Here is a 57,050-nt window from a genome sequence, read left to right as displayed (position 1 = left end):
CATTTGATGCCGTACCAGCCTAGCGGTCCTTAATCACCGCTTTGCTCATGGCGTTAACTTTGCGCACCGTCACGTTCTTGGAGTTCTTGCTCGATATGCCCACGTACCACGCGGGAATATACACGGTGGTGCCCTTGGTTGTCAGCAGCTCCGTATAACCCAGCTTGGTCCACGTAACCGTCGAATTATTCACAATTTCGTTTGATCGATAAAGCGTCAGTACGGCTTCGCGGGCACTAATTAACTTCTGCGACCGGTGCATGGTCGTGACGTTCGTGGCGTACGTTTGGGTGTAGCCGGTAACCTTATCGTCACGAACCGTAACCTCCAGCCGACCATGACCATCCACGATTACGCCATAACGCGTTTTCTGACAGAACACGTACGTCGATCGCCCGCTCATGCTCGGTTCAAATTCGTACTGATTACCGCGCCACACGTTGTTGGTGTCGGTAGCAAACTTGCGCACCTGGCTAGCAATGCCCTTACGGCTCAACGCTAATGGCGTCTTGAGCTTGGCCGTTAACTGCTCCACACCGTTCGTCGTCTTAACCGTTGTGGTCGTATTGCTGGTCCGAACTGTGTTACTGGTGCTACTTTGCAAGACCGTGTTATCGCTGTGCCCAGCTAGGTATGAGCCGCTACTCTTGGTCTTACCCAACGGCGGCAGCGAAATCTGGTCACGTTTCATCTCCGACAAGGTCTCGGTCGTCGCGCCCGTCGTACTAGCGGACATAAACACCTGGCGATTCTGCACCAGACTCCACCCAAGGAAGATATCCATGCACAGAAAGACGATCAGTAAAATCCACTCAATGCGTCGAAAGTCCATTGGTATCCCCCCTAATTGCCCGTGTTAATGAGCGTCGTAATGTCGACCCGGCCGTCAACCAAATCCGCGTAGTCAACGTAAGTCCCGTTGACGTTCACGTAGTAGGTCGGCATCAAGTTCACTACCAGGCCGCTATTGGTGTCGCGTTGCCACTTGTAGGCCACCGTCAGGTCATCAATATCGCTGGGCTGTGCGCCTAGGCTCTGCAACTTTGCCAACACCTCACTCGCCGCCGGTAGTTCAACCGCGGTTTGTGAGGTCGGTATGGCCGCCTCAAGGTTACTGCCGGAAAATTCAATGCGCTTACTACTCGTTGTGTGCACAACGCGCACGGTGCCGTTCGAGGTTTGGTTGAACACCGGCAACCCGCGGACGTACGTGCGGAACGTGACCGCGCTGTCCTGCGTGCTGTAGCTAAAGTAACGGATTCCCTGAGTGCTGGCAAAGCTGAGGCTCGACAGCGCGTTAAACGCCGAACTAAGCACGCCGCTATACGTTTGTGCCGGAGCTGACGCCGCAAAGTCCTCATACTGCATCAAGCTATCATTTTTATCCACCGCCAAGCGCTGATTACTATTGACGGTGTAGACCGTCTGGTTCCCGATTTGCTTGGTATCCACGGCGCTGGTCGACGTATTATCCGTCATCAGCAAAGAGATGTAATGCGTCGCGCTCTGCTTATCAATCAGGTAGGTTTGTGGCTGCACCGTGATGCTTTGGTCCAGTAATGCCACCTCGTGGTGATCAAAGCGTTGCTCAGTAACTTTGTACTTAGTTGTGGCTGCGCCCAGCAGGTCCGCAATTGCACCGTAATTTGGTTGCTTGATGACCAGCCGCCGGGACGTTTCGTGGTAATCGTTCACCAGGTAAGTCCGTTGGTTCTCGGTGTCAAAAACAATCCGGTCAAAGGAGTAGCTGGCATCGGCTTTGCTATTATCCCCAAAGAACAGTTTGCGCATCAAGGTCCACGATACTGTACCCTGATAGGTTAGCTGCAGTGATTGTGGCTCCGTCAACAAGCGGTCGTACTCAGCCACCGACAACTGCTTTTGCGCACCAACTTTGGCCACGCGCCACTTAGCGACCGCCTTGCGCGCCCGTGCGGCCATCCCCGTGCCCGTCGAACCGAGCTGATACTTTTGCTGCGCACCCTGCCACAACACGCCCGTGGGCAGGAAGGTGTCGCGCTTAATCTCCTGGTTGGTGGTGCGCGTGGTCTTTTCAACCGTCACGTCATTATTCTGTTGCCGGGCAAAGTTTGACGGGTTATACCAGATGAACCAGGTTAGCGCGAGGCTAATGCCGACCAACATGATTAATAACAGTCGTAGTATTAAGCTTCTAAGCTTCATCCCAATCATCCCCCTCGTCGGCTATCGCTTCGTAAGGCAAGGAAATGTAGAAGGTACTACCTTTGCCTTCCTCGGAGTCCACCCAGATACGGCCGCCCATCGCCTCAATAACTTCCTTACTGATTGCGAGTCCCAGGCCGGTCCCTCCCTGCTTACGGGAGCGGGCCTTATCGACCCGGTAGAACCGTTCAAAGACGTGGTTGATGTCCTTGGCCGGAATCCCCAGCCCCTGGTCACTCACGGACAAAATAACATGGTTGTTCGTTTCTACCAACCGGGCGGTAATGGTCCCCCCATCGGGCGAATACTTAATGGCGTTGTTCATGATGTTATCAACCACCTGCATGAACTTATCCTGGTCCACGTCAACCCACAGGCTGCGCTTCGTGATTTCGCGGTTGATGGTGTACTGCTTGTGGGGCTGCTCCTGGTCGTCCACAAAGCCGTGGCGTGATTCACCAGCGTGCTCATTGTCGGTCTGGAGCATCATGTCAAAGCGGTTCAGGATGTAGTTAAAGAACTCGTTGAGGTTGATGGTTTCCATGTCAATTTTGCTCGTACCCATATCCAGTCGCGACAGGGCCAGCAGGTCGTTAATCATCCGGATCATCCGGTCGGTTTCGTCCTGGGTCACCTTGAGGAACTTGGGCGCCAGCTCCGGATCCTGCCAAGCGCCATCATTAAGGGCCTCAATGTAGCTCCGTACTGACGTTAACGGCGTCCGCAGCTCGTGGCTAACGTTGGACACGAATTGACGGCGCTCACGGTCGTTCTTCTGCTGTTCCGTAACGTCATGCAGCACAACAACCAAACCACTAATAAAGCCAGTCTCACGCTGAATCATGGAAAAGTCGGCCCGCAGAATCATTTCTTGGTGATCCTCAGTTTCCATGGTCAGTAACAGTTCCGTCTGGCTGTCCAACAGATCCCGTAACGTGTACTCCTTGTTAATCTTCAGCATCCGCAGAATGGACATACCAATGGCATCCTCATTCTTAATGTTGAGGAAATCCAGGGCCGTTTCGTTGATGATAATCACGTTACCCCGCCGGTCCGTCGCAATCACTCCGTCGGTCATGTGAGCTAGCACGCTGTCCAGCCGCCGCCGCTCGGCTTCGCTGGCCTCCTGTGCCTCCTCCACACGTACAGAAAGGTCGTTGACGGCAATGGCGAGTTGACCCAACTCATCCTGACTATAAACCCGTACCTGGCCGGAGTAATCCCCTTGCGCCATGCGGCTAGCTTGACGCTTCATGGCATCAATGGGGCGCGTGATGGCCCGGCTAATCACGATGGCGATAAAGATACCGAGCAGCACGGCCACCATACTGGCAATGAAGAAGATGCGGGTAATCGAACTGATGTTGTCGTACACCGAATTCATGTTAGCGCGAATGTAAATGGCACCAATCACACTATTGTCATCGCCGGTGGAGTTACTACTCTTCAATGGCGTAATTTTCACGTAGTACGAAGATCCACCCGTGTTGGTGAAGCCCTCGTAGTTCTGGCCCGTGTAGAGGGTATTCTTCACCTGAGTGGAGCCATTCTTTTGCCCAATTTCGGTTTGCGAGTTGACGTTGCTGTCCCCGCGCAAAACCCCTTTGGCATCCACGACCTGAATGTCCGCAGAATTAATGATGCTCGACTCATTGAGGGCATTATGAATTTGGCGGTCAGCCTTGGTCGTGTTGCTCTCCTCCAGGGCGTTGATCACCTTATCCTCGACGTAGGTTTCAATCGTGATTTGGGACTTAAAATTATCAATGTTTTGTTGTTCTAGCTGTTTGACAAAATACGCCCCGATCACCTCGACGGTCACGACGACCACGAGGATGAACACGAGCGCAATTTTGAAGTGAATTGAATGAAAAAAACCGGATCTTCTTATTCATGGTGGATGTTTACCCCTGATCAGATTCCGGACTCCGCAGATAGTAACCGACACCGCGACGGGTCATCAACCATTCGGGGTGGCTAGGCGTATCCTCAATCTTCTCACGCAGACGACGCACGGTGACGTCCACCGTCCGGACATCACCAAAGTAGTCGTAACCCCAAACCGTTTGCAGGAGGTGCTCACGGGTCATTACCTGACCCTGATGACGTGCTAGGTAGTGCAGTAGCTCAAACTCTCGGTGCGTGAGTTCGATGTTATCGCCGCGCTTGTTAACCGTGTACGCCTCCGGTTTAATGACCAGATCACCAACTTCAATATCCTTGTTGGCCTCTTCTTGTTCTGTCGGTGCCGGCGTCGAGTCCTGCCGCCGTAAGTTGGCCTTAACCCGGGCTACCAGTTCACGGTTGGAGAATGGCTTAGTGACGTAATCGTCAGCGCCCAGCTCCAGCCCCAGAACCTTATCAATTTCGCTATCCTTAGCGGTCAACATGATAATCGGCACGTCACTGTCCTTGCGAATACGCCGGGCCACTTCCAGACCGTCAATTTTCGGCAACATCAGGTCGAGGAGAATTAAGTCCGGCTGCTCATCAGCAAACTGTTGCAGGGCCGCCTCACCGTCAAACGCGGTGACGACGTCGAAGCCCTCTTTGTTCAAATTGAACTTTACGATATCTGAAATCGGTTTTTCGTCATCAACAACGAGTATTTTCTTAGCCATAATCGGCCCTCCATTTGGTGCTATTCTGTTACTATTATACCGGTAACCCCGGTGAGTCGCAAAAAGACACCCATGGGCACGGTCTACACATAATATTTCCCGGGAAATAAATTGGCGAGGAGACTTCAATATGTACATTACGGTCAATCACACCACCCTGTACTACACCCAGCACGGTAGCGGCCGGCCACTCATCCTGTTACACGGTAACGGCGCGAGCCACACCAGCTTTGCCCAATTAATACCGCAACTCGCCCAGCGGTTCACGGTCTACGCGGTGGACACACGCGATCACGGGCAAAGTAGCACCACTGATTATATTAGTTACCAGCTAATGGCCACCGACCTGGAGCAGTTCATTGAAACCCTACACCTCAATAACCCCACCGTCATTGGCGTCGGTGACGGTGGTATCAGCGCATTGTTAGTCGCCGCACACCGACCACAGCTGATTCACCGCCTCGTGCTGGCTGGTGTGCATACACAGCCACGTGACCTGCGCCTGCAGAAACGGCTCCGGTTAGCAGCTGACTATCTTAGCCGTCCCCGCAAGAAGCTCGGCCTCCAAATGTGGGGCCCACATTACTCGGAGAGAACTGGCTGCGGTTGAGGCCCCCACTTTGGTGCTCGCGGGTGCGCAGGACGACATCCACCTCCGCGCGGTACGCCGTCTAGCCAGCGGGATACCTGATGCCCACTTACGGTTAGTACCCCGCGCGACGCACACGTCATACATCGACGACACCGACACCTTCTACCACCTCATTCGGGCGTTCATCAATGCCTAAAAACAGAGTACATCAGCAAAAAGGGCCGCCCCGTTGCAGCACGGTTAATTCCGTGCCCGCAAAGAGGCGGCCCTAATTGATTTACTTACTTGATTTACGGCTGAACCGTTTAGTAACGTTTTGCCACAAGCCCCGAGCGCGCTTACCCATTGTACCGGTGAGTGTCGCCGCCTTGACTAGCTTATCGCTACCCAGATGGTCCCGCATGATGCGCAGGGCTGGCACGGCCTGACTCGCGACAAAGTTAAAACTCCGGCCATCATCGACGTCAATAAAGAAGCCGCGGACGTGCGTCTTCATGTATACCTGTGCCCGAACGCGCTTAACGTTCGCCCACGGAATCATAATGAAGCCACGGCCACTATCGGCACGGAACTCGAGCCCACCGTCACCCAAAATCAGAAAACCCGGCTTGGGGTCACTAGCACTCACCATGGAATTAACCTTAAAGGTCCCCTCCGCGGTATGGTTTAATATTTCCACTTCAACCATGATTATTCCTCCTCATCAACGCCGATCAATCTTGTCGTCCAATCAATTATAGCAAACACCGGTCAAAGAAAAACAGAACCGGCCAATCAGCCGATTCTGCCGTTCAGTTACTTAATGTTGAGACATTATGCGCCGAGGATACCTGCCCAGTAAGCCAGGATACCAACAACGAACAGTGCCAGGATGATAACGATTGGGCTAACTTTCTTCCGCAGCAGCCATACACATAACAGGGTGAGCAGCAAAGGCATCAGACCTGGTGTCAACTGGTCGAAGATATCACCAAGAGTGGTGGTCTTCGTTGGCGTTACGGAGTTCCCACCATTGATGGAAGAAATCACATCGCGAATCTTACCAACAGTGACGTTACCATGGTTAGCAGCGTTTACAAGTGGCGTAAAGTCAACTTGTGCATCCTTGTCAACCTTAACGTTAGAAACAACGGCTGGGAAGTTCATGGTCGTCCAACGAGGAACCAGGACACCCATGATAAACATACCCAAGACAGAAGCACCAACGGTAATCTTCTGTAGCAAACCACCAGACAAGTCGTTGGTGATCGCTTCACCTTGACGGTAGCCCATTTCCTGCGTGAACCACAGGAAGCCCATACGGATAATCTGCCATACAACGAAGAACAGAATAGGACCAAGCCAGCTACCGGACAGGGCAAATGATGCCGTGAAGGCACCCAAGATTGGACGAGCAGTAGCCCAGAACACTGGGTCACCAACACCGGCCAGAGGGCCCATCATACCAACCTTAACACCCTGGATAGTTTGGTCGGTAACGGGAGCACCGTTAGCACGACTTTCTTCCAGAGACATTTCAACACCGAGGATAGGTGCTGCCAGGTATGGGTGAGTGTTAAAGAATTCCAGATGACGCTTCAAAGCAGCGGCACGGTCTTCCTTGCTCTTGTACAGCTTCTTCAGCGCTGGTGCGAGGGCAAAGGCCCAACCAACGTTCTGCATACGTTCGTAGTTCCAGGAAGCCTGGAGGAATTGACTGTTCCAGAAGACCCAGAAACGGTCTGTTTTAGTTAACTTAATTTCATTAGCCATTATTTTTTTCCTCCCTTCCTAGTAGTCATTCAGTATGTCGTCGATTGGATCGCCGCCATCGTCAGAGCTGGAACCGCCAGACGTCTTGTTGAATTCTGGGGAAACCTGCAGGAAGAGCAGGGCCAGAACAACACCGATAATACCCATACCAATCAGGGTAATTTCGGACAGGGATGCCAGGGCGAAGCCAAGGAAGAACCAAGGCCACAGAGCTGGCGTAGCCATCATGTTGATAACCATGGCGTACCCAACGGCAACGATCATACCACCACCGACCTTCAAACCGTTGGTAACGATGTCTGGCAAAGCAGCCAGCAAATCAGTCACAACGTGAGTAGGTACGGCCATGATCAGGGCTGCAGGGATAGCAATACGCAGACCCTGCAGGGACAGAGCGATAAAGTGGTATGCGTACACACCGGCAAATGAACCGCGCTTACCAGCAGCATCGGCACCATGAGCCAGGAAGGTAGCAACAGTACGTACCAAGATGGTCAGAACCAGACCGGCAACAGCCAGCGGAATGGCCAAGGCAACACCGTTGGAAACACTGGTGTTCTTAACACATACCAGGATTGCAGCGGCAACGGAAGCCAGGGCGGCATCGGGTGCAACAGCGGCACCAATGTTCATCCAGCCCAAGGCAATCAGTTGGAGAGACCCACCAAGTGCCAGACCTTCAGCTGGGTGGCCAGATGCTAGACCGATCAACGAGCAAGCCAAGATTGGCTGATGGAACTCGAATTGGTCCAAGACACCTTCCATACCAGCGAGGAATGACACAATTAGGATCCCAATAATAGAAAGAAATGACATTGTGGTCCTCCTTATATAATTGCGGACGCGAAGACGCGCCTATTAATAATTAAATCCCGCTTTCTTGATCATGTTATCAAGGTTTTCAGGACTGTCGGCAGGAACCTTACGAACATCGAACTTAACGCCCTTGTTCTTCAGTTCCTTGAATGCATCAACATCCTTCTGGTCTACAGAGAGAACCTTATTGATAACCGTCTTACCCTCAGAGTGCGCCATGGAGCCAATGTTCAGGGATGGAATGTCCACACCTGCATTAATGACCGTCAAAGCGTCCTCAGGGTTTTCAAACAGAATCAACGCCTTCGTGTTACCGAATCGAGGATCGTTATAAACGTCAATAAACTTCTTAATTGGAATGACGTTTGCCTTAACCCCAGGCGGCGCTGCCTCCGTAATCATGGTCTTACGTAACTTGTCGTTTGCGACACCATCAGAAACAACGATAATACGGTTCGGGCCAGTACTCTTGGTCCAACTCGTTGCAACTTGACCATGCAACAGACGTGAGTCAACACGTGCGAGCACAATCTTGATCTTGCCATCACCAACAACCGTACCTTCAGGCAACGCAGCTGCGTGCTTCTTAGCAGCAGGTGCGGCCTTTGGCTTTGGTTCGAGGGCTTCTGGCTTAACCTTAACACCATCGCGTCCAGCAGATACCAGATGTGCGGCCAGTTCGTGAGCGGAGTCCATCGTCAAGCGTGAACCATATGCTTCAATCAGCATAGGTAGGTTCAGACCAGTAACGATAGCCCACTTGTCCTTGTGTTCCTCGAAAATTCCGCTTGCCTGGTTGAATGGTGAGCCACCCCACAAATCAATCAGAAACAAAACGTCATCTTCGGGCTCGAACTTAGTCGTTGCATCCAGAAGATGTTGCTTCAGATCGTCAGGACTTTCGCCGTTCTTGAACGTAACGACTTCGACTTTGTCCTGTTCACCGAAGATCATTTCACCAGACTGCTTGATGCCTGCAGCGAATTCGCCGTGGCTGGCTAGAATGATTCCGACCATTGTTTCGCCTCCCAAAATATTTTTTTATTTAGAAAGCCCCGATAATTTTAGGTTTGCCTAAATAATGTAGAATTGCTACCAAACTCGAAATGTAAGGGGTTTTCTTAACATGGTTAAGTATGCCTAGATGGGGACCGTTTTGCAAGCCCTTTCTTGACAAAAACAACTTACTTTTCATGAAACGCCACTGGTACCAACCAAAGACGCGAAAAAGTTTTTTTCCACATTTTGTTCACTTTGTTTAATATTGCGAGTATCTGGCAACAATAGGCCCCGTATAGGGTACATTGATTTTTAGGATAGTCTAAAACTGCAATTATCAATCCAGCCATGCCCAGGATAATACTGTATTACGGTTCCAAGTATTGACAGGGTACTCAATTCCGGGTATTTTTATAGCTAACATGAATAAATACCACGACGAAATAGAGGTCGCGGGGAAGACAACAGCTGGACGAGTGGCGGACACGGTGACTCCAGTTGAAAGCAACCCCGCCGAAATGGTTACCCGTCCGTAACGGGAGCCGTTGGGCCGGTTAACGAAAGTTGCCGGACTGTCTTGCTACTGGCAAGGAGCGCTATGATTGTTGGTTTTGCTACTATATATAGTAAGATTGGCGGGCCCATTGAGTTGTTTTTTTCAATTCAATGGGTCTTTTTCATACCCCTGTTTCCCCTCACTGGTATGTAGTTACGCACCGTGCGTGACGCTGTCTACCACACTTTGGTGGTAACAAGATGAAGGGAGAACACCAATGAAGAAAGTTTGGCTTGCTATTGTGAGTGTACTAATTCTGGCCGGGATGTGGTTGAACACCCCCGTCCACGACGTTAGTGCCGCTAGCGATAGTCAGTATTTTAAGATCGGTATGGAGGCCGGATACGCACCATTTAACTGGACACAAAATTCCAGTAAGAACGGCGCCGTACGTATTCAGGGTTCCAAGCTCTGGGCAAACGGTTATGACGTTCAGATGGGTAAAAAGGTTGCCCGTGCACTCGGCAAGAAACCCATTGTGGTTAAAACCAAGTGGGACGGACTGTTGCCATCGTTAACGTCGGGCAAAATTGATGCAATCATCGCGGGGATGTCTCCCACTGCGGAACGGCGGAAATCCATCGACTTTACTAACACCTATTACGCCTCGAAATTAACAATCGTCGTGCGTAAGGACTCCAAGTACGCGCACGCAACCAAGTTAACGGATTTCAAAGGCGCTAAGTTAACCGCGCAACTTTCCACCTACACTACACGGCCATTAAACAGATTAAAGGCGTTCAGCGGCAGTCGGCCATGGACGACTTCCCAGCCATGCGTGTCGCGCTGGAATCCGGCACCATTGATGGATACGTGTCCGAAGTCCCTGAAGGCATTACAGCGGAGAACGCCAACAAGAAGCTGACATACGTCCACTTTGCTAAGAATCAGGGCTTCAAAACTGACCCCAGCGATACGGACTTAGCCATCGGGTTACGCAAAAATGACCCGTACGAAGCCAAAATTAACCGGGTTCTGGCCGGTATCTCCAGCAAGGCGCGTGACCAGATGATGACGCAGGCCGTTAAGAACCAGCCCGTCACCAAGACTAACGGCAACTGGTTTACCAATATCCTGAAGCAGTACGGGGCAATGCTCTTACGTGGTACCGGCATGACGCTGCTCATTGCCTTGGTTGGTACCCTAGTTGGCTTCATCATTGGCCTGCTGGTGGGTGTGGTACGAACAATTCCCCGCGCCAAGAAAGGTGCGCAGCGTGGTTTGCTCGCGGTAGTAAACTGGCTGCTCGCCGTCTACATTGAGGTCTTCCGTGGCACGCCAATGATTGTGCAAGCCGCTGTCCTGTATTACGGTGCCGCGCAAGCATTCGGTGTGAACATGGACCGCACCGTTGCCGCGCTGGTCATCGTGTCGATCAACACCGGGGCGTACATCTCCGAAATTATTCGTGGGGGTATCATTTCCGTGGACAACGGTCAGTTCGAGGCTGCCCACGCGCTCGGCTTTACCCACTGGCAAACGATGACCAAAGTAATCCTGCCACAGGCCATCCGTAACAGTTTGCCGGCGGTTACTAACGAGTTCATCGTGAACATCAAGACACGTCAGTGCTGTCCATTATCAGTGTGTCCGAGTTGTTCTTCACCGCCGAGACTATTTCCGGACAAAGCTTCCAGTTCTTCCACACGTACCTGATCGTCTGTGGCATTTACCTCATCATGACGTTCACTATTTCCCGGCTGTTCCGCATTATCGAAAAACGTCTCGATGGACCCCAGGACTATAACGTCATGAACAACCAGATGCAGGTCGAAACACCTGAAATCAAAGACACGGAAGGGGATGCTGAATAATGACGGAACCAGCAATGCTCGAAGTACGTAACCTCCAAAAGCGCTTTGGGAACCACGAAGTCCTCAAGGATATCAACCTGTCTGTCACCAAGGGCGAGGTGCTATCAATTATCGGTCGTTCCGGTTCCGGTAAGTCCACCCTGCTGCGTGGACTCAACCTACTGGAGCCACCGACTAGTGGCGAAATCCTTTTTCACGGACAAAACATCCTGGCCGACAACTTTGATTTAATCCAGTACCGCACCAAGGTGGGATGGTGTTCCAAAACTTCAACCTGTTCAACAACCTCTCCGTACTGGACAACGTGGTTGTACCCCAGGTGACCGTCCTCAAGCGTGATAAGGAGTCCGCAAAGCGCCACGGTCTCGAAATCTTGCAGCAAATGAACATGGCACCGTTTGTTAACGCCAAACCAGCCCAACTATCTGGCGGGCAAAAGCAGCGGGTGGCAATTGCTCGCTCCGTGGCCATGGACCCCGAAATGCTGCTGTTTGACGAACCTACCAGCGCGTTGGATCCCGAGATGGTCGACGATGTCCTCGCCGCCATGCGCGACTTGGCGCGCACCGGATTGACCATGATTGTCGTTACGCACGAAATGGAGTTTGCCCGCGACGTGTCGGACACCGTCATCTTCATGCACGATGGTGTGGTCGGCGAACAAGGAACTCCCGAGCAGCTATTTGGTAACCCACAGGAAGATAGTACTAAGGACTTCCTGAAACGCTACTTGAACCGCGCGTAACGCCTATTAATAATTAAATTAATGTAGACAAACACCCCGGGCAGGTCCACCCGGGGTGTTTGTCGATTATTTCCCGGGAAATAATTACCCGCATATCAACTCGGTGAGGCTAATCCTTTCCCAAAAGCCGTACTACCATCTTTTTTTCACCAGTAATGGCGCACCATCTACAATCACAATCACGAAAGATTGTCAGCAGGGCCTTTTTCGCCTAATATGGTGTTAACATAGCCGTGGGAGGAACATTATGGACGTTTTTCAGGCACTGAAACTATTACAGGTGAATCACCAGCCTGCCAGTCAACGCGAACTCGTGGTCACGGACCCGACCGGCAAGCCGGACGCGACCATGTCCGCCCTGCTCGCAGACGTTTTGGGCAAATTGGCCATCTTTGGCGATTTGGATAATGCACACTCACCTGAAGAGCTCATCAACCAGCTCCACGCGGTAACGCCGCTACCCAGCGATGTGCTTGCAGAATACGATAAGATCCTCACACAGCGACTCGAACACATCAACTTTGCCACACACAAACAAATCATCGAACTGGTCTACCACCCATTCGTATAAGTAATTCGCATTCATTGGCCGTCCGCAACGCAATTTGTGGGCGGCTTTTTACTAGTTACTTTCATTTTTAGACTGCTTGCTAATCGTTGCACGACCCGGAATGAACGAATCGTGATTACATAAATCCAGTTTACTTGGTGCCTATTTGCAAAAAAACACTTACACAAAAACTTTTTTTTCTGTTAATATAACCAATTGTTGAAACGCACCATCACCAATTGCGTGGGTGTCGTCAAGTCCGGATTGTCCGTTTCGATAACGGTCCGGGCTCACAGGGGACGGCACCAGCAATTCATTCGGGATACTTATGCGCCCCGCGCGTCTATTGGTAATCAGTGTCGCTGTTTTTGATCAAGCGTATAGACTAGCAGCCTGGTCGTTACCGGACCGCTATTTTTTTATGCGTCAGAGGAGGAGCACTACCAATGGAACAAGTATCAAGCACCCCCATCAACCTGGATAAAGCACGGGTTGATGTCCGCCACCCAATGCTGGCAATGATCAGCATGTGGGTCGGCGCATTTATCGGTATGTTCAGTGAAACATCCCTGAACATCGCCCTACCCAGCCTAATGAAGAGTTTAGGCGTCAGCACTGCTACCGTTCAGTGGCTCGTGACTGGCTACATGTTGGTTATCGGTATTGTTTTACCGTTTTCTAGTTTTCTGACCAAGTGGTTTACCACCCGTCAATTGATCATCTTTGGTCTGGCCGACTTCATTGTCGGTGCCGTAGTTGCGGCCACCGCCAGCACCTTCCCCGTACTATTAGTGGGTCGGATGATTCAGGGTATCGGCACGGGTATTATCCTGCCGCTCATGTTCACGGTGGCAATGTCCATCTTCCCGCCCCACAAACTGGGCACCGCAATGGGGACTAACGCACTGGTCATCATGTTTGCTCCGGCCATCGGACCAACCCTGACCGGGATCATTCTGGCCAAGTTATCGTGGCAGTGGATTTTCTGGATCTTTGTCCCGGTTCTCGCAGTGGGTCTGATTTTTGCCTTTACCAGCCTCAAAAACGTGGGTAACATCACCAAGCCTAAAGCCGATTTCCTGTCGATGGCAGAATCCGTCGTTGGTTTTTCCGCAATCGTCTTTGGCGTTAGCTCCGCCAGTGCACAGGGTTGGGGATCACCCATCGTGATTGTCGCCCTCCTACTCGGCCTGATTGTCCTTGGACTGTACGCATACCGTCAGCTGCACCTGGAAACACCGGTGCTGAACCTGCGCGCGTTCAAGATTCCGGCCTTCACTACTGGCGCATTGCTGGTCATGATTGACTTTGGTATCATCCTGTCCGCAATGTACTTGCTACCAATGTACATCCAGAATGGTTTGGGCCTCGTCGTTGCGCTAACCGGGATTATCATGTTACCGGGTGGTGTGATGAACGCCCTCGTTTCCGCGCTGGCTGGTCGACTCTATGACCGGTTAGGTGCAAAGGGGCCGGCGCGCATCGGTTTCATCATCGCCTTTGTCGGTGCTATGATGTTGCTACTGCCAGCACGACGAGTTCCATCGCGTACGTAATCGCGGCCCACGTTATCATCATGATTGGCGCCCCGCTCGCGATGTCACCATCACAGACCTACGCGTTGAACTCGCTAACTGGTGCGCTGTCCGCCGATGGTAGCACCATCATGAACACCATGCAGCAGATTATCGGTGCAATTGCTACGGCCGTCGCCACCAGCCTGCTCGGTATCGGCCAAGCAGCGTACAGCGGCCACAGCTCTGCCGCTGCATTTACGAACGGTGTCCACTACGGCGCGTACTTCACGGTGGCGCTGACTGTGGCTGGCTTCATCATCGCTTTGTTCATTAAGCGGCCACAATATAGTGAAGACGTAAAGACCGAACAATAACGTTTAAGCATCAATAAAGGACGACAATATCCTCTCGCCTCAACGTCGGTAGATCAACTATCAACGGTGAGACATGGCAGGATAATGTCGTCCTTTTTCGTATTAAATTTTTTTCTCGGAACGATTAGCTCCGGCATCCTTTCACCGCACGTAATGTTCCACATGAAGCAATCACCGTGGAATAAAGTCCGAATGTACCGGGAACTGCCCCTCGGCCGCGCCAATAGCTAAGCGTAACGCCGCCGCACCCACGTCACGAAAGTGGTGGTCAATCGTGGGGATGCCCAGCAATTGGCCTGACAGTTGGTTTTCTTGGCCCATGACTGTTGGTGGTGTCAGGTGACCATCACGATAATACTGTAAAACCCCAGCTGCAATATCATCCCCGTTAGCAAAGATGAAGTCCGGCGCTAAATTATTGGTGCCGTAGTATTCCGCAGCGGCGTACCCGTCATCGTAAGACATCACTCCTGTCCGAATAAGGCTGGGCTCGGGCTCAACGCCAAACACATCTTTGTACGCGGTAATCGTAGCACTACTGGTCGCACTAATATCGATATCTCGTGGTAATACTAGCCCCACCCGTCGGTAATGACGCCGTTGAACCCAACGGAACGCCGCGCGGTACGACGGGCCACGTTCCGTAAACGCCGCACTAATATCAATCTGACCGGGATCGTGGCAAACTACCACCTCACCGTATTGTTTGTATGGCACCATGTCCGCAACTGGCATGGTGTGCGACGTAAAAATGAGGCCATCAAATGCGTGCCGGCGAAGCTGATCCAAATAGCCGTGCTCCACCACGGCATCGTACTTCGACGGTAGCATCAGCACGTTGTACCCCGCTGCAAAGGCGGCTGCCATAATACCCCGCACGATGTCGGTGTAGTACGGGTGGTCAATATTGGGTACGACCACCCCAATGTTCATCGTCCGACCACGGCTCAAATCCCGTGCCACGTCATTCGGCACGTAATCGAGCTCCGCAATCACCTTCTGGATGTTCTTCCGCACCTCATCTGAAACATAGTTCTTGTGGTTCAACACCCGTGAGACGGTGGAAACCGAGTAGCCACTAATCCGAGCTACATCACGAATTGTTGTCATTACGGCCCCACCCTCCTAGATTGCTTTGCCACCGCGTTCAACCGTTTTCATAGTACAGTATAACATGCGCATCGGGGAACCAAGGCTGGGAGGCGACCCACCCTGGAGCTCCCCGCTACGCATGTTATGTGAGCGGGCGTCATTCACGACGCACATTAATTATCCGGTTGCTACCAACGTTCACTATCCTTGCCTGGGTAGGCATTAACGGTTAATCTCTTTCCAAAGGGTCTTGAGACCGGCATTACTGCCCTTCAAGGAATCTAGCTCCTCAATATGGTCACTGATTGCCACCCGTGCGTTATTCAACATGTTTTGGTACTCGTCATCCGCGTCCACTGGTAATACAATGGCCACCGCAATGTCCACGCGACTGTTATCGTCACCCCACAGCACCGGTGCAGCAAAGCTCATAATGACCGCCTCGGGATGGGCAATTGCACTTGAAGTTGCATGCAGAATCACGCTTCATCGCCAATGATAATGGCGTCCTGCGCCCCGCTAGCAAAGAAACCACTCTTCAGTTCCTGTTCGGCAACGTCTAACTTGGTCGCCGCGCGGTTTGCAATGACCTTCAGGGCCTCTAATTCACTGTTTTCATCGAGTTCAATGTTCGCAACAACGTTCTTCTTCTTCAATAGTGTCAGCATCACAATTTCCTCCTCGTAGTTGAGCTCACCCCGCTCTGGATGCCGTCATGGCAACCCATACACATGGTGACGCTCCGTTTCATTTCAGTTATCCCTGCAGGTGTGGTGCGCAACCCCGCGGTGGTTGCAACCCCTTTCAACCTTGCAAACATAGTGTAATTTGTCGAACGCGTTTCAGGTCAAGCACTTATTGCAATTTTTTTTGATTTTTATTTTATACGCGAAAATCGCGGTGGCGCATTGCCCACCATCGCCGATATTGTTATTCTTATTACTAGTTGTTATAATGATGTTATCAACTAACAAAAAGTAAGAGCACATGATTGACTGCGCTCGTGGAGGGTACGAAGATGGCAAAGCAACAGCGTCCTGGGCGCAAACACGTTTGGCTTTGGCGAATTGTAATCACATTGTTGTTAGTGGTGGGCCTAGCGCTGACGTTCAACCAGCAGATCAAGGTCTTCACGATTAACTTACTGTCGCAAAACCAATACGGTTCGGCGCAGAAGCTTTCGAGCACGGACATTCAAAGAAACAAGCGTAAGCACGCCAACTACGACTTTAAGCAGGTCAACGCGCTGGACATCAGCACGGTCACCAAAGCGGCCACGGACAAGAACCTCAATCCCATTGGCCTCCTATCCATCCCCAGCGTTAAAATCGATCTCCCCATTTTAGCGGGGCTAAGCAACGAGAATCTGGCGGTCGGTGCTGCCACCATGAAGTCCGACCAACAGATGGGCAAGGGCAACTACGCCCTGGCCGGCCACCACATGGCGAACAAATCGATACTCTTTTCACCCCTAACGAAGATTAAGTTGGGTGACAAGATTTATATTACCGATAAACAGTACGTCTACACCTACAAGGTCACGCTCAGTAAGACGGTGTACAAGACCCAGGTGCAGTATATTGACGACGTCAAGGGCAAGAAGCTCATTACCCTAGTCACTTGTGCTTCTTCACTCGCGGGTGAAGAAGACCGGCACATTGTGCAAGGCCAATTGGTCAGCAAGCAGAAGGCGACTAATGCCCGGCTGGCGGTATTTAGCAAGTAGGATAGAGCTCGTACAAGCAAACCTAAACCAAAAATCGCGCCACCCCAGAAAAATCCGGGGTGGCGCAATTTTGGTTTGGTTTAGTTCCAAGGAGTTTGACTTGTTAAGACTAGTTGCTATGTTAGGCTACCCCACGCGCACGGGTGATGCGCTACGGATAGTCCGCTCCACGATATTAGTCGTGGTAGACGCCCTCGGACCACTTCTCGTTTTCTTCGTCAAAGAAGTGTGGGTTGTCCTTCTGGTCAGGGTTAGGCGTAGCAATGCCGTCAATTTTGGCAATCAAAGCCTTGTTTTCGTCTGATGGCTTGTACTCTGCGTTCAGGTAGTAGTCAACGATGTCAAAGACAAAGTCACGACCCAAAACAATCCCACCAAAGCCCAAGACATTGGCGTTCAACTGTTCCTTTGCGTAAACGGCCTGCGTAATATCGCCAACCATCGCGGCACGGATGCCTTCGTTCTTGTCGGCGGCGGTACTGATACCGATCCCCGTACCACAAAGGACAATACCAAGATCAGCACGGCCATCGGCAACATCTTCGGCAACCCGCTTACCATAAATTGGGTAGTGAGTCCGCGTGTGGTCGTAAGTCCCTTCGTCGATTACCTGGTAGCCTTCATCCTTCAAGTGGTCGGAAATCAGCTGCTTCAGGTCCGTAACAATGTGGTCGTTCCCGAGTGCAATAACCTTGTGCTTGTTGTTCTTAGCGTCTGCAAATTCTGGTGCCGGCATATCTTTCTCTAACATTGAGTATTCCTCCTAAAATAATCTGAATTAAATCATCAGAACGATGAACTAAATCATCTTTTCTAGCATGTCCAGGCGAACCTGGTGACGTCCACCAGCGTATTCCGTATCCAGGTAACGCTGGATAATCGTGTACGCAAGCTTCTCGCCCACAATGCCGGAGCCCAACGCAATTGCTTTGGCACCATTGTGCATCGCCGTCATGTGACCAGTACGTTCTTCGTTGACGTTAGCCGTCACCATGCCCTTAACTTTGTTGCTGGCCATGGCACTACCAACCCCATATTCGTCAAACATAATGGCCTTCTTCACGCCGTTTTCCAGTACCTGCTTGGTAACAGCCAGGGAGGAGTCAACAAAGTCGGCGGCAGGTTCCTCGGTCACGTCGATTACGTGGTAGTCCCGGTCCTGCAAGTACTGCTTAACCTTCTCTTTGAGTTCAAAACCAGCTTTGTCGGATCCAATTACAACATCCATCAGACATATCTCCTTTAAAAAAAATTTGTTAACAATAATACCCTACGTTTAAGCGGTCAACACTTGGGTGTGCCGACCGTAGTCAACCCGCTGACCAGCATCGATGCCGTCATCCGTAATCATGGCGGTAACGTCGTCCAAACTGTAGAAGGCGTAGAAGTCTTCCGTATCCAGCTTGGAGTGGTCCGCCAGGATGTAACGTTTGCCAGCATTGGCTAACGCCAGCCGCTGCACCTGGCCCTCATCGGCGTTAGCGTTGCTAATCACCCCGTCGCAAACCCCGTTCGCCGATACGAACGCCTTGTTGCTCCGCAGGTTCTGTAGCATCTCTACCGCCAGGTTACCAATGAACGCACCACTATGGTCACGGTAAGTTCCACCAACGAGGCATAATTCATAACGGTCGGCGTACCCCTTCCAGGTTTCAAAGACGGGGAGGCTGTTGGTTACGATCCGCACATCGCTAATAGATAGGTAATCAGCGATGAATTCGTTGGTCGTCCCTGGTCCGATGAAGACCGTATCGCCGGGCTCAATCAGGCTCGCGGCTGTGGCTGCAATTTGACGCTTCTCGTCAACGTGTAATTCACGTTTTTCCAGTCGCGTCAGCTCCTGACTTTGCTCCTGGGCTAACCGCGGGCTCTGCGCGCCACCATGTACCTAATTACTGCGTTGTTCTCGGCCAGCTCGGCCAAGTCGCGGCGAACAGTCATAGTAGAAACATGTAATGTCTGTCCGATTTCGTTAACGGTGACGATACCCTTACGGTCAACCAAGTTGCGGATTGTCAGTAATCGTTGTCGTTTTAACACACGCGCATCACCTCCTCAGGCTAGTTCGTTTGTGTTCGTATTTGTTTATACCGATAGTACACTGATAAGTTATCACCAGTTGAAAGCCTTGTCAATGCTTTTAAAAAGCTTTTGTAACCGCTATAAAAAAAAGCGCTTTACGGGGTTGACTCATGAAAACGCTTGTATATAATTAAGAGTGTAATCTGGTAAACACAAACGAACAAAAATTAACGGAGGTGATGCCGCATGCCCGATGTAGCAAACAAGACGCTCTTCGATCCCACGGCGGTATTCGTAACTGAGCAGACAACACAGGAAGGAATCTTCAAGGAAGTTTCCGACCAATTACTGGCTAAGCAGTACGTGAAGCCAGAGTTTCTGAAGAACCTGTGGGAACGCGAGCAAAACTATCCCACGGGGATCGATATGTCCGTCGTCAATCCCGACTTTCCCAACGTAGCAATCCCGCACACGGAGGGTAATTTCGTCAACGTACGGCTAGTTGTTCCTATTAAACTTACTAAGCCGGTTGACTTCGGGAATATGATCGAGCCAGCTGATAAGTTTCCCGTCTCGTTCCTGTTCATGATTTTGAACAACGACCCCGACGGCCAGGCCAACGTTTTGTCGGAGATTATGGGTTTCCTCACCTCAACACCCGCTGAGGACCTGGAGTACTTCTTCAACGAAACTAATCGGGCAGCAATCTACTCGTTCTTGAACACCTTTTTCAATCAGGAGTAACAATCACCATATAAGGTAACTAACAACCAATTAGGAGGAATTTATCATGACAGTACGTATTCTTGCAGCATGTGGCGCCGGTGTTAACTCAAGTCACCAGATTAAGGACGCTTTGGAAAGTGAAATGAAGAAGCGTGGCTACGACGTACACTGTGACGCCATTATGATTAAGGACTTGAACGAAGACATGATGGACAAGTACGACATCTACGCACAGATTGCGAAGACCGACATGTCCTTCACACCCAAGATTCCCGTTGTTGATGCCGGCGCTATCCTCTACCGGATGCCAGCAATGAGCAAGCCTGTCTTTGACAAAGTAGAAAGCATCATCAAGAGCGAGGGCCTGAACTAACGCCTGCCGCTCCCATATACAACTTTGGTAAAGGACTGCCACGTAGCCCTTTACCCCGTACTTATCTAATTTCTGGGTTCCACTTATTTAGCAGTTAAAAAAAACTGCGCTGTTTCTTTCTATATTATTCTGTTGGGTTTTATGGCAATATCGCAGTTGACCGCTGCGTTACATTCTCAAAGGGGTGAGATGTACCTATGCTGCAATTTATTATTCATTGGTCTAACGTGATCTTTAAACCAATCATCGACCTCGGCGCCGCACCTATGATGTTAATCATCTTGACGCTGATTGCTTGGGCCATTGGGGTTAAGTTCACGAAGGCCCTCGAAGGTGGTATTAAGTTAGCCATCGCGTTGACCGCCATCGGTGACGTTATCAACTTGCTGACTGGCGAATACAGTACCGCCTTGAAAGCATTCGTTAAGTCCACTGGGATCAACCTGAGTGTTACCGACTTGGGTTGGGCGCCTCTGGCCACTATCACTTGGGGTTCTCCATACACACTGTTCTTCCTGGCCCTATTAGTAATTGTGAACTTGATTATGTTGGCTCTGAAGCTAACCGACACGCTGGACGTTGATATCTTCGATGTTTGGCACATGTCCTTTACCGGCTTGATGGCCATCTTCTTCGGTGCTAACCTGTTGACCGCTACGTTGCTGGTTATCTTCATCGGTGTTATGAAGATCTTCAACTCTGACTTGATGAAGCCAACCTTCAACGACTTGCTGGACAACTGGGACAACCCAATGACCACGACCCACTTGAACTACATGATGAACCCTGTAATCATGGTGTTCGACAAGTTGTTCGACGTTATCTTCCCATGGCTCGACAAGTTCGACTTTGACGCTGCTAAGTTGAACGAAAAGATTGGGTTCTGGGGCAGCCGTTTCGCCATTGGTATTTACCTCGGGATCTTCGTTGGTTTGATGGCACACCAGGGTATCGGCCAAATCTTCACTCTGAGCTTTGTTGCTGGTGCCTGCCTGGAACTATTCTCCATTATCGGTTCTTGGTTCATTGCTTCCGTTGAACCACTGTCACAAGGTGTTACCGACCTGGCTAACAAGCGTCTGAACGGACGTGTGCTGAACATCGGTCTTGACTGGCCATTCATCGCCGGCCGTGCCGAAGTTTGGGCCGCTGCCAACGTTTTGGCACCAATCATGTTGCTGGAATCCCTGGTTCTGCCAGGTAACAAGATCCTGCCTTTGGGTGGTATCATCGCCATGGGTGTTACCCCAGCGCTGCTGGTTGTCACCCGTGGTCGTATCCTCCGCATGGTTATCATTGGGGCCTTGGAACTGCCTATCTTCCTCTGGCTGGTACCCTGTCCGCGCCATTCGTTACCAAGATGGCTAAGCAGTTGGTGCCTTCCCTAAGAACCTGGGTTCTGGTCAGCAGATTGCCGAATCCACCAAGGAAGGTCCTCTGGAACAATTCCTGGGCTACCTGCTTGGTAAAGGTCAAGGTGGCGATATGAAGATGCTCCTATTCTTCTTCCTCGCACTGGCCGCATACCTGCTACTCTTCCTGTGGTACCGTAAGCAAATGCTCAAGCGGAACCAGGAATACTCCGACCAGGGTCACCACGTTAACGACAGCGTTAAACTACGTAAGACTAACGCAGCTGAAGCCGCTAAGGGCGACGCTTAATTAACTAAGGTGGAACTACGTCGCTAACAGATCGACGTATAACCCACACCGCGTAATTCGCGGTGTGGGTTTTTATCTGCACGTCATGCCTCAATTGACCGCTCACCGTCCATTACTCACCGGCACTTTCCAGTCTTTAACCACAAATACACGTGCAATATTGACGTAATATGACTAAAATGTTGCCAATTTACACGTTTATTTTGCACATAAAACGATGATTTGCTCATGAATTCGGTTACGAAAAAAAAGTAACACCCGTTTCTTTGCATTTAGGTTACAACGTTGCAAAAAAAACCGTGATTTGTAACCTCTTTGCTGTTTGCGTGACACAACCAGAAGCTATACTTGCAAACAGTTGATAGACAAAGTCAAAGAAATTAGGAGTGAATAGTTATCAAAGCAGCTCATATGAAATGGATCGTTTCCGCAGCGTTTGCAATTGTTCCCGCAACATTGTTAGCACAGCAGAACAATGTGCACGCCGCAACTACCACTGACAATAACACCATCACGGTTCAGTCCGGGGACACCCTGTCCCAGCTGGCTGAAACCCACAACACAACTGTTAGCCAGCTAGTTAACGCTAACAGCATTAAGGATGCTAACTTCATCCTGACTGGTCAGAAGCTACAGTTGGCTAGTGCCGCTGCCAGCGCTGCTAGTTCAGCGGCCACCACTAACGTGACCAGCTACACCGTTCAGAGTGGCGACACACTGAGCGCAATCGCTGCGAAGTTCAACGTGACCCTGGCTAACCTGATTAGCTACAACAACATCAGCAACCCTAACTTGATCACTGTTGGCCAGCAGCTGAGCCTAGTCCCAACTGCTACGAGCGCCGCTTCTAGCGCAGCCTCAAGTGCCGCTACTAGTGCTGCCCCGTCGTCTGCCGCTAGCTCTGTAGCTAGTTCCGCAGCCCCTGCTAGCTCCGCAGCAACTACTGCCACGAGCACTGCAGCTTCCAGCGCAGCAGCAACCACGACTACGACCACCTCGACCACAACCACCAACAGTAGCTCGACTACTACGACTACTAGTGGTAGCGCCCGGACCATGAAGCTGAGTTTTTACGACCCAGCAGTCCTAGGTTCTGACCTCGGCTACGGCGGTGTCGCGGCTAACCTCTCCGTTTACCCAAAGGGGACGCAGCTGAAGATTACCCTGTCTAACGGTACTGTTTGGTACCGGACCGTTAATGATACCGGTTCGTTTGCCTACAGCAACCCTAACCAGCTGGATGTAGCTATGCCAAGTAGCCAGATTCCATCTGCCGGTATTCTGACCGCAACCGTTGAAGTTGTCGGCTAATTAACCAAATAGAATTACCCTAAAACACGGCCACGGCCGTGTTTTTTTTGTGTCCAGAAGCCTACTACTGCGCGACCCACCACCGCAATCCGCACTAACCAATCCAACTTTCTGAAATTAATCTGTGATTACCACTAGACAACCATGAGCCAGTCAGGCATAATGGTCACATATCAAAAACACGTGTCTTTGTTTTATAGACAAAACGAGGATATTTGGAGGGATTGCGATGTTTCAACGTTATAAGAGTGTGCCGCTCATCATGCGGATCATCGTCGGTATCATTATTGGGGCCATTCTGGGGCTAACGGTACCATCATGGACCTTTATCAACCTATTTGGGGACCTGTTCGTGGGTGCTGAAGGCCATTGCCCCACTGCTGGTATTTATGTTGATTCTGTCAGCAATTTCTAAATACGAGTCCGGTGCCAAGAACCACTTTAGCTCCGTGGTGTTACTGTACGCCGGTGCAACGTTGATTGCTGCACTTGCCGCCGTGGGTGCATCATACATCTTCAAGATTCACCTCATTTTCCCCCAAGCCACCAAAATCGCCGCGAAGGCCCCGCAGGATCTGGGCAGTGTCATCAGCAACTTGCTCACTAGCGCGGTCAGCAACCCCATCGCGGCCATCGTGAATGCAAGCTACCTCACCATCTTGTTCTGGGGTCTAGTAATCGGCTTCGGACTCCGTCACGCCCACAAAGGTACCAAGCAAGTCATTGCCGACTTTGCCCAGACCATCGAGCGTGCCGCCCAATTTATCATCGAATTTGCACCGTTCGGGATTGTCGGTCTGCTGCACAACTCAATTGCTACCACGGGCCTCTCCGGTATCGCCCGTTATGGTCAGCTGGTGCTCCTGCTAGTCGGAACCATGGCGTTCACCTACCTCGTCGTGTATTCAGCATGGTGTTCCTCATGACGCACCAGAACCCATTTCCACTCGTTTTCTGGACACTCAAGGTGTCTGGCGTGCCCGCCTTCTTTACCCGCAGTTCGGCCGTCAACATTCCCATCAACCTGCAGGCGTGTGCGGATTTGGGACTGAACGAAAAGTCGTACGCGGTTTCCATCGCCCTAGGTGGGACGGCCAATAGTGGTGGTGCAGCCATCACCGTGTCCATCATGACGCTGGCTGCGGCGAACACCCTTGGCCTCCACGTGTCGTTCCCGCTAGCGCTGCTTCTATGTATCCTCAGCGCCGTTTCGGCTACCGGGTCGTCAGGTATCGCCGGGGGATCGCTGCTCCTCATCCCGATGGCGGCCAGCCTCTTTGGTATCAGCAACGATATTGCTATGCAAGTTGTTGCCATCGGCTTCATTATCGGGGTTATCCAGGACTCCGTTGAAACCGCGGTTAACTCCGCTTCCGACCTCCTCTTCACGGCAACCGCTGAGTACCACGACCTGATGAAGGAAGGCCATCCTGTGGATATTAGCGCCGCGATCAAGCGCGCTAACCACCAGCGGGCCCAGGTAACGGACAAAGACGCACAGGCTCCCGCAGCAGCCGATTTAACGGAATAGCGGCACACTAAAACGCCCCGGACGTATTGTCCGGGGCGTTTTGATATGCCTAATTACTTTGATTTCTTAGAGTTCAGATTCTCGTTATCAAACGTGCCGTCCTGATTCCGCATTGAACTGGCGGTCCGGAAGGCCTTGTATACCCGGTGGAACCGGTTATCCATGGACAGCAGGCGTAGTAGTGCAAAGACGGTGATGCAAATGACCACACCCGTGACCATCGGTACCTGAACCTTCTTTGCCAGTGCGTTAGCTGCAATTACCACTACCGCCCAGAATAAGTACGCGTTGTGCCGTTGCTTAGCCGTTAATTGCTTTGCTGCCATATGTGTTGACCTCCTGACGAATGCTTTCTCGATAAACCAATTATAGCGCAAAGTAACCGCTAACAAAAGCATAAAATCAACATTTACGAACAACTACGCACAAATTCATGCGACGATCACGCACGGCCAACCACCCAGCACACAACCAGCCCAATGACGACCACCACCACCGCGACAATGGGGTACGCACTCAGCCATAGCATCGTGGCCACTACCGCCGTGACCAGCAGAACCAGTAAAATTACCAAAAAGTCAGTCATCGTCCATCACCTCGTGGCGCGCACAGCCCGACAGACCGTAGCGCTCAATATCGTCAGTGGTCAACTTACAAGCGTCAATCGCCTCAGGACGGCCCACCAAGAAGCTTTGGGTCAGAATGCAGAGTTCCCCATCTTCGACCGCATACAGTGCCTGGAAGGGTGCCGGTAGCTTACCTGGCACCACCCGTTTTAATTGTTCACTCGTTGCGTCCATGTGGCATCCGCTCCCTAATATCAGAACATACTTTTATTATAATATGCCAGAGAGTTATGAAGTAGCATTGACGAAAAGTTCACAAAATTTACACAGTCATTGATATTTGCTTAAAACGATAATGACGGCATTCCCGTTACACGCGCAAAAAAAATTTAAGACTAAATCATCGCAAAAGTTGTAAGCCTTACCAACGTTTTATGGTACATTGTTGGTGAACAAGAAAGGATGATTTTTTATGTACAAGGCCGATGAACAACGGTACGACCACTGCGAACCCCGTCCGGCTGGTAATAGCGGACTAGTGCTACCACCCGTATCCCTAGGTTTATGGCACCACTTCAGCTCGGCCGATCCTTACGCGGACCGGCGCGACCTCATTCTCAACGCGTTCGACCGTGGCGTTTTCCACTTTGACGTGGCTAATCACTACGGAGACAACGAGGAGGGCTCCAGTGAAGCTTTGCTCGGCCAGGTACTTGGCAGCGACCTGCGTCCCTACCGTGACGAATTAGTCATCGCGACGAAGGTCGGTTACGAGATTCACCCGGGCCCGTTTGGGGATGGTACCTCACGCAAAGCCGTACTGCAGGGTATTGACGACTCACTCCGGCGTCTACAGCTGGACTACGTGGACATCTTCTACGCGCACCGCTTTGATGACACCGTCCCACTAGAAGAAACCGTCCGCGCACTGGACAGCGTGGTTCGGTCTGGCAAAGCCCTATACATTGGTGTATCCAACTTTGAGACCGCGCAAGCGCAAGCGGCCATCAAGATGTTTAAGGACTTAGGAACGCCGTTTGTCCTTGACCAGATGAGTTACAACGTCTTCAACCGTAACGTTGAGGAAACCGGGCTCCTGGACGCACTACGCGCTGGGGGCGCCGGTGTGATTGCGTACGGTCCCCTGGCGGAAGGACTACTTAGCGACCGGTATCTCGGCGGCATTCCCGCAGACTTCCCGATTCATCCGACCAACAAGCACATCTTTGCTCACGGTCTTGATGCCGCAACGAAGAAACTCAATGACCTCAACGACATCGCGTCAGGACGTCACCAGACGCTCGCACAGATGGCTTTGGCCTGGTTACTACACGATCCCGTGGTGGCTAGCGTAATTATCGGTACGACGAGCTTGGACCACCTGGAGGACAACCTCAAAGCGGTCGACAATAGTCAGTTCAGTGCTGACGAACTCGCCGCGATTGACCAGATCGTCAAGTCGTAATTACTTAATTAAATGGACCCCAAAAGAGCCGAGACGTTCAATTACGCGTCACGGCTCTTTACGTATACAAATAGTAATTTAGAAGAAGTGTGCATACACCATCAGCAGGGCCACCAAATTCACCACGGCCATGCCCCATGGCAACCACATCCGCACCTTGCTGATACCGCGCCCAATGACGCCATCAATACCCGCAATGACAATCATCATAATGCTGACCGCAGCCAGGTAGGCCAAATTGTGGAACGTAAATACACCACAACAAATTAGGCAATTGCCACACTCCGCGAAAAGCTGTACAACGCGTTGTTCCGCGCCGCAGAACCATCATTGGGAGCAGACATCAGCGCCAAACTGGCATAACCCAGGCTAATAATGCTACTAATCGCCGTAATGGCGGCACAAATCGTATAAAAGATAAATAACCCCTCCACGTCGACTACATCACGTATGTCCGTTATACCCACCGCATGTAATCAAGATTGTAGTGCTACCACGATTTTACACTAATGTTCGCCGTGGAATACAGATTATTTTGCGTCACGCGTGAGTCCCTTCAGTTTAGTGAGTACCGCCGCCATATCTGGCAGAATCGCATCGGCCTGTGATTGGTCGATGACGTACTTGCGCGGCTTAATTGCCCAGGTTTCCATCTTGGCGCTCTCAGCAGCCTAATGCCGTTAACACTATCTTCCAGCACTACGCACTCGGTTGGTTTGAGACCCAGGCGCTGCGCCACCGTAGTGTAAATTTCCGGATCCGGCTTGTTGTGTGTCAGCTTCTCACCGTACTCAACCAAGTCAAAGTAACCCTTCAGCTGGCACTGCTCCAACATTCGGTTAATGTGGGCGGTGACCCCTGCGGACGCCAACGCAATGCTGTACCCGTTAATCTGTAGGTACTCCAGAACGTCCTTGACCCCAGGATTAAGCAAGGGGGCAAAGTTCACGGGGTGCTTAGCTTCATACTGTGTAAACTGTGCTTGCGCGTTTTCACGCTGGTCCTTGTCGGGGAATAGCTGCACCCAGCCTTCCTTGTCGCCCAGTCCGAGGTAATCACTCATCTGGACGTTCTGTGGGGACAACCCCAATTTGTGGAAGAAGTTCATGCGCCGGTCAAAGTAGTACTGCTCACTATCGACCAAAACGCCGTCCATATCGAAAATAACAGCTTTCTTCATCGTGCTACCCCCGTATAATGTGTTTTTGCACCACTAGCGAAAGCGGTTAACCCCACACTACAATAGGTCATGGCGTATTTCAAGCGCTTTCAGTTTTATTTCCCGGGAAATGTTTTTACTCTGGAATCGTTTTGACCCAGATGTACGAGCATCCTAAACTCCCCGCTCACAAAACTGGTATGATAAGCGTATAAGCACGCACCACCAGGAGGAATCATTGTGCCAGAGAACACCTTTCCGGGCGACTTTGCCCAAAGCTTTTCCATTATCCACCGCGCCTTCCAGCGCGACGTATTACCCCAATACAAAGAAATGGGCCTAAACGCAACCAGTGCGTACATCCTGCTACTGCTGCATCAACAAGGCGATAGCAGCCAGAACGAACTGGCGCGCACTCTCGTCATCAACAAGGGTCAAATTGCCCACGAAGTACGCCGGCTCCACACTGACGGTTACGTTTCCCAGACCCAGTCGACCGATAACCGGACCACCAACATTATCCACATCACCGATGATGGGCAGGCCATCATTCCTCAGATTATTAGCATTCGCAACCGCTGGTGGCAGGAGCGGCTCGATAATAATCAGATTGATCCCAATAATTCCTTTAAGGACACACTGAACGTGCTGATGACCGAACTGAAAAAAACAGCACCAACAATCATAGGCAAATAAAGGTCACGATCTCGAATCGTGGCCTTTTCTGTACCGCTACGACCACACAAACAACAGCAGCGCTTGGGAATGCCAAAGAAATTACAATTGTGTAAGCGATAACCATGCCGTCTTTATAAGATAAATCGGCGTTTACATAACGATTCATCGGTGATATTGTTCATATGTGTACATACATAATCGCACCAAGGGAGGCGTAACCATGCTAGAACTATCCGGTGTATCCAAACGCTTTGGGTCACAACAGGCCGTTGACAATGTTAGTTTGACGGTTGCTCCGGGTGAAATACTGGGACTGATTGGTCAAAACGGGGCGGGTAAAACCACCACCTTTAGAATGATTCTGGACTTTTTACGGCCCGAAACTGGTACCGTCACGTGGAGCGGCCAGCCAATGACCAAAATCGACCACGACTTCATCGGCTACTTGCCGGAAGAACGTGGGTTATACCCGAAGTTGACCATCGACGAGCAGATCCAGTTCTTTGGTCAACTCCACGGTATGAGCCGCAAAGCCGTACAAAACGCGTTGCCGGAGTGGTTAGACCGGTTCGACGTTAAGGGTAAACGGACCGACAAGGTTAAAGACCTGTCCAAGGGTAATCAGCAAAAGGTCCAGCTGATTGCCGCCCTAATTTTCATGCCGAAACTCGTGATTCTTGACGAGCCTTTTTCCGGCCTGGATCCTGTGAACGCTAGCCTGTTGGAAGCCGGCGTACGCTTCATGCAATCAAGTGGTTCAGCAATTATTTTTTTCAAGTCATGACATGCACAACGTTGAGTCGCTATCCGATCGCCTAGTAATGCTCAAAAACGGCCGGGAGGTGCTTACGGGTACCATTCCTGACATTCAGGCGCAATACGGCGAAACGCGTATCCACCTCAAACAACCCGCGGTATCGGCCCAAGCAATTACCCAGTTACCAGGTGTTGTTGCGATGCACCAGCAGGGTGACGAATTTGACCTCGAACTAGACGACCCGGCCCGCGGTCGAGAGGTCTTTCAGGCGGTCACGCAGGGTGAGTACATCACTGGTTTCAGTCAACACGCGCCCTCCCTCGACGAGATATTCCGCATGAAAGTAGGTGACGACAATGCGTAAGCTTAAACTCATTGCGGGCATGGTGTTCCGCAAAAACTTCCGGAGTTTCTCCTGGTGGTCGTTGGTCCTCACCCCTTTGCTGGCAGTAGCATTATTGGCGGCATCAAGTGGTATATGAACCAAACCCACGAAACCGCAACTGTGGTAGTCGTCGCACCCCAAAGTATCGGCGCATCATTGCACGCCGCGTCAAATGATGACGTCACCTACAAAGTCGTCCCTACCAGCAAGCGGGGACAAAAAGAATTGAAGGCCAAAGATGCTGATGCGCTACTGGTGATCCCGAATTCGGGGGCAGCTAGTGCCAAACTGTACACACGCGACGACGGTAACAACGTCAGCAAAACTGCAATTACCACGACGCTATCAGGACTCAATACTATTAGCACTGCTCAAAAACTGGGTCTATCTTCTGCCCAACTAGCCCAGCTAACCAAGCCAACGCGGCTAAGCAGCAAGAGCGTCAGTTTCAAGGCCAACAAGATGGTTATTGCGAGCGGCAAAAGCGATACCCTTAAAACTATTCTGTCATTAGCGGTCGGCGCGCTAATGTACGTCTTTCTCCTGAGCTATGGGGCATTATTTCCCAGGAAATAGCCACCGAAAAAGGGTCGCGCATTGAGGAGTCAATCCTCACCGCCATCAGGGCCTCGACCCAGTTTTACGGCAAATTGTTGGGCGTGGCGGCCCTCCTTGCGGTACAGCTTGGCTTTTATGCCGTCTTTGCTGCCCTCGCCTGGATGCTGCGCGATCACGTGCCCGCAATTAGTCAACTAATCAACGGCATCAATTGGGGAGCGATTGGTTGGCCGTTCGTTCTCAGCATGCTGGCCTTCTTTGCAATCGGCATTATTAGCTACACCATCCTGGCGGCGCTATGCGGCTCACTTGTTAGTAATCAGGAGCAAGCCGGCATGGCATTGCAACCCGTACTGTACCTCGGGATGATTGGCTACTTTGCCGCCATTAACGTTAGCAGCGGTAGCGGCCCCATCCTGAAGGTCTTCAGCTACATTCCGTTTATCAGTCCGTTGGTCATGCCCGCGCGTTTTGGCGTTGACCAAGTGGGAATCAGCGCCGTGCTGATTGCCGTTATTATTAACGTCATTTTCCTTGCCGGGTTTACCTGGTTCAGCGCACGCGCATACCGCGCGAACGTGTTAGTTTACAGTGATAGTGGCCTGATGAACGCGTTCAAAAAGAGTCTCACGCTGAGCAAACACACTAAGTAGATGCCAGTTAGTTCGTCCCTACACCGTTAAGTGCTGCTTTGGGATACAATAGCCTCAGAGGTGATCAGAATGTTATCCCAGACTGCAATAGAAACCCAGCTCAAACAAACCCTGGACGAAGTACTCGCCGCGGCGCGACTACACCCCGGCGACCTCTTTGTCCTCGGATGTACCACCAGCGAGGTGGTCGGCGGCGCATTGGCAAGGCCTCAAGTCCCGAGGTTGGCGATTGGATAGTCACTACCTTATTAGAGACGTTACGACCGCTAGGCGTGCATCTGGCCGTGCAGGGCTGCGAGCACATTAACCGTGCGTGCGCAATTGAGCGCAGTGTGGCTATTACCCGTGGCTACGAAATCGTCAACGTGGTCCCCGCACTGCATGCCGGTGGCTCGTGCTCTATGGCGGCATTCAAGCTGTTTGACGACCCCGTTGAGGTTGAACACATTAGCGCACAGGCCGGCCTGGATATCGGCGACACGAGCATTGGTATGCACGTACAGTTTGTCCAGGTACCTGTCCGGCCAAGTAACAACGAGCTCGGCGGTGCCCACGTAACTGCGCTACGTTCACGGCCAAAATATATTGGTGGCGAGCGCGCACAGTACCGCCAGCTATAAACCACAATAGGCGTGCCAGACCATCAATTCAGGTCTGGCACGCCTATTATCGTACCGACGGCGCACAAATTGGCGGCAACAAAAAAACCGCCGGACATTTCTGCTCGACGGTTACTATTCTGGGTGGTCAGGGGATCGAACCCTGGACCCACGGATTAAGAGTCCGTTGCTCTGCCAGCTGAGCTAACCACCCATACTGCTACTGTCGCCTTGACGACTTAAATATATTATCATGCATACCAACGCCACGCAAGGGTTTTGCGGTATTTTGTCAACAATAACACGCCCAATTGTTTCTCCACCCACCACTATAAACCCTGTCGCGCCCGCCAATCCGTTAGCCGTTGAACCATTAGCTGGTATTCCCGCTTAAACCGATTGTGGTATAAATCCGCATAATACATTACGCCGGCCAACGTTTGTTGCCGTGTAGCCAAAGGGATGGGGATAAATTTATCCGTTGGTGGCACTAACGCGGCATCGACGACTTTGCCCAACACCAACTGCGCCGTTGACGCCGCGTCCATAATGTACAAGGACAGTACGTAGCCACTGACCGCCGGAGGAGTGTCGAGCGTAGTGATCATCGCCGTGTACTTGGCCAACACCGCATTTTCCGCCAGGTACGCCACCTCCGTGACGGCGTCATCAGCCTGCTGCCGCTCTGTCATCGTCAACACCCCCTCGGTCAACGTCGCCCTCTAGCGTAATCCAAATATGGCGGATATCATCAATGGCGACCCGTCGATCATTAATGTAGACATCATTTTCTTGGTAGCCCTGCACCATACCGCTAAACATGTCGTCCAGCTGCCCGTTCGTGTCGACGTGGCGCGTTTGCACCGTCACGGCCCGCCCGTTACGGTAACCCGCATCCAACACGCGTGTGACCGCGTGCACATCCTGTTCCGGCAAGCGCTGCTCTGGATGTAGGTACCGCTCATGCTGCTTGTTGAGCGCGCTGGTGTGGTCGCTGAGGTAGTACCCCTGCCACTTCTTCATCCCCCGATCACGGTATTGGTGCGCAAAGAAGTCCTGCACCACGCCCGGTGTTGCGCCCGTGTACATATCCGGTAATCCGTACCGCCGCTGCTTAGCCATGATGACCACCCCCGTAATTTGTTGACTTAATTATACGAACATATGTTCGCATCGTCAAGCTCACTTTGCTGGTCATATCCGGAACATCCGTTCTTTACGCAAAAAGAGCCGGTACGTTTTTACGCGTCCCGGCCTCACTTGCATGCTGCATCAATTATTCACACTGCTTAATGCCCGTTTCCAGCATCTCAATCTGCTGAATCGTTTCCTCATCGCGCACACCTTTGTCCGCGCCCTGCGTCAAAGTCGCGTATATGCCTGCGTACACACGGCTGTAGTCCCCCTTCACCGTGGGCACCTTCTCCTCGTGATACTGGTCATCATCGTCATAGTACGCCAGCGTACCGTAATCCTCAGGTTGATCGAGCCCAAAGTCATCGTGGTCCGGCATGTAGAAGTGCTTCAGGTCCACTTCTTGCCGGTCCATGGCGGCCTTCGTAAACACACCGCGTTGACCGTACACAACAAAACTTGGCCGCGCCTGCACGCGGAAATAGCTGGACGCCACGCGCACCTTCACGCGTCCGTAGTACATATCGATATCAAAGTAATCGTTCATGCGGCCGGGCCCTAGCAACTGACGAACGTCATAGTGGGTGCGGTCGGGGCACCCAAAGTAGCTCAGGATTTGGTCAAGCGTGTGGCACCCGTGCCCGTACAAGAAGCTGTCAATCCGGCTAAAACTGGTGGCCTGCTCCGGTACGTACGGACGGTAATAGTCGTAATTCGACTCCACCTCAAAGAGGTCGCCGAGAACGCCACTTTCGATCACCTTTTGCACGGTGAGCCAATCAGAGTCAAAGCGGCGGTTCTGGTAGCACTGAATAAACAGGCCGCGTTCGTGCGCCAAAGCAAACAGTTCACGCGCCTGCGCGGAGGTTTCCGTAAACGGCTTTTCCACCAACACGTTTTTGCCGTGTTCCAGCACGTCTTTGGCCGTCGTGTAATGGTACCGACTCGGTGTGGTCACAACCACCAGGTCGATACTATCGTCACCGTAGATATCATTGAGGTCGGTAGTGTAGTGCACACCATCAATCGGTTGCCACCGCATTCGGCCGCTGGGTGAGTAAATCGTTTTGACGTGAAATTGATCTGGTAATTGCAAGATAAACGGTAAATGGTAACGGTTGGCACTCTTACCATTACCAATATAAGCAACGTTTAACATAGTTATTCCTCCCATATGTAGCAACATTACGCAGCACGAGGCGCGTCAGCCACCCTGTGCACGTATCGCTTACTTGAATTTGTAATCGTTACCACTAGCATAGCCCAAAGTATCCGTGACGCCAATATATTTACCGTTAAATCGTGCGTCAGGGTTGGACAGCCCCCACCTTTGCATGTAGACTAACAGGTGACGTTGTCGCCGAGAAGAGGTTGCCCAATGAAGATTGCAATTGTTACCGACAGTACCGCCTACATCACGCCCGAACAGATTGGGGACCTCCCCATCCGCGTAGCCACCACACCCGTTATTATTGACGGCACCACGTATAACGAGGGCGTCGACATTACGACCGCTGAATACTATGAGCGCCTCAAGGATGCAAAGGAGTTTCCGCACACCTCGCAGCCGCGGCTCGGCGACGTGATTGATATTCACCAACAGTTGCTCGACGAAGGGTACGATACCGTGATCGATATCTACCTGTCCGCAACCATCTCCGGCATTAACGGTACCATCAGCGCGATGGCGCGTGACAATCATGATCAGCACATCGTCGTGTACGATTCACAGATTACCGTCATCCTGATGGGCGAAATGGTCCTTACGGCCGGCCGGATGGCGCAGGCTGGTGCCAGTGTCGACGACATCATCCGTCAGCTGGACGTACTGCGCGCCTCAACGGGCGAGTACTTTATCGTCAACGACCTGCAACACCTTGTACGGGGTGGCCGTCTAAGCAACACGGCGGGCCTGCTGGGCAGTATGTTACGCATTAAGCCGCTACTCACGTTTGATAACGATACGCATAAAATTGTGGTGGCCGAAAAAATTCGCACCCTCCCCCGCGCCTACCACCGGGTTGAGGAACTGTTCACTCAGGCCCTCGACCAGGCGGACTACCCGCTCCGGGCGTGGGTAATTGACGGCAACGACCCCGAGTCCGGGAACGCATGGCAACACGATTTGCAGCGACAGTTCCCCGGAGTCCGCATTGAGCGCTCCTACTTTGGGCCCGCCATTGGCACACACTTAGGTGCCAAGGCCATCGCCCTTGCGTGGATGCGTGACCTGGGTAACGACTAACTAAACAAAGTCACAAAAAAACCGCACCAAGCCTGTGCTCACGCCGATTCACGACGATTACAAAGACCTTGTGCGGTTTAATTAACTTTGTCGTTGATATTGCCCAACACTATATAATATTTGATTATCAAAAATCGTGCGACTTCCAGACGAAAGCGCACGATTTTTTTTGGTGTAATCGACAATAGCCTACTTACCCTTCAGCTTCTGTCGCCGCTGCACAATTGCCGCGTTGATTCGCTGAACTTGCACAGCATGTTGTACGCGAATGATTATCCAAAATGCAACGTAAAGGACCACGAACACAATCCAAAATGACGGTGCCAGCAACCAACCATTGAATCCCATCATGATTGTTACAAGTAATAATGTCCCGACAAAATGAATTCCTAGTTCCGCGAGCCACGGCAGGGCGTCACTCTCAAATACCAACGAGATCCAGCCAATGCCGGCACTCATGACGAGAATACTAATGATGTTGGCAGTGGTCGGCATCGTGGTTTGAACCTTGAATAGTAGCACCAAAACGTACGCGAAGGAACCGAAGCCGATACCAGTAATGGTGTTGCGGGCAATTTTCTTCACCATAGTTACACCTCCAAGCGCTGCAGCAATTCTTTGACGTACTTACGGCTGATCTCGGTCTTCGTCCCGTTAGTTAGTCGCGCCGACATGCTCCCGGAGAAGCTATCTGCCAGTGATAACAAATGGTCAAGATTCAATGCGGCATGCTTAGAAACCTGGACAAGGCTTGAGTTCGCTGCTCGACCCAGGAAGTGGCTGAGGGTTTCATTAGTGGTAACGATGCCCGCGCTGGTCGTGAGCAGAAGCTGGCCATCAACCAAGTCAGCCAGGATGATTGTCCCCGGACGGATCATCAAAATCTGATCATCGCTTTTCACCGGCAAAATCGTGGGGGCCGTCACGTGGTAATGGTCAATGTAACTCATTAGTGCCTGTATCTCCGGGCCTTAGTCGCAGCCTGTACAATCACGATTGGCTCGTCCGCAACAATGTGTGGATTTTCTTCAAAACGGCTTTGAACCATAGCTGGCTCCTTTCGCGCCTATGCCGTCAGCTGACGACGCTGCCGTCCGGCAATCAGCTGCGGTATTAGGGTTAAGGCCGTAGCCAGAACCAAGGCTACAATCACTATATTCAAAGTTTCTTGACGGGTCAACAATCCATCCCAATCGAGGCGGACACCCAGCAGTTTCTCGAAATGGTGTTGTGTCGATAAGTGATCGCCAAAAGCGCTGGCTAGTTGGTCATTCATCAGCACTTGTCGATTCAAAGAGGCAATGTAACTACCAGGGGTGACTTTGATCAACTTCTGAGCAAAATCGGGCAGCTTCCCAATCGGAATCAGTCCGCCAACTAAGAAGCCAGCGCCGGTGCCAATCACCGTCGACAGACTGGCCAGACTACTCATGGACCTCACAAAGTTAATGACGACAGCATTAATCGCTGCGGACAGTATTGCATTGAGTAGCATCAAAGCTAGCAGCAGACCCGTCTGTTCCCACGTGATGCTCAGGTTATCTTGCATATGGAAATAACCGAGCATTATGGCGAACATGATTATTTGCATCAACACGCCAATTAAACTAGCACCGGCCAAGTAACTGATCATGAGCTGGGTATCGCTAATATCGGTTTGTAACAGGTCCTGACGTACTTGCGATTCACGGTCGGAGACAACTTGAGTTAGACCGGCTAACGTTGTGGTGATTCCAGTAATTGCCAGTGTGCCACCAATCAACCATTGATCGAGTAGGACGTCACTACCCGGATACGACTGCCAGCTAGATTGAATCATGTTTTTCAAAAAGACTAGGTACAATACAAACGCAATCATCGCCCCCATCAGTGAAAATAGTACTCGAGAATGATTACGAAAATACAGCAGTAAATCGCGTTGAACTAAGGCTATCATTAGCGCACCTCCTTGCCAGTCAATGCAACGAAAGCATCGTTCATCGTTCCTGGACGGAATTGAAAGTTTTGGATGAGCGTCTGGTTCTTCGTCAGCAGTTTCAAGGCTTCCTGTGCCGTTCTAATTTCAAAAATGAAGTCGCCGTTTTCAACCGTGAAAGTGTGTTGGACGAGTTGAGCCCGCAACTGTTCGCTATCGACCGGCGTAATTCTTAGCTGGTTCGGCGCATATTTAACCTTAATGGCGGCAGCGGTCCCGTGGGCAATCACACGACCTTGGTCAACGACGAACACACTGTCTGCGGAGTCCGCTTCGTCCAAGTAGTGAGTTGTCAGCACGATGGTCAGCCGGTGTTTTGCCTGTAAGTCATGCAGCAACGTCCAGATAGCGTTACGTGTCTGAATATCCAATCCGGTTGTCGGCTCATCAAGATATAAAATATCCGGCTCGTTAAGTAAAGCTCGGGCAATATCAACGCGGCGCTTCTGACCACCGGATAGCGTGTGATAGCGCTGCTTGGTAAATGCCGACAAGCCGAGTTGCTCGATTAACTGTTCGATTTTGCCAGTTTTTACGTGCCTGTATTGCCGGGCACGTATTGCCAAGTTTTCTTGCACAGACAAATTGGCATCAAGCACGCTGGTTTGGAATACAATTCCGACTTTGGTGTCTGGGGCGTACGTAATCGTGCCGGTACTGGGCGTAAGGTTCCCCGTCAGCATGCCCATGGTGGTCGATTTACCGGCGCCATTTGGACCCAGAATGGCAGTGAAGCTACCACGTGTGATTTCGAGATTCAACCCGTTCACGGCCACGTGGCTACCGTAAGCTTTTGTAAGATTTTGGGCTGTTAGTAACATGATTTTGTGCCTCCACAGTTGATGGTCACAGCGTATCAATTACTTGCAAAACTGTACGCAAAAAGCCGGTTAGAGGTCCTATACGACCTCTAACCGGTCAAATAGCTGCAGTGAAATACATGACTTGCTGGTAAGGCGTGGTGCAACCTGGATCGTGCCGGAAGATACGGCTGATTGTCGCGTATTTTTATAGTGGTGGCCGCGTTATTATGCTCGGGAAAGCATACCTTAGTGGTGATTTTACGCGAGCAGGCAAAATAAAAAAAGCCGACAAATCGTTGTTTGTCAGCTTAGCAGTGTTTCGCGCGAAACACTGCTCAACTTAAATTAAGTGCAAAACAAAAGTGACACCAAAGCCAATCAGGATAACACCGAAAAAGCCACCGCTCCACAGCGCCATCAAGCTAAACGGTGGCGTACTAGCGTCACCACTGGTTTGGTTTGTATACCCCTAAAGTAACGCCACGCTAAGAACAGCTGCGCGCAGCCCGCTATAATTGCTAGAATCCCGCATATTGTCTCAACCATAATCACGTACCCCCAGTACTTAAACCACAAAGTCCGCGTGGTATCTTAACCCCAGTCTCCAAAGCTACTTTTTACACCCTAATAGTAGCACCAAAAATTGGGGGGCAATAAGTATAACAATAATTATCGTCAAAACTAAGCTACCACTTTATCCCCGTAATTCCTGCAACATGCTCGTCTGCAACGCGGCCAACTGCGGGGCCAAGTATACATGGTAAGTATCCGGGTTGACCAGCCGCAAAACGGGCTGTGGTAACTCCCCAAGCCACCCACGGCTGCGTCGTTGCACGTCAAAGACATTCACGTGTCCATCATCTGACATGACGGGTCGTAGCAACGGCCGCGCCACGTAGTCCGTCAGCGTCACCTGCTTGTGCGTACTGAGCGGGTCGCTATTTACCACCGTGAGCGGATGGCCGCCCACCGTTTCATCCGCCAACGCAATGACGTCCGCAAAGGCGGCGCCGGTATCCGGCCGGTAAAGCCGGTACACCTGCTTGCGACCCGGCAACGTGACTTTGGCCTTACTGGCACTCAGCTTGATTTTGGGCGTCACGTGCCATTCTGCTCAATGGCCGCCAACTTGTACACCCCACTTAACACCGGCGACGACGAGCTGGTAATCAACTCTTCGCCCACACCAAAGTTATCGAGCGGTGCGCCCTCCTGCAGCAACGCGGTAATGATCTGCTCGTTCAGAGCATTGGACGCGGTGATCTTGGCATCCGGAAAGCCCGCATCGTCGAGCATTGCCCGGGCGGCTTTGGCTAACGCCGTAATGTCACCGGAGTCAATCCGAATACCGACCGGCTGATGGCCGGCCGCCGCCAACTCCCTAAAGACGGTGATGGCGTTCGGCACGCCTGACCCGAGCACGTCATAAGTATCAACCAACAACGCGCTGTTATCCGGATACACCCGGGCCCACGCACGAAATGCGTCGAGCTCGCTAGCGAACGACTCCACCCAACTGTGGGCCATGGTGCCGGCAACCGGAATACCAAATTCCTGCGCCGCCAAAACGTTGGAGGTGCTACCACAACCACCAATGACGGCGGCACGGGTGCCATAAACCGCACTATCGGGCCCCTGCGCCCGCCGTGCACCAAATTCCATCACCGGACGACCACCGGCAGCAAAATTAATTCGGCGGGATTTAGTTGCAATCAGCGACTGATGATTTAATATATTTAGTACCAGGGTCTCTAACATTTGCACCTGGTCGATGGGCCCGGTGATGGTTAGCAGAGGTTCTCGGGGAAAAACGGGCATCCCCTCGGGTACGGCCTGAACAGTACAATCGAGCTTAATCGTGCTTAGCGATTGTAGGAACGCCTCACTATACAGGTGTAATCCCCGCAGATAGTCAAGGTCCTCCTGGTCAAAGTGGAAGTTGTCCAGCGCCTGAACTACCTGTTGTAGGCCTGCCGCCACAACAAAACTGCCGTGATCCGGCACCTGCCGAAAGAACACGTCAAACGTCGCTCGGGTCGGCGGCAACTCACTTTGGAACCCATTTGCCATTGAGTACTCGTACAAATCAGTTAGTAAAGTTAGATTACGCATACAACCATCCTTTTCTAATGGTGTCTTGACACCTTTGGCTACTGGTCGTAATTGTACCACTAATTGTTAGGCATCGTTACGTATACCTACATACAAAAACAATATTTGCGTTGCTATTAAGCACGCACGGAGGAAATTAATCATGAATAAAACGGACCGTCGTACCTTCATTCAGGGGCTCATCAGTAACGCGAGCGAGCCCATTAGTGCCACCCAGATCGCCCGCCGCATGGGTGTTAGCCGCCAAACCATCGTTGGGGATGTGGCTTTACTACGCGCCCGCGGCGAAGACATCATTGCCACGCCCGCTGGCTACCAGTACAACCACGTGGACGCCAATGAGGTACTGCTAGTTTGCCGCCACCTACCTGCCGACACGGCCGACGAGATGGGTCGCATCGTTGCCCTCGGCGGGATCGTCCGGGACGTTATCGTCGACCACCCGCTGTACGGCGTTCTGCGCGGTGAACTCAATATCAGCACGCCGGGTGACATTAAACTATTCGTCGCTAAGATGGCCGCGCAAAAGGGCCACCTCCTGTCCGAACTGACTAGCGGCATCCACACCCACACCATCCTGTACCAAGACGAGGAGCAGCTGGAGGCGATTCGGGCCTCACTGCGGGAAGCGGGCTACTTATACGAGTAAATGCAAAGGGGACCATACCAACGCGGTATGATCCCCTTCTCATTACCTATTCCGGGTCGCTAGGTCTAATCTTCAGCAGGTGTGGCCGCCCATAGTAATAGCCCTGGCGGTACTCGACCCCAAGCTGGTCGGCAATAGTATCGTCTTGTTGATCCTCAATGCCCTCCAGTACAAAGCGGAGGTGGTGCTGCTTTGCGACCTCCGCCCAGTACTTAATACGCTGACGGACCACAGGATTGGTTAATCCCTGATCAAAATTCTGTAGGGCAAACTTAATCTCCCGCGCAAACGGCAACAACGGTATCGCGGTTGTTGCCGTGTTCTCACCGCAATCAACGTCATCCAGACTAATATCAATGCCGCGGTCATAAAACTGCTTAAAGACGCGTTGGACGGCTGAAACTGGTATCTGGGTCGCCGACCGATCCTCGGTGACTTCCACAATAATGCGCAACGGCCGCACCTGGTTCTGCACGGCGACAATCGCGGCCCCAATCTGCGGCTTGACTAACTGTTCGCGGTTCAAGTTAACCGCGACATAGTTCATTTTCAACGACAGTCGGTCAGCGACTTTGAGTAGCTCATCCGCGATAATACGGGCCGGAATACGACTAAAGTCTGCCGGTGGGCGCCAACCATCGGTAGTGTATTCCTTCATAAACAGCTCATAGCCAGTGACCGCAACGTTAAACTTGCTGATTTGCGGCTGGACAAAGTAACGAAACATCAGGCGACCTCCACGTCACACCCACGTCGGACGGGATTGACCAGGGGTAACCACCGCGTTACGTGCAACTAACCCAATTTTACCGGGCTTGCACCATTTAGTAAACGGCAAAGTGGTTATCGCCGCTAACTAGACGGTCTGTGGCGCCACCCCCAGATTAGTCGCGACGCAGCCGGCGTGCCATCGCCATGTAGCGCGTTCTCAGCTCTATCGGGGTCTGTGCGTCCAGGAAGTACGTGTGTGGGCCCACGCGAAAGCCAATTACGGGACTCACATACATGGATAATTGCATCTGTGATGTAGGCGCAACCTGAGCAATGCCCCCGGTAGCGCGAGACTGCGGTTGTGTTGTACTTGCCACATTATTATTGCCACCCAATTGAGCACGACCACTGGCTAGTACCTCCGTACCGGTAGATGGACGCGTGACGTCACGAAAGTCACGGTATAGCAGGCGGTGCGTTTTGTAGCGTAGTCGTTTCTTCATTGGGACCCCCTAGCAAACTTTAATGGTGATAAAAAAAACCGGCATCCCCTCGGGATACCGGTTACGATTCTGGGTGGTCAGGGGATCGAACCCTGGACCCACGGATTAAGAGTCCGTTGCTCTGCCAGCTGAGCTAACCACCCATATTGCTGTACGTCGTGTTCACGACTTAAATATATTATCATTATCCTGCATACCAATCAAGGGTTGCACCCACTTTTGTCACCAAAATAACTCACTCTCCGTATCGCTTAACAAATATGTGTATATCTACAAGTAGTTACCCAGACCCGCCATTGTATGTTTTCTTGTGTTGTTGACATCCATCACTAGGCGTGCTGGTGTGCGAATGACAATTAACCAATATGCGCGACTGTGGTTCTGGCCGGTGCGGGGGCCGTGGGGTGCGGAGACGACTGGACCCGGAACGGTGACCGCTGTTTGGGGCTTGCCGCAGTAGGAACGCAGTGACGTACTGCGCGACGAACTTAGAGACTGGCTGCCCGCACTTGGCAGCCAGTCTCTAAGTCGCACCGGAAACCGCGGTTTTGCGGTTGAAGGTTTCGCCCTAGCAGCGGTCACCGTGGAGCGGTCCACAAAGTCGCAGTACCCCACGGCCCCCGTACCGGCCATAACCGCCACGAGGCCCACTTTTGTCGCCAAAAAAAATGAAGGGCAACGCCAATTAAGGCGGACCCTTCAACCATGCTGTTTTCTTTCTTGACCGCGCGGGCACCAGTACGGTACGCGCCACGTGACCAAATATTCTGGGGTGTAAAACTACGGTGTGCCTACCGCTGCAAGCACCCACACCGCTTAGTACCGTTTGGCCGGTTAGGCGCCAGCCGTGACAAGGCGGAACGCCATCCACGCTTAATGCCCGCCAGCAAGGGTAAATCGGCATTCGTAATCCGGCCAACCACGTTCCGTCGGCCATCATTAGGAAAATCAGTCAGCGCAATCTGCATCTCACCTTTGTAACGCGCATAGCCGTCATTAACCACAATCACGTCACCACGGTGAAAGTCACCCGTAACCGGCCGCGCCGGGATGGCGACTTTGCCGTACTTAATCCGCGTTAGCGTGGAGCGTAACAAGTAGGCTGACGCATCCCCGCGGTACAGGTGCTGTCCATCAATACCATCGAGTACGATGGCCCGCTCGGTCTCCGTCGCGTCCGGGATTAGGTCTACCGTGAGTTGGGGAACGGGTGCGTAGAAACTCGCCGCCGCGGCTTTGAGTTCGTCAACGCTAGCAAAGGCGTTCCCGATAATCACGTCGTCCACCATCCCCGTCAGCAGTAAGTGCTGCACCTGCGTGGCAATCGGCCGGTTGCGGTCGCTTTCCATCGTTGGCAGCCCCTCACTCACCGGCCAGGGACCCAACTGGGCACTCGGCGCGCTCACAAACGCAGCCGTGTGTAAGTTGTGTTGCCGGTACGGCCGTGAATACTGATCAAAGTATTCATCACTCAGTCCTGTGAACGCCTGGGGGTAAAAGTTATGGCAACCCAGCAAGTTATCGGTATCCGGGTGGTAACTCATGATGCTCTCCAGGTAATTCGTCCCGGCGCTCATGTTGATTTCCACCTTCAGACCAAACGGATTGCGGGTCATTTGGGCTTCTTCTTTGCCCGTAAACCCTTCATCCAGCCGGAATCCCCATACACCTAATTCGTGGAAGAAGTCTAAGTGGTCGTAGCTAACGCCCAACTCCTTAAACAACGTGGGGTTGATGTCCACGATGGTCTGGAAACCCAGCTCGTTGGCCGCCGCAATCATGGCGCGAAACTTAACCAAGTTGTCTTCGCCATCATTGCCCGCTAACTGGAGCAACGATGTAAAGATCCGGGTGTAACCCACCTGGTGCGCCTGTTGCAAGTACTCCTTAATTTCGTCCAGACTGCTGTGGTCTGGATACACTGCAATACCTAATTGCCGCATGATACCCAACCTTCCTTTGATTGTCGAGATGCTCCGCTCTGTGTCCTAGTCGAGCTGCTCATGGCATAAACCTACATGTAAGCAGTCCAACCCACCAGGCAAAGCCCGCCTGCTAGGTTGAACCACTTACACTCTGCCTTCTAACCGCATGGCTCCGCTCTGTGTCCTTAGTTCACCCTCGCCTGCTCCTCATACGAGCTCTCGATCTGCTTCGCCATCTTTTTAAACCGCCGTTTGCGCAACCAGCCTAAACAAGTCATCATAAGCCGATTGTTGGCATCAATCCGCTGGCTACTGCCCGACACGTCCTCAGTGTAGTGTAACACCGCGGTGCCAGCATCGGCATCATCAAGCTGGTACGAGACTCGGTACTGATTACGTCCAGTACGTAAGCGGTACGCGTACGCATGATCCTGCCGGTACTCCGTGACTTCCAGACGCCCGACCGCGCCGTTGCCCAGCTTCTTACGGTAGGTAAAGCCCGCCAAATGCTGCGGCTGGGGCCGCTTACCGGTCTGCGTCTCAACGTCGTACAGTACCGATTCAATCAGCCGGTTAAAGAAATATTTAGCGGGTACGCCGAGTTTCAATTCAAGTTCCATTCGTGCTCCCCCTTACTTGGTTACGCGCGCAGTTTTGCTCTGCCCGGCACGCTTAGCCGTCACTTTGCTGAGGCGAATATAGTTGCGGGTACTGATGCCCGTCGCAATCACACCCAGGATTAACCCAAAGATGCGGGGGCCACTGGGTAGCATCTGACTGGCCATAATCATGATCAAACCAACGTTGATACCGACTAAACTGCTCTTCTTTCCGTTACCCATTATGTGGTCCTCCTAATCAATGACTGCTTCTGGCTTCATGCGGTTGGCCGCCTTTACAAACGGCAGGTAAATCAGGAACCCAACGCACATGTTAAATACTTGCAAAATTGGTGCACGCCAGTCGAGTGTCCCCACTAACGCGTTCATGATTGGTGGCATTGACCATACAATCTGCGTCTTAATCGGGCTGACCCATCCGAGCTGCATCACGAAGTAAGCGATGGTCACCATCACCACCGGGGCCAGCAGGAACGGAATAAAGTAAATGGGGTCCAAAACGATTGGCAGACCAAACATCACGGGTTCATTAACGTTAAAGAATCCTGGAGCAATCGCCATCTTGGCAACAGCCCGCTGGTCATCACGCTTGGAGAACATCAGGATAGCAATCAGCAGTAACAACGTACTACCAGCGCCACCGATCCAAGCGTACAAATCAAAGGCGTTGCGGGTCCAGACGTATGGTAGCGCCTTGCCGGCATTGTAAGCCGCCATGTTGCTCAATTGTGCGGTCAGCCAAATACCATCAAGCACCGGTCCCAAAACGTTGGTGCCGTGGATACCGAAGAACCAGAACACCTGAACCAAAATCGTCAAAATCAGAACGGCGCCATAACCTTGGGACAGGTTCAGTAATGGTTCCTGAATAATCTTGGAAATCCATTCAATCACGGTTGTCGTACCCAACTTTGTAAACAGGTACGTAATAATCCCGGTAACGTACAGTGCCGCACTAGCGGGAATAATCCCGGTAAAGGCGTTGGCAATAGCCGGTGGCACGGAGTCTGGCATCGTGATGGTGATGTGCTTCTTCACCAGCCAGATGTAGATGGTCGCCGCGATACCGCCCATAATCATGACGGTAAAGAAACCGGCGGAACCGAAGTACGCGTTAAAGTTAAAGAAGCCCCAGCCGGATACGGTCTTACCCGCAACGGCTGCCCCAGCGGCGGTCAGTGTCTTGGCATCAGCAGCAGACAGCGCCTTGGTCAGCGTCAGGGTGTAGCTTTGTGGCAGGCACATCAGGAAAGTCCCGAGTGTGACAATCCCACCGGTGATTGGTTCCACTTTGTACTGCACGGCCAATTGGTAACCAAACGCAAAGGCGAAGATTAACCCCAGGACGGCCAGAGAACCGGTCCACACCTGCGCATTAATGCCAATCAGCCACTGCATGGAGTTCACAAACCCGGTCCAACCGAACCGGGTAGGAATGTCACGCACCAACGCGTTCAGCACGGACGCAACGGACCCGGCCATCGTGGCAGGCATGATGGCGATAAATGCGTCACGCAAGGCCACCAGCCACCGCACCGAGCCAATCTTCGCCGCGATGGGCACAATATGCTTATTCAACCAATTAATAAACGAATTCATAACAACAAGCCCACTTTCTCCTTGTACGGGTCGCGTACAGAATGTGTACGCAGCACCGCGAATAGAATTGCCTACAAAATCTCTACTGCGTCCCACGAGTGGCACGCGAATAATGAATCAACTGCGCACCCAATCCGGTTGACCACACGCTACCCATGACGCCTCCCTACGCGCATTATTGGTCTATACCGTATTGGTACATACCGATAATAGCGCTTTCATAAAGTCTGTCAACTTGGTACTTTCTCCTAACTACGGGTTTCAATGGGTATCCGCGTAATACAATCAGCCCACCGATAACTGTATCAAATGTGTATAGACCACGGATGCAGTGCTGACCTGCCAACTCACCAATAACTCATTTTTAACCAATAAAAAAATATTGTGCTGTTATTTCAATAAAGTGCCTCTGCATCCCCAATGTAAGGCATTCATCCCCAACATCGGCGACAAAACATGACTGAGTTCGGTTGGAGCGTACGGGCAGTTGGTCGGGATGGACGTTGGCTGACCTTGGTGCCCTAGCGGCTCCGGTTGCACGGGTGGTTTCTGCGACCGAAGCTACGTACCTCACGCTCATGCCCGTACCGGGCTACCGCGACTCCAACACAATCCGCCAAGATGAAACACAGCAAAAAAAGGAGCCCATTCAGCTCCCTTGCAATACATATTTTGTTAATCAAAGCCAATTAGTGATCGCTGTTATCAACGGCACGGACGTCAAAGTGGACGCCCAACTTCACACTGGCGGCCATGGACACGGCCGCAATCACTCCCAGGACCCCAACGACAAGCGGGGCCACCCAACCGTTCAGTATCACACCGACAACCACCACAATGGCATCCACAATCATTAGGCCAACACCCAGAAAGCCCGCCGCCATACCGCCCGTTTGGTTACGCGCATCAAACTCGCGTGCAAACGGTAGCACCTTTCCTGACATGGTCCGCCCAATTACCAGCAGTATTGCGTAGCTCATGATACTGGTGGCAACGCCGGTCGCCAGGCCTAATAGCCCGCCAAGTAGTGCCGCCACTACGCAGAATAGCAACATGAACGGCAAAAACATCCTGGCGCAAAGAACCTTGAGCGTAGCTAGCAATAGCAACCCGTCGTGGCGGAGCGGTACTCGCTGGAATAAGCGCATTGCCTGTGGTTGATCGGAAAACGCCAGGTTAAATACCGCCGTACCCATCGCAACGTTCAATACCAGCGGCCCGTAACCTACTCCGCGCCGTAGAACGCTCAACCAGTCAACGTTGTGGTTCTGACCAAAGCCCATGAACATGGCCACCACAATAATAATCATGTACGCAAACATGGGGTAAACTCGGAGTTTAAAATCACGCTGATTCCGTAACACCTTCCAACTAAATTCAAAGTAGCTTCGTTCTTCACGCGAACGTGTAAACAAGCTCCCGGTCAGGCGCATATACCAACCGTCTTTGCGTGGCTGGTCACTCGCAGTTTCCAGCTTGGCTAGGTAACGTTCAAAGTCGGCTGCTTTGCTACGGTAAACAACGAATAGCGCGGACGTACTGACAACCGCCAACAACGTCAGCACCCCCGCAACGGCTAACTCGTGCCCGGACAAAAGGATCGTGGGTCCGGCAAACCACGCCGGCACAATCAGGGCGTACACCCAATCGTTAACGTGCGCAAAACCTGCGTAGGTAGTGGCATCCAGCCGTGGAACAATCTGCCCCAGTGCGTAAATACCGATGACCATCGCAATTTGCACGAAGTTAAGTACGTTCTTGAGCCGTTCACCATCAAAGAATCGTAGCACCAACAAGTACACAAAGAGTGCCAACAACAAGGCAAACAGGCCCAGACCTACCGTACCCACCATCAAGCCGATGCAGACTAGCGGCCCCGCTTTGATGAACACAGATACCGCGGCCGGAATGCCCAACGCCACGACATTCATCGTCAAGTAATACCCGACAACCAAAATGCGAGCAACGCTGATGGTCTTCAAATCTACGCCCCGGGCGGCAAAGAGCGTCCGGTCACGCGGATCAAGCATAATTCCGGAATAGTTCGTCAACATCATCAGGAAAATCAGCACGAATAACGTCGTCATGAACACCACGGTACTCAACAACATCGGTACCGGTGAGTATAGCAACACCGCAAAGAACAGACCCACAATCAAATTAATGATGAAGGCGGCGCGCAGCGGATGTTGACCGGGATTTTTTTTGCCCCCGTCGAGCCGCATTGGTACTGCGGTCACGGTTGGTAACGGTAAATTTAGTGGCCATGATTAACCGTAACTGGCGGTAATTAACCCCATGGGCGGTTAATGGACGCTCAAAACAATCGAAAAAAACGTAGAACTTTGGGTAAAGTATCCTGGGCGGCGGTGGGTTGCTGACGCTTATTCCACGGGATTTTCAGCATCGCTAGTCCCTCCCGTCAGTACGTCCACAAATTCGCGCGCCTTTTCACCGTGCTCCGCGTAGCCAGTCAGGTCATTGAACAACTCCTGCAGATTGTTACTACCCTCCTGTTGCAACTCACTGAACGGCCCATCAGCAACGATTTGGCCCGCGTTTAGTAGCACGATCCGGTCGGACAATTTCTGCACCACGTCCATAATGTGGCTGGAGTAAAAGATGGTCTTGCCCCGATTACGCAACTCCCGCAAAATTTCTTCGACGAGCAACACTGCGTTGGCGTCTAGCCCGTTAAGCGGCTCATCCCAGAACAGGATGTCGGGATTATGAATGAGACTGGCAATAATGAGCACCAGTTGCCTCATCCCCTTTGAATAAGAGACGATACGTCGGTCAATAACATCCCCTAGTCCCACAATCCCAGCCAGTTGTTCCGCTCGCGTAGACGCTAATTCTGCGGTCATGCCGTATAGTTGCCCCACCAACTCGAGGTACTCCCGCGCAGAGAGGGCGTTAAAGACATCGGCACCTTCTGGCACGTACCCAATTCTGCGCTTATACTCACTGTCGCGGGTGCTCACCGGCTGACCAAACAGTTCCACGCTGCCGCCATCCGCCGTCAACAAACCAAGGATAATTTTCACCGTGGTACTTTTTCCGGCCCCGTTTGGACCAATGTAGCCCACAATGGTACCAGGGCTAACCGCAAAATTCACGTCGGTGAGAACTTCTTTGGACCCAAAGTGTTTCTGCAAATGTTTAAGTTCCAAGACATAATCTGCCATTTTTATCCCCCAACCAACCCACTTACCAACCAACAATCAATAACAGTTGTGCGGACGCATCCGCAATCTCGATGCCCACATTATACCTTGCGGGGCAGATGGATGACCACTAGAAGGTCCTTCTAGTGGCTGACTCTGGAAATCTTAGTGGCTCCCGCGGCTAAAGCTACGGGCCTAATGCTCACGCCCGTTCTAGGTCATAGCAATGTCAGCCATCCTAGCAAGGCACCATTGTGAGCAATCTTCTAGATATATCCAGTATTGTATCTACCGTTAAGGTTGCAAAGTCATCCGTCCAATTTTCGTGAACAGTCGTCTCTATCAAATGTTGTCTGTAGTGACCTAGCGGTGGAGGTTGTGGGCGTGGTGTCTGCGACGGCTGTATGCCCATAGTTCTGTTTGAATTATTGCCAGTAGCGCGTTAGCGCGTACTGACAGTTATGAATTACAGAATCAAAGCGGATAGACCGAGTGGTTTTCTCGGGCTAGCGGCTTCGCGGTAGCCCGGAACGGGCGTGAGCGTGAGGCTCACAGCTCCGGTCGCAGACGCCACGCCCACAACCGGAGCCGCTAGGCCACTACAGACAGCCAATAGAACAACTACAGTGACTGCGGAAACGCAAAACAAGGCGTGATTACGTCCAGATAACGTAATTACGCCTTGTTGATAAGCAACACGACTTTGCTAAGCTAGTGGCACATCCACGGCCCAGCCTTCGGGTCCTTTTTCATCGCCAAACTGAATGGCCGTCAGCCGGTTGTACAGCTTCGTGGTGTACGGGCCAACCTCGGTTTCGGAGTAGAACACGTGCTTGTGACCGTGGTGCGTGATGGAGCCAACGGGCGAAATAACGGCCGCGGTCCCCATGGCACCAGCCTCACTGAAGCGGTCCAGGTCGTAGACACTAATCGTGGTTTGTTCCGGCAGCAGGCCGAACTCCTTGGATAGTTCCAGCAACGAAAACTTAGTGATTGATGGCAGAATTGATGGTGACTTAGGGGTTTGGAAGCGGCCATCCTTGGTGATACCAAAGAAGTTCGCCCCACCCAGTTCCTCGATGTTTTCGTGTAACCGGGGGTCCAGGTACACGGCGTCGGAGTAACCACCTTTGTGCGCTAAATCGCCGGGCAACAGGCTGGAGCCATAGTTCCCAGCCACTTTGGCAGCACCAGTACCACCATGGGCGGCACGATCGTAATCACTGGTGACGTACGACGTCGGGGTCAACCCACCTGGGTAGTAGGCACCAACTGGGTGGCAAAGATTTCAAAGGTATATTCGTCAGCCGGGTGCACGCCCACCATGGGGGTGGTCCCAAAGTAGAACGGCCGCAGGTACAAAGTTGCGCCCGTTCCGTACGGCGGCACAAAGTCCTGGTTGGCCTTCACAACCTGCTTAACGGCATCGACAAACATTTCTTCGGGGATGTGTGGCATCTTCAAACGGTCAGCGGAGGTGTTAATCCGCTTGGCGTTCATATCGGGACGGAACACGTTCACGCCGCCGTCCTCACGCCGGTAAGCCTTCAAGCCTTCAAAGACTTCCTGACCATAATGGAAGGCCTGTGCCGCTTCGTTAACGGCCATGGACGAGTCTTCCTCCAGCCCACCCTGTGACCACTGTCCGTCCTTATAATAGGCCCGGTAACGATACGGTAAATCGTGATAACCAAAACCAAGTTTGTTCCAGTCAAAATCTGATGGTTGTGCTTTTGCCATGAGTATATCCTCCTATTGTCGTTAGGTTGCGCGACGATTGTGACGCTATCACCACAGTTCGCCCGGTACTACATATGTACACGACCCGGACGTATCCGAACCGCGATACTGATTAACTATAGTTGTACCACACTTTTTAAGAGTATGATTAGATTTCTGTAATTCTTAAATCATTTTCTTGGGTGCGCCCAGCCAATTTGAGGAACCGGTAGTACATCCACGAAAAGACTACGGGTACAATCACACCAAAGACGACGAGGATAATGATGCCCTTAGTACTATTTGCGGCTAGCCATAATGGCGCAATCAACGAGTTGAGGCCCAAGCCCGCGATGGCAAAAGGCACCTTCAGGCCAAACACCACCACCGCAAAGACGGAGCAAATGGCCGAAATAAGTAGTGGTCCAGCAGCTAGCACCGGATTTTTAAGTAGGTTACTAAATTGAATCTTCGGAGTCACCAGAGTTTGGGCGATGTTGGCCCCAATGGTGTTCTGGTTGTAGGACATCGCGGTGAAGGAAACGAACGCTACGGTCGTACCAATCAAAGCGGCCCCGGCCGACATTGGATCCAATTGAACGGCCACCGCCAAAGCCGCGGAACTGGCTGGCGTCATCAGGAACAGGAACCAGGCGGCAGAAACCAGTACGGCCCCGAGTACCGGACTAACCTGCATGGTAGCGGCGAGTTCGTCGCTCACCCAGTTCAAAGCAGGCGTGGTAACCGCAGCTAGGCCCAACCCCACAATGGAGCCCAAAAAGCTAACCGCAAACGGTACTAAAACCATATCCAAAGGTGTTTTACCAGTCAGCCACTTGCCCAAACATGCGGCAAAAACGGCGGTTAGTACCGCCGAAACGGGTTGACCAGAAGTGATCACCGTCGCGCCAGCCGCCTCGTTAGCCACCCAACCAGTCGCCGTAACGGCGTGGTGGATGGTGCTCGGGCTAAAGTAAACCGCGTTGGCACCGACCGTTGAAGCAATCATGGTGGCGCCAGTTACCAGGGTGGTGGTCCGAAGCATCATGGCTACGCAGACCCCCAAAGCGGGTGCGAGCAGCATTTGGCCCAGCGTTCCCGCCTTTGCCAATGCGTCCCAGTGGAAAGTGGTCCCCAACATGTTCAACAACAGGCCCATGCCCAAAATGGCCAAAATAGTGTTACCAATACCCTGTGATACGTCGTAAACCCAGTCTTTAATGGTCATCTCAGACTCCGGTTTCTTTGCAACTGCTGCTGCCATGAAAAAGCCCCCTTAGGCGTGCGCCACTGCGGACGCAAAATAGTATTTAGACACCGTTTGCCCCTATGTAAACTGCTACCGGTGTTCTATGAGGAATTATGATAACACGTTAATTTTTGATGTCAACTTTCTAATTCTATTATTAACTGATTATCGAGCTGGCGGTAGCAAAAAGAGCCGGCACACCAAGGTGTACGCGGCTCTAATTTTTTTTGAATATTTAATTGGTAAACGTTGGATTAATCGAACAATGGGTGAATTGATTCATTTTTACTAATCAACGTAATGGCCCGGCCAATTAAGTCACCCACGGAAATAACCACCATGTTGTCCAAGTGATCCTCTTCCGGAATGTCAATGGTATCCGTCACCACAATCTTCTTAAGGCCTAATGGTGCGAGTCGCTCACTGGCCCCCGCGGACAGCACGGCATGCGTGGCGCACGCGTAAATGTCCGTCACCCCGTTCGCGCGGAGTGCTTCCACTGACTCCGCAATACGGGAACCAGTATCAATCATGTCATCCACGATGATGGCCGTTTTACCCTCAACGTCACCAATCACACCGACGTTTTCGTCGCCAGGACGACTATCAACAATCGCCAACGGTGCGTCGAGGTGTTCCGCCATCTTGCGGGCTAGCTTGGTACCCGAATGGTCCGGCGCGATGGCCACCACGTTCTGGTTAACCCCACTCTCGACAAAGTAGTTAGCCAATAGCCCCAGAGCGTTGAGGTGATCAACCGGAATATCGAAGAATCCTTGCACCTGGTCGGCGTGCAGATCCACGGCAATCACGCGGGCGGCACCATCAAGTTCGAGCATGTTGGCGACTAACTTAGCCGTGATTGGTTCACGTGACCGGGCTTTCCGGTCGGCCCGAGCGTACCCATAGTACGGCACCACCACGTTAATTTGGTGTGCACTGGCACGACGTAGGGCGTCAATCATGATGAGCAGCGCCATCAAGTTCTCGTTGACCGGATCGGAAACGGATTGGATAACGTATACGTCAGCACCACGTACACTTTCTTCCAAATCAATTTGAATCTCACCATCCGCAAAGTGCTTAACGCTCGCACTAGACAACGGCACGCCCACTGACTGGGAAATCTTTTCAGCAAGTGGCTCGTTGCTGTTCAGCGCAAACAATTTTAGTTTTGACATAGTTCCTCCGCAAATCCGCTACTATTAACACAACAATTATACACGACTGACGTCCCCGTCACCACCGCCAACTAAGGTATAATGTGGATATCAGTCATCATCAGTGAAAGGACCGGCCATGGTGTTATGAAAACTCGAACAATTGTGGGGCTCAGCGTACCCTTGATTGCAACGGGTGCGCTTGCCGCGACGGCGGAACAGTTTTACCAGTTTGCCTTTAAGCGCATCGATTATATTCCTAATGCCGGCGCAACCATGTTAAAGTACGCGCCAGATTACTACAACGACGTTAACTGGGTGAAGATGCGCCCGGACCTCACCGTGTGGCACCAGCAGGCACCAGATGGTGAACGTCTCAGCGCACTTTGGGTACCCCGGCGTGGCAGCAACAAAGTCGTCGTGATTGGCCATGGTTACAAGGGTACCGGCATCACCATGAGTAACTATGCACGCATGTTCCACCAGATGGGCTTCAACGTATTAATGCCAGACGACCGTGGACACGGAGGCTCCGGTAGTGACTACATCAGCTTTGGTTGGCTAGACCGTCTGGATTATCTGCGCTGGATTGACCAGATCATCGCCCATATGGGGCAGAATGCCGCCATACTACTGTTCGGCACCAGTATGGGCGGCGCCACCGTCAGCCTCGTTAGTGGCGAAAAGCACTTGCAGCCACAGGTGAAGGCGGTCATCGAAGATTGCGGCTATTCCAGTCTGGACGGCGAGTTTGCCTACATCCTCAAAAACGTCTTCCACCTGCCACGCAGACCGATTGTGCCGTTGGCCAGCCTCATCAATTACCGGCGGCTAGGTTATTTCTTCAAAGCAGTGGACGTCTCCGGGGCTCTCAGGCGTAGCCGGTTGCCGTTACTTGTGATTCACGGGGCCGAGGACACTTACGTCCCGACGTTCATGGGTCGCGAAAACTTTGACGCAGCTGGCGGGCCCAAGCAACTATGGCTAGTTCCAGACGCCGGCCATGCGGAAAGTTACTGGGTCAACCCCGACCAGTACCAGAACCACATCGCCAGTTTTCTAGATACGCACTTCCGTTACTAATAATTTCCCGGGAAATATTCGTTCAACTTTAGGAGGCAAAAGATGCAAACCGCAAAATTTCGTTGGTCCTGGCACTGGTTAGGGCGACAAACGCTAGCAGTACTATTAATGGCAGTCTGCACCGTAGGCCTCTTTTTCTACCAAATGCCCATTCTTTTTGTCAGCCGTTGGCTACGGTCAGCCGTTGGGCCCGATACTGAGCTACGGCTAATCCACACCTACGACTGGTGGCTCGCACTACTCACCATTACGGCGGCCGCCATCCAAATGGTGATACTAATTTGGTTATATCGGCGCCAGTTACGGCGCAATAACCCGCTACAAATCCAGCGCCGTCGCTTTCACGTTGAGAGTCTATTCTTCCTGGTGACGATGTATGCCATCATTCTGTGCGCCAACGTGACTTACAACAGCCTCACCCACAACACGGCCGCCCACAATCAGCAGGTGATTACCTCCAGTTTCAGTTACATGCCCTGGACCTACTTTGTCATGATTGCAGTACTCGCACCAATCTGGAGGAACTCACCTTCCGCGGAATCTTCATGAACCTGTTCTGGCGACGCAACAACCGTTTGAATAACATCGCCGCTTGTGTCACCAGTGCCCTACTCTTCGCGTTCATGCACGAGCAGCACGCGTCCATTGCCTACCTGTTATACTTTTCACTTGGGTTGGTTTTAGCGGCCACCTATCGCTACCACCACGACATTCGTTACTCGATTGGCCTACACATGTTTAACAATGGTATCCCCGCCCTGTTCATGCTTATCCGTACATTCGTCAGCTAGTGGTTAAGCATCATCATCAGTTAATATTCACCATCGTGAATAAGCGCGCCACAGCAGGCTTGTGAAATACAGACAACGTGTGCATCCCAGACCCAACAAGGGCTGCCGCCGGTATGCTTTTTTTATATGCACAATCACAATGGGACTTATATTTGTAATATTTATAGTCCATTTTCTCTGTTATAATTTGCAGTGCGCATTAATACGGGCCAACCACCGCGGAGGACTGGCCATGGGAGGGGTACCATGATTGAACAAACAACTTTAACGAACCGTGTCGCCATTAACAGTAGTACTTTTATCACAATCTCTCCGCAACATACGTATAATCTTGAGGTGTGGGAGTACGCCGATGATGGTACTAAGTTACACCGAATGGGCCGCATGGATTACAAATTCCGTCGTGACACCTTTGCGGGCTTTTTATACCGCCTATTCCCGGATATTGACTTCATTAAAATCCACGCTTTACAAAAGCAGATTAATCCTTTTTTTCGATTTTGAAGTTTAAAGTATTTCCCGGGAAATAATACCCAACATAGGCTCCATTTGTAGAGAGCAAAAGAGTGTGGACCACAATGTGGTTAGCTCCCGAGCACTAACGTAATAATGCCGATATTCCCGAACTTAGGAATATCGGCATTATTGTGTTAGGCACAGGAGCTGCATTGTGGTCCACGTTTGTAGGCCGGCTTCTCACCATAACTCCGATCGGTCAGAAGCGGCCGGCGTCGATATGTGTCGTTTTATCGAGGCCGCTAATTATGAACGGCGCTTTTTTTGATCTCTACGCGTTTACGCGCTGTCCTTGCTCAATGTACACCGATAAAATGGCCAAATCGGCAGGGTTAACACCGCTAATTCGTCCGGCCTGCGCTAATGTCGCTGGCTCAACCTGGGTCAATTTCTGTCGCGCTTCGGTAGCCAATCCTGAAATTTGCTCGTAATCAACCCACGCCGGAATCTTCTTTGCTTCCTGACGCCGCAACTTGGCAATGCGCTGTTCGTCCTTTTGGATATACCCCTGATACTTTTCCTGTATTGCCACTTGCTCCAGAACCTGGTGGTCAAGGTCGGGCACCGTAATCAGCTCACGCAGAACGTCGTAGTCAACTTCTGGTCGCCGGAGGAATTCTGCCGCCGTCACGCTGTCCTTAAGTGGCGCAGACCCATGCGCCTCTAGCCAAGCATTAGCAATCGCCGGCTTAATCCGCACTTTGTTAACCCGTTCACGTTCCGCGTTAATGGCATCGCGCTTGGCACAAAAGTGGGCGTAAGCGTCTGCCTTGACCAAACCCAAATCATGGCCCTTATCCGTTAAGCGCAAATCAGCGTTATCGTGCCGTAAAATCAACCGGTACTCTGCCCGACTCGTCAACAGACGGTACGGTTCGTTAGTACCTTTGGTCACCAAGTCGTCAATCATCACGCCAATATAGGCCTCATCACGCCCCAAAATAAACGGTTCGCGTCCTTGTACGCGTAACGCTGCGTTAATGCCGGCCATCAAACCCTGACCCGCAGCCTCCTCGTAGCCACTCGTTCCGTTCATCTGGCCTGCAGTAAACAGGTTCTGCACGCGCTTCGTCTCCAGGTTTGCCCGCAACTGCCATGGCTCAATGATGTCGTACTCAATTGCATAACCAGGGCGCATCAAGCGCGCGTTCTGGAGCCCGGCGACACTGTGAAGCATTTGTAGCTGAACTTCTTCCGGCATGGACGTAGAAAAATCGCCGACGTAGTACTCGTCAGTATCCCGGCCCTCGGGCTCCAAGAATAGCTGGTGGCGCGGCTTGTCGGCAAAGCGGACCACTTTGTCCTC

54 protein-coding genes, 2 tRNA genes, 11 pseudogenes and 1 riboswitch (1 of these 68 cut by a window edge) are annotated in these 57,050 nt (G+C 51.9%); of the genes and pseudogenes, 25 read left to right on the top strand and 42 right to left on the bottom strand.

Annotated elements, in window-relative coordinates; genetic code table 11:
• Positions 1–19 precede the first annotated feature (19 nt).
• Genes JCM12539_RS00835 through yycF form a run of 4 tightly spaced genes read right to left on the bottom strand, consistent with a single transcriptional unit; the run spans position 20 to position 4,805 of the window.
• Positions 20–832, bottom strand: coding sequence for a two-component system regulatory protein YycI (locus JCM12539_RS00835; protein WP_054648500.1), 813 nt, complete (start codon positions 830–832; stop codon positions 20–22).
• Positions 833–843: 11 nt separating this feature from the next.
• On the bottom strand, positions 844–2,184 hold the full coding sequence (gene yycH, locus JCM12539_RS00830; protein ID WP_054648498.1) for a two-component system activity regulator YycH: 1,341 nt from the start codon (positions 2,182–2,184) through the stop codon (positions 844–846).
• Positions 2,174–4,075, bottom strand: coding sequence for a cell wall metabolism sensor histidine kinase WalK (walK, locus tag JCM12539_RS00825; RefSeq protein ID WP_156301959.1), 1,902 nt, complete (start codon positions 4,073–4,075; stop codon positions 2,174–2,176). Before walK ends, yycH begins: the two co-directional genes overlap by 11 nt.
• A 13-nt stretch (positions 4,076–4,088) precedes the next feature.
• Positions 4,089–4,805: a response regulator YycF gene (yycF, locus tag JCM12539_RS00820; protein WP_054648496.1), complete on the bottom strand. Its 717-nt coding sequence runs from the start codon at positions 4,803–4,805 to the stop codon at positions 4,089–4,091.
• A gap of 130 nt (positions 4,806–4,935) precedes the next feature.
• Here yycF and JCM12539_RS00815 point away from each other — a divergent pair, with 130 nt between their 5' ends.
• A complete protein-coding gene (locus JCM12539_RS00815; RefSeq protein ID WP_082405255.1) occupies positions 4,936–5,415 on the top strand; it encodes an alpha/beta fold hydrolase in 480 nt (159 codons plus the stop codon).
• Between the two features lie 10 nt (positions 5,416–5,425).
• On the top strand, positions 5,426–5,593 hold the full coding sequence (locus JCM12539_RS12975) for an alpha/beta fold hydrolase (RefSeq protein WP_156301958.1): 168 nt from the start codon (positions 5,426–5,428) through the stop codon (positions 5,591–5,593).
• An 81-nt stretch (positions 5,594–5,674) separates the two neighbouring features.
• On the opposite strand, the gene JCM12539_RS00810 is transcribed toward JCM12539_RS12975, so the two are convergent.
• From JCM12539_RS00810 to JCM12539_RS00795, 4 genes are all read right to left on the bottom strand, one after another.
• Positions 5,675–6,085 (bottom strand): DUF956 family protein, encoded by a 411-nt coding sequence (locus tag JCM12539_RS00810; protein ID WP_054648494.1) that lies wholly within the window; start codon positions 6,083–6,085, stop codon positions 5,675–5,677.
• A 125-nt stretch (positions 6,086–6,210) separates the two neighbouring features.
• Positions 6,211–7,149, bottom strand: a complete 939-nt coding sequence (locus JCM12539_RS00805; protein WP_054648492.1) for a PTS system mannose/fructose/sorbose family transporter subunit IID — start codon at positions 7,147–7,149, stop codon at positions 6,211–6,213.
• Positions 7,150–7,167: 18 nt separating this feature from the next.
• The gene (locus JCM12539_RS00800) at positions 7,168–7,965 is read right to left on the bottom strand and encodes a PTS mannose/fructose/sorbose transporter subunit IIC (RefSeq protein ID WP_054648490.1); all 798 of its coding nucleotides are present in this window, start codon (positions 7,963–7,965) and stop codon (positions 7,168–7,170) included.
• Positions 7,966–8,007: 42 nt separating this feature from the next.
• Positions 8,008–8,982 carry a mannose/fructose/sorbose PTS transporter subunit IIB gene (locus JCM12539_RS00795; RefSeq protein WP_054648488.1) on the bottom strand — a complete coding sequence of 325 codons (975 nt, stop codon included), beginning with the start codon at positions 8,980–8,982 and terminating at the stop codon, positions 8,008–8,010.
• A 418-nt stretch (positions 8,983–9,400) separates the two neighbouring features.
• A riboswitch (Lysine riboswitch) is annotated at positions 9,401–9,571 on the top strand.
• A 166-nt stretch (positions 9,572–9,737) separates the two neighbouring features.
• Between JCM12539_RS00795 and JCM12539_RS12455 the strand changes: the two are divergent.
• From JCM12539_RS12455 to JCM12539_RS00770, 5 genes and pseudogenes are all read left to right on the top strand, one after another.
• A pseudogene (locus JCM12539_RS12455) lies at positions 9,738–11,334 on the top strand (ABC transporter permease subunit).
• Positions 11,334–11,782: pseudogene (locus tag JCM12539_RS14950) on the top strand (ATP-binding cassette domain-containing protein); the annotation flags it as partial. The pseudogenes JCM12539_RS12455 and JCM12539_RS14950, both read left to right, overlap by 1 nt.
• Before the next feature lie 21 nt (positions 11,783–11,803).
• Positions 11,804–12,079, top strand: a complete 276-nt coding sequence (locus tag JCM12539_RS15430) for an ATP-binding cassette domain-containing protein (protein ID WP_439645102.1) — start codon at positions 11,804–11,806, stop codon at positions 12,077–12,079.
• Positions 12,080–12,326: 247 nt separating this feature from the next.
• Entirely contained in the window at positions 12,327–12,650 is a 324-nt protein-coding gene (locus JCM12539_RS00775; RefSeq protein ID WP_225350144.1) for a hypothetical protein, read from the top strand.
• Between the two features lie 425 nt (positions 12,651–13,075).
• Positions 13,076–14,520: pseudogene (locus tag JCM12539_RS00770) on the top strand (DHA2 family efflux MFS transporter permease subunit).
• A 171-nt stretch (positions 14,521–14,691) separates the two neighbouring features.
• Here JCM12539_RS00770 and JCM12539_RS00765 read toward each other — a convergent pair.
• From JCM12539_RS00765 to JCM12539_RS00755, 3 genes are all read right to left on the bottom strand, one after another.
• Entirely contained in the window at positions 14,692–15,630 is a 939-nt protein-coding gene (locus JCM12539_RS00765) for a LacI family DNA-binding transcriptional regulator (protein WP_054648484.1), read from the bottom strand.
• 204 nt (positions 15,631–15,834) lie between these two features.
• Entirely contained in the window at positions 15,835–16,095 is a 261-nt protein-coding gene (locus JCM12539_RS00760; protein ID WP_054648482.1) for a PTS sugar transporter subunit IIA, read from the bottom strand.
• On the bottom strand, positions 16,092–16,280 hold the full coding sequence (locus tag JCM12539_RS00755; RefSeq protein WP_054648480.1) for a hypothetical protein: 189 nt from the start codon (positions 16,278–16,280) through the stop codon (positions 16,092–16,094). Before JCM12539_RS00755 ends, JCM12539_RS00760 begins: the two co-directional genes overlap by 4 nt.
• A 350-nt stretch (positions 16,281–16,630) precedes the next feature.
• On the opposite strand from JCM12539_RS00755, the gene JCM12539_RS00750 reads away from it, so the two are divergent.
• Entirely contained in the window at positions 16,631–17,338 is a 708-nt protein-coding gene (locus JCM12539_RS00750; RefSeq protein WP_054648478.1) for a class A sortase, read from the top strand.
• Positions 17,339–17,513: 175 nt separating this feature from the next.
• Here the strand turns inward: JCM12539_RS00750 and lacB are convergent, their stop codons facing one another.
• The 3 genes and pseudogenes from lacB to JCM12539_RS14945 all read right to left on the bottom strand — a co-directional run bounded on the left by lacB (position 17,514) and on the right by JCM12539_RS14945 (position 19,378).
• On the bottom strand, positions 17,514–18,074 hold the full coding sequence (lacB, locus tag JCM12539_RS00745) for a galactose-6-phosphate isomerase subunit LacB (protein ID WP_420835964.1): 561 nt from the start codon (positions 18,072–18,074) through the stop codon (positions 17,514–17,516).
• 63 nt (positions 18,075–18,137) lie between these two features.
• Positions 18,138–18,566 carry a galactose-6-phosphate isomerase subunit LacA gene (gene lacA / locus JCM12539_RS00740; protein WP_054648474.1) on the bottom strand — a complete coding sequence of 143 codons (429 nt, stop codon included), beginning with the start codon at positions 18,564–18,566 and terminating at the stop codon, positions 18,138–18,140.
• A gap of 48 nt (positions 18,567–18,614) precedes the next feature.
• Positions 18,615–19,378, bottom strand: a pseudogene (locus tag JCM12539_RS14945) (DeoR/GlpR family DNA-binding transcription regulator).
• 228 nt (positions 19,379–19,606) lie between these two features.
• On the opposite strand from JCM12539_RS14945, the gene JCM12539_RS00730 reads away from it, so the two are divergent.
• The 5 genes and pseudogenes from JCM12539_RS00730 to sstT all read left to right on the top strand — a co-directional run bounded on the left by JCM12539_RS00730 (position 19,607) and on the right by sstT (position 24,963).
• On the top strand, positions 19,607–20,104 hold the full coding sequence (locus JCM12539_RS00730) for a PTS sugar transporter subunit IIA (protein ID WP_054648472.1): 498 nt from the start codon (positions 19,607–19,609) through the stop codon (positions 20,102–20,104).
• A gap of 46 nt (positions 20,105–20,150) precedes the next feature.
• A complete protein-coding gene (locus JCM12539_RS00725; RefSeq protein WP_054648469.1) occupies positions 20,151–20,459 on the top strand; it encodes a PTS sugar transporter subunit IIB in 309 nt (102 codons plus the stop codon).
• A gap of 200 nt (positions 20,460–20,659) precedes the next feature.
• A pseudogene (locus JCM12539_RS00720) lies at positions 20,660–22,121 on the top strand (PTS galactitol transporter subunit IIC).
• A gap of 612 nt (positions 22,122–22,733) precedes the next feature.
• Entirely contained in the window at positions 22,734–23,432 is a 699-nt protein-coding gene (locus JCM12539_RS14940; RefSeq protein WP_420835963.1) for a LysM peptidoglycan-binding domain-containing protein, read from the top strand.
• Between the two features lie 229 nt (positions 23,433–23,661).
• A pseudogene (gene sstT / locus JCM12539_RS00710) lies at positions 23,662–24,963 on the top strand (serine/threonine transporter SstT).
• Between the two features lie 53 nt (positions 24,964–25,016).
• Here the strand turns inward: sstT and JCM12539_RS00705 are convergent.
• The 3 genes from JCM12539_RS00705 to JCM12539_RS00700 all read right to left on the bottom strand — a co-directional run bounded on the left by JCM12539_RS00705 (position 25,017) and on the right by JCM12539_RS00700 (position 25,763).
• On the bottom strand, positions 25,017–25,289 hold the full coding sequence (locus tag JCM12539_RS00705; RefSeq protein WP_054648467.1) for a hypothetical protein: 273 nt from the start codon (positions 25,287–25,289) through the stop codon (positions 25,017–25,019).
• Positions 25,290–25,405: 116 nt separating this feature from the next.
• A complete protein-coding gene (locus tag JCM12539_RS12970; RefSeq protein ID WP_156301957.1) occupies positions 25,406–25,549 on the bottom strand; it encodes a hypothetical protein in 144 nt (47 codons plus the stop codon).
• Complete coding sequence (locus JCM12539_RS00700) at positions 25,542–25,763, bottom strand: hypothetical protein (protein WP_054648465.1); 222 nt, start codon at positions 25,761–25,763, stop codon at positions 25,542–25,544. Before JCM12539_RS00700 ends, JCM12539_RS12970 begins: the two co-directional genes overlap by 8 nt.
• Positions 25,764–26,001: 238 nt before the next feature.
• Between JCM12539_RS00700 and JCM12539_RS00695 the strand changes: the two genes are divergently transcribed.
• Positions 26,002–26,994, top strand: a complete 993-nt coding sequence (locus JCM12539_RS00695) for an aldo/keto reductase (protein WP_054648463.1) — start codon at positions 26,002–26,004, stop codon at positions 26,992–26,994.
• Between the two features lie 78 nt (positions 26,995–27,072).
• On the opposite strand, the gene JCM12539_RS14430 is transcribed toward JCM12539_RS00695, so the two are convergent.
• The 3 genes from JCM12539_RS14430 to JCM12539_RS00690 form a co-directional block, all read right to left on the bottom strand.
• Positions 27,073–27,204 (bottom strand): hypothetical protein, encoded by a 132-nt coding sequence (locus tag JCM12539_RS14430; RefSeq protein ID WP_263849707.1) that lies wholly within the window; start codon positions 27,202–27,204, stop codon positions 27,073–27,075.
• 56 nt (positions 27,205–27,260) lie between these two features.
• Positions 27,261–27,428, bottom strand: coding sequence for a hypothetical protein (locus JCM12539_RS12965; protein WP_156301956.1), 168 nt, complete (start codon positions 27,426–27,428; stop codon positions 27,261–27,263).
• 122 nt (positions 27,429–27,550) lie between these two features.
• Positions 27,551–28,174, bottom strand: a complete 624-nt coding sequence (locus JCM12539_RS00690) for an HAD family hydrolase (protein WP_054648461.1) — start codon at positions 28,172–28,174, stop codon at positions 27,551–27,553.
• Positions 28,175–28,393: 219 nt separating this feature from the next.
• Here JCM12539_RS00690 and JCM12539_RS00685 point away from each other — a divergent pair, with 219 nt between their 5' ends.
• The 5 genes and pseudogenes from JCM12539_RS00685 (at position 28,394) to JCM12539_RS00670 (ending at position 31,804) form a co-directional block, all read left to right on the top strand.
• On the top strand, positions 28,394–28,849 hold the full coding sequence (locus tag JCM12539_RS00685) for a MarR family winged helix-turn-helix transcriptional regulator (RefSeq protein ID WP_054648459.1): 456 nt from the start codon (positions 28,394–28,396) through the stop codon (positions 28,847–28,849).
• Between the two features lie 202 nt (positions 28,850–29,051).
• Positions 29,052–29,952, top strand: a pseudogene (locus JCM12539_RS00680) (ABC transporter ATP-binding protein).
• A gap of 54 nt (positions 29,953–30,006) precedes the next feature.
• Positions 30,007–30,549, top strand: a complete 543-nt coding sequence (locus tag JCM12539_RS15425) for an ABC transporter permease family protein (protein WP_082405253.1) — start codon at positions 30,007–30,009, stop codon at positions 30,547–30,549.
• Positions 30,483–31,184 (top strand): ABC transporter permease, encoded by a 702-nt coding sequence (locus JCM12539_RS15420; protein WP_082405252.1) that lies wholly within the window; start codon positions 30,483–30,485, stop codon positions 31,182–31,184. The genes JCM12539_RS15425 and JCM12539_RS15420 overlap by 67 nt, the downstream gene beginning before the upstream one ends.
• A 69-nt stretch (positions 31,185–31,253) precedes the next feature.
• A pseudogene (locus tag JCM12539_RS00670) lies at positions 31,254–31,804 on the top strand (TIGR01440 family protein).
• 120 nt (positions 31,805–31,924) lie between these two features.
• On the opposite strand, the gene JCM12539_RS00665 reads toward JCM12539_RS00670, so the two are convergent.
• The 4 genes from JCM12539_RS00665 to JCM12539_RS00650 form a co-directional block, all read right to left on the bottom strand.
• A tRNA-Lys gene (locus tag JCM12539_RS00665) sits at positions 31,925–31,997 on the bottom strand.
• A 115-nt stretch (positions 31,998–32,112) separates the two neighbouring features.
• Positions 32,113–32,475: a hypothetical protein gene (locus tag JCM12539_RS00660; RefSeq protein ID WP_054648457.1), complete on the bottom strand. Its 363-nt coding sequence runs from the start codon at positions 32,473–32,475 to the stop codon at positions 32,113–32,115.
• Complete coding sequence (locus JCM12539_RS00655) at positions 32,453–32,905, bottom strand: hypothetical protein (RefSeq protein ID WP_054648455.1); 453 nt, start codon at positions 32,903–32,905, stop codon at positions 32,453–32,455. The genes JCM12539_RS00660 and JCM12539_RS00655 overlap by 23 nt, the downstream gene beginning before the upstream one ends.
• Positions 32,906–33,059: 154 nt before the next feature.
• Entirely contained in the window at positions 33,060–34,076 is a 1,017-nt protein-coding gene (locus tag JCM12539_RS00650; protein ID WP_054648453.1) for a Gfo/Idh/MocA family oxidoreductase, read from the bottom strand.
• 219 nt (positions 34,077–34,295) lie between these two features.
• Here JCM12539_RS00650 and JCM12539_RS00645 point away from each other — a divergent pair, with 219 nt between their 5' ends.
• Entirely contained in the window at positions 34,296–35,162 is an 867-nt protein-coding gene (locus JCM12539_RS00645) for a DegV family protein (protein ID WP_054648451.1), read from the top strand.
• A gap of 189 nt (positions 35,163–35,351) precedes the next feature.
• Here the strand turns inward: JCM12539_RS00645 and JCM12539_RS00640 are convergent, their stop codons facing one another.
• The 5 genes and pseudogenes from JCM12539_RS00640 to JCM12539_RS00620 form a co-directional block, all read right to left on the bottom strand.
• Positions 35,352–35,750 carry a DUF3021 domain-containing protein gene (locus JCM12539_RS00640; protein ID WP_054648449.1) on the bottom strand — a complete coding sequence of 133 codons (399 nt, stop codon included), beginning with the start codon at positions 35,748–35,750 and terminating at the stop codon, positions 35,352–35,354.
• A 2-nt stretch (positions 35,751–35,752) separates the two neighbouring features.
• Entirely contained in the window at positions 35,753–36,112 is a 360-nt protein-coding gene (locus tag JCM12539_RS00635) for a LytTR family DNA-binding domain-containing protein (protein WP_054648447.1), read from the bottom strand.
• Between the two features lie 116 nt (positions 36,113–36,228).
• Positions 36,229–37,098 (bottom strand): ABC transporter permease, encoded by an 870-nt coding sequence (locus JCM12539_RS00630; RefSeq protein ID WP_054648445.1) that lies wholly within the window; start codon positions 37,096–37,098, stop codon positions 36,229–36,231.
• Positions 37,098–37,958: an ABC transporter ATP-binding protein gene (locus JCM12539_RS00625; RefSeq protein ID WP_054648443.1), complete on the bottom strand. Its 861-nt coding sequence runs from the start codon at positions 37,956–37,958 to the stop codon at positions 37,098–37,100. The genes JCM12539_RS00630 and JCM12539_RS00625 overlap by 1 nt, the downstream gene beginning before the upstream one ends.
• A 676-nt stretch (positions 37,959–38,634) precedes the next feature.
• A pseudogene (locus JCM12539_RS00620) lies at positions 38,635–40,052 on the bottom strand (nicotinate phosphoribosyltransferase).
• A 142-nt stretch (positions 40,053–40,194) separates the two neighbouring features.
• Between JCM12539_RS00620 and JCM12539_RS00615 the strand changes: the two are divergent.
• Positions 40,195–40,701 carry a transcription repressor NadR gene (locus JCM12539_RS00615; RefSeq protein ID WP_054648441.1) on the top strand — a complete coding sequence of 169 codons (507 nt, stop codon included), beginning with the start codon at positions 40,195–40,197 and terminating at the stop codon, positions 40,699–40,701.
• Between the two features lie 46 nt (positions 40,702–40,747).
• On the opposite strand, the gene JCM12539_RS00610 is transcribed toward JCM12539_RS00615, so the two are convergent.
• From JCM12539_RS00610 to JCM12539_RS00555, 12 genes and pseudogenes are all read right to left on the bottom strand, one after another.
• Positions 40,748–41,428 (bottom strand): EAL domain-containing protein, encoded by a 681-nt coding sequence (locus JCM12539_RS00610; RefSeq protein ID WP_054648439.1) that lies wholly within the window; start codon positions 41,426–41,428, stop codon positions 40,748–40,750.
• Between the two features lie 157 nt (positions 41,429–41,585).
• Positions 41,586–41,915: a hypothetical protein gene (locus tag JCM12539_RS00605; protein WP_054648437.1), complete on the bottom strand. Its 330-nt coding sequence runs from the start codon at positions 41,913–41,915 to the stop codon at positions 41,586–41,588.
• 70 nt (positions 41,916–41,985) lie between these two features.
• Positions 41,986–42,058: transfer RNA gene (locus tag JCM12539_RS00600), tRNA-Lys, on the bottom strand.
• Positions 42,059–42,706: 648 nt separating this feature from the next.
• A complete protein-coding gene (locus tag JCM12539_RS00595) occupies positions 42,707–43,858 on the bottom strand; it encodes a DUF871 domain-containing protein (RefSeq protein WP_054648435.1) in 1,152 nt (383 codons plus the stop codon).
• A gap of 167 nt (positions 43,859–44,025) precedes the next feature.
• Entirely contained in the window at positions 44,026–44,460 is a 435-nt protein-coding gene (locus JCM12539_RS00590; protein ID WP_054648433.1) for a DUF3284 domain-containing protein, read from the bottom strand.
• A 12-nt stretch (positions 44,461–44,472) separates the two neighbouring features.
• On the bottom strand, positions 44,473–44,682 hold the full coding sequence (locus JCM12539_RS00585) for a hypothetical protein (RefSeq protein WP_054648431.1): 210 nt from the start codon (positions 44,680–44,682) through the stop codon (positions 44,473–44,475).
• A 12-nt stretch (positions 44,683–44,694) separates the two neighbouring features.
• Positions 44,695–46,059: a PTS sugar transporter subunit IIC gene (locus tag JCM12539_RS00580; RefSeq protein ID WP_054648429.1), complete on the bottom strand. Its 1,365-nt coding sequence runs from the start codon at positions 46,057–46,059 to the stop codon at positions 44,695–44,697.
• Positions 46,060–46,748: 689 nt separating this feature from the next.
• On the bottom strand, positions 46,749–48,284 hold the full coding sequence (locus JCM12539_RS00575) for a hypothetical protein (protein ID WP_054648427.1): 1,536 nt from the start codon (positions 48,282–48,284) through the stop codon (positions 46,749–46,751).
• A gap of 159 nt (positions 48,285–48,443) precedes the next feature.
• Positions 48,444–49,247, bottom strand: a complete 804-nt coding sequence (locus JCM12539_RS00570; protein ID WP_054648425.1) for an ABC transporter ATP-binding protein — start codon at positions 49,245–49,247, stop codon at positions 48,444–48,446.
• Between the two features lie 685 nt (positions 49,248–49,932).
• Positions 49,933–50,966, bottom strand: a pseudogene (locus tag JCM12539_RS00565) (branched-chain amino acid aminotransferase).
• A gap of 148 nt (positions 50,967–51,114) precedes the next feature.
• The gene (locus tag JCM12539_RS00560) at positions 51,115–52,209 is read right to left on the bottom strand and encodes a PTS sugar transporter subunit IIC (RefSeq protein ID WP_054648423.1); all 1,095 of its coding nucleotides are present in this window, start codon (positions 52,207–52,209) and stop codon (positions 51,115–51,117) included.
• A gap of 239 nt (positions 52,210–52,448) precedes the next feature.
• Positions 52,449–53,375 carry a ribose-phosphate diphosphokinase gene (locus tag JCM12539_RS00555; protein ID WP_054648421.1) on the bottom strand — a complete coding sequence of 309 codons (927 nt, stop codon included), beginning with the start codon at positions 53,373–53,375 and terminating at the stop codon, positions 52,449–52,451.
• Positions 53,376–53,501: 126 nt separating this feature from the next.
• Here JCM12539_RS00555 and JCM12539_RS00550 point away from each other — a divergent pair, with 126 nt between their 5' ends.
• From JCM12539_RS00550 to JCM12539_RS00535, 4 genes are all read left to right on the top strand, one after another.
• A complete protein-coding gene (locus JCM12539_RS00550; RefSeq protein ID WP_054648419.1) occupies positions 53,502–54,437 on the top strand; it encodes an alpha/beta hydrolase in 936 nt (311 codons plus the stop codon).
• 42 nt (positions 54,438–54,479) lie between these two features.
• Positions 54,480–54,986: a hypothetical protein gene (locus JCM12539_RS00545; RefSeq protein ID WP_054648417.1), complete on the top strand. Its 507-nt coding sequence runs from the start codon at positions 54,480–54,482 to the stop codon at positions 54,984–54,986.
• Complete coding sequence (locus tag JCM12539_RS00540) at positions 54,983–55,228, top strand: CPBP family intramembrane glutamic endopeptidase (RefSeq protein WP_054648415.1); 246 nt, start codon at positions 54,983–54,985, stop codon at positions 55,226–55,228. The genes JCM12539_RS00545 and JCM12539_RS00540 overlap by 4 nt, the downstream gene beginning before the upstream one ends.
• A 246-nt stretch (positions 55,229–55,474) precedes the next feature.
• A complete protein-coding gene (locus tag JCM12539_RS00535; RefSeq protein WP_054648413.1) occupies positions 55,475–55,732 on the top strand; it encodes a hypothetical protein in 258 nt (85 codons plus the stop codon).
• 283 nt (positions 55,733–56,015) lie between these two features.
• On the opposite strand, the pseudogene mnmG reads toward JCM12539_RS00535, so the two are convergent.
• Positions 56,016–57,050: pseudogene (gene mnmG / locus JCM12539_RS00530) on the bottom strand (tRNA uridine-5-carboxymethylaminomethyl(34) synthesis enzyme MnmG) (it continues 866 nt past the right edge of the window).

The organism is Lacticaseibacillus pantheris DSM 15945 = JCM 12539 = NBRC 106106, assembly GCF_001311175.1.
Classification (GTDB): domain Bacteria; phylum Bacillota; class Bacilli; order Lactobacillales; family Lactobacillaceae; genus Lacticaseibacillus; species Lacticaseibacillus pantheris.
Note: the sequence above shows the minus strand (reverse complement) of the source record. Positions and strands in the feature narration are given on the sequence as shown.

Bases quoted from the DNA above. Each gene is read 5' to 3' on its own strand.
- JCM12539_RS00550 (WP_054648419.1), top strand. From the start codon at position 53,502: ATGAAAACTCGAACAATTGTGGGGCTCAGCGTACCCTTGATTGCAACG.
- yycH (WP_054648498.1), bottom strand. From the start codon at position 2,184: ATGAAGCTTAGAAGCTTAATACTACGACTGTTATTAATCATGTTGGTC.
- JCM12539_RS12970 (WP_156301957.1), bottom strand. From the start codon at position 25,549: ATGACTGACTTTTTGGTAATTTTACTGGTTCTGCTGGTCACGGCGGTA.
- JCM12539_RS00765 (WP_054648484.1), bottom strand. From the start codon at position 15,630: ATGACAACAATTCGTGATGTAGCTCGGATTAGTGGCTACTCGGTTTCC.
- JCM12539_RS00795 (WP_054648488.1), bottom strand. From the start codon at position 8,982: ATGGTCGGAATCATTCTAGCCAGCCACGGCGAATTCGCTGCAGGCATC.
- JCM12539_RS15430 (WP_439645102.1), top strand. From the start codon at position 11,804: ATGGACCCCGAAATGCTGCTGTTTGACGAACCTACCAGCGCGTTGGAT.
- JCM12539_RS00615 (WP_054648441.1), top strand. From the start codon at position 40,195: ATGAATAAAACGGACCGTCGTACCTTCATTCAGGGGCTCATCAGTAAC.
- JCM12539_RS00580 (WP_054648429.1), bottom strand. From the start codon at position 46,059: ATGAATTCGTTTATTAATTGGTTGAATAAGCATATTGTGCCCATCGCG.
- JCM12539_RS00810 (WP_054648494.1), bottom strand. From the start codon at position 6,085: ATGGTTGAAGTGGAAATATTAAACCATACCGCGGAGGGGACCTTTAAG.
- JCM12539_RS00800 (WP_054648490.1), bottom strand. From the start codon at position 7,965: ATGTCATTTCTTTCTATTATTGGGATCCTAATTGTGTCATTCCTCGCT.
- JCM12539_RS00635 (WP_054648447.1), bottom strand. From the start codon at position 36,112: ATGAGTTACATTGACCATTACCACGTGACGGCCCCCACGATTTTGCCG.
- lacA (WP_054648474.1), bottom strand. From the start codon at position 18,566: ATGGATGTTGTAATTGGATCCGACAAAGCTGGTTTTGAACTCAAAGAG.
- JCM12539_RS00750 (WP_054648478.1), top strand. From the start codon at position 16,631: ATGGCAAAGCAACAGCGTCCTGGGCGCAAACACGTTTGGCTTTGGCGA.
- JCM12539_RS00815 (WP_082405255.1), top strand. From the start codon at position 4,936: ATGTACATTACGGTCAATCACACCACCCTGTACTACACCCAGCACGGT.
- JCM12539_RS00805 (WP_054648492.1), bottom strand. From the start codon at position 7,149: ATGGCTAATGAAATTAAGTTAACTAAAACAGACCGTTTCTGGGTCTTC.
- JCM12539_RS00755 (WP_054648480.1), bottom strand. From the start codon at position 16,280: ATGCTGACACTATTGAAGAAGAAGAACGTTGTTGCGAACATTGAACTC.
- JCM12539_RS00690 (WP_054648461.1), bottom strand. From the start codon at position 28,174: ATGAAGAAAGCTGTTATTTTCGATATGGACGGCGTTTTGGTCGATAGT.
- JCM12539_RS00835 (WP_054648500.1), bottom strand. From the start codon at position 832: ATGGACTTTCGACGCATTGAGTGGATTTTACTGATCGTCTTTCTGTGC.
- JCM12539_RS00585 (WP_054648431.1), bottom strand. From the start codon at position 44,682: ATGGGTAACGGAAAGAAGAGCAGTTTAGTCGGTATCAACGTTGGTTTG.
- JCM12539_RS00570 (WP_054648425.1), bottom strand. From the start codon at position 49,247: ATGGCAGATTATGTCTTGGAACTTAAACATTTGCAGAAACACTTTGGG.
- JCM12539_RS00705 (WP_054648467.1), bottom strand. From the start codon at position 25,289: ATGGCAGCAAAGCAATTAACGGCTAAGCAACGGCACAACGCGTACTTA.
- JCM12539_RS00590 (WP_054648433.1), bottom strand. From the start codon at position 44,460: ATGGAACTTGAATTGAAACTCGGCGTACCCGCTAAATATTTCTTTAAC.
- JCM12539_RS00540 (WP_054648415.1), top strand. From the start codon at position 54,983: ATGAACCTGTTCTGGCGACGCAACAACCGTTTGAATAACATCGCCGCT.
- JCM12539_RS00605 (WP_054648437.1), bottom strand. From the start codon at position 41,915: ATGAAGAAACGACTACGCTACAAAACGCACCGCCTGCTATACCGTGAC.
- JCM12539_RS00630 (WP_054648445.1), bottom strand. From the start codon at position 37,098: ATGATAGCCTTAGTTCAACGCGATTTACTGCTGTATTTTCGTAATCAT.
- JCM12539_RS00725 (WP_054648469.1), top strand. From the start codon at position 20,151: ATGACAGTACGTATTCTTGCAGCATGTGGCGCCGGTGTTAACTCAAGT.
- JCM12539_RS00640 (WP_054648449.1), bottom strand. From the start codon at position 35,750: ATGGTGAAGAAAATTGCCCGCAACACCATTACTGGTATCGGCTTCGGT.
- lacB (WP_420835964.1), bottom strand. From the start codon at position 18,074: ATGCCGGCACCAGAATTTGCAGACGCTAAGAACAACAAGCACAAGGTT.
- JCM12539_RS00555 (WP_054648421.1), bottom strand. From the start codon at position 53,375: ATGTCAAAACTAAAATTGTTTGCGCTGAACAGCAACGAGCCACTTGCT.
- JCM12539_RS00650 (WP_054648453.1), bottom strand. From the start codon at position 34,076: ATGTTAAACGTTGCTTATATTGGTAATGGTAAGAGTGCCAACCGTTAC.
- JCM12539_RS00645 (WP_054648451.1), top strand. From the start codon at position 34,296: ATGAAGATTGCAATTGTTACCGACAGTACCGCCTACATCACGCCCGAA.
- yycF (WP_054648496.1), bottom strand. From the start codon at position 4,805: ATGGCTAAGAAAATACTCGTTGTTGATGACGAAAAACCGATTTCAGAT.
- JCM12539_RS00700 (WP_054648465.1), bottom strand. From the start codon at position 25,763: ATGGACGCAACGAGTGAACAATTAAAACGGGTGGTGCCAGGTAAGCTA.
- JCM12539_RS00610 (WP_054648439.1), bottom strand. From the start codon at position 41,428: ATGTTTCGTTACTTTGTCCAGCCGCAAATCAGCAAGTTTAACGTTGCG.
- JCM12539_RS00660 (WP_054648457.1), bottom strand. From the start codon at position 32,475: ATGACAGAGCGGCAGCAGGCTGATGACGCCGTCACGGAGGTGGCGTAC.
- JCM12539_RS00775 (WP_225350144.1), top strand. From the start codon at position 12,327: ATGGACGTTTTTCAGGCACTGAAACTATTACAGGTGAATCACCAGCCT.
- JCM12539_RS00730 (WP_054648472.1), top strand. From the start codon at position 19,607: ATGCCCGATGTAGCAAACAAGACGCTCTTCGATCCCACGGCGGTATTC.
- JCM12539_RS00560 (WP_054648423.1), bottom strand. From the start codon at position 52,209: ATGGCAGCAGCAGTTGCAAAGAAACCGGAGTCTGAGATGACCATTAAA.
- JCM12539_RS14430 (WP_263849707.1), bottom strand. From the start codon at position 27,204: ATGATGATTGTCATTGCGGGTATTGATGGCGTCATTGGGCGCGGTATC.
- JCM12539_RS00575 (WP_054648427.1), bottom strand. From the start codon at position 48,284: ATGCGGCTCGACGGGGGCAAAAAAAATCCCGGTCAACATCCGCTGCGC.
- JCM12539_RS00655 (WP_054648455.1), bottom strand. From the start codon at position 32,905: ATGGCTAAGCAGCGGCGGTACGGATTACCGGATATGTACACGGGCGCA.
- JCM12539_RS00625 (WP_054648443.1), bottom strand. From the start codon at position 37,958: ATGTTACTAACAGCCCAAAATCTTACAAAAGCTTACGGTAGCCACGTG.
- JCM12539_RS00545 (WP_054648417.1), top strand. From the start codon at position 54,480: ATGCAAACCGCAAAATTTCGTTGGTCCTGGCACTGGTTAGGGCGACAA.
- JCM12539_RS00595 (WP_054648435.1), bottom strand. From the start codon at position 43,858: ATGCGGCAATTAGGTATTGCAGTGTATCCAGACCACAGCAGTCTGGAC.
- JCM12539_RS00535 (WP_054648413.1), top strand. From the start codon at position 55,475: ATGATTGAACAAACAACTTTAACGAACCGTGTCGCCATTAACAGTAGT.
- JCM12539_RS00695 (WP_054648463.1), top strand. From the start codon at position 26,002: ATGTACAAGGCCGATGAACAACGGTACGACCACTGCGAACCCCGTCCG.